Origin of the sequence: Paralcaligenes sp. KSB-10, from assembly GCF_021266465.1 — a bacterium.
Classification (GTDB): Bacteria; Pseudomonadota; Gammaproteobacteria; order Burkholderiales; family Burkholderiaceae_B.
In genome coordinates this window covers 4,174,553-4,232,223 of the sequence record NZ_CP089848.1, presented here as the reverse complement: position 1 = coordinate 4,232,223, position 57,671 = coordinate 4,174,553, and the positions used below count along the sequence as shown (strand labels likewise).

Genomic DNA, 57,671 nt, shown 5'->3' with positions numbered 1-57,671 from the left:
CCGATTGACGGCGTACGGGCTGAATACGCCGACGGTTTTGGCCTGGCCCGCGCTTCAAACACCACGCCCGTGGTCGTATTGCGTTTCGAAGGCGATACACGCGAAGCGTTGCTGCGAATTCAGGCTGAATTTCGCAGCGCTTTGCTGGCGCTGGCGCCGCAGGTAATACTTCCGTTTTGAGTCGCTTTTGGGCTTGATCTGTGGCTTTGGGCTGTGTTGCCTGTGTTGGTTGTCTTGGCGGCGGTTAATTCTATTAAGGCGCCGCAGGGTGGGCGGTGCTGTGTAGTCCGGCACGTCCAGCGGTCGGCTAGCTGCGCTAGCCGACTACCCGGGTCTGCCTCGTCCAGGCGGGCGTCGGGCGAACTCGCCCGGCCTCGCGAGGCCGGGCTCAGACAGCGCCCGCCGACACCCCCCGCCTTCCCTTCGTCAGCACCCGGCGCTGGACTACCGCCGGACTACACAGCACCACCCACCCTGCGGCTTGCGTTGAGGCAATGCATAGAGAGAGGCATTGGAGTCGTGCACCGAGAGAAACGTTAAGGTCATGCATCGAAGTATACCTTGGGCCGGCAAGTTCATTCCAGGCATGCCATTACGTGAGCCGTCTATCGGGGCTTGGGGTCAGGACCGGCGTAAGGCGTGCGCCGGATTTAGCTCGTCAAGGCGGGGGTAGTCGGCGGGCGCTGTCTGAGTGGCGCCCCGCATCGCGGGGCGACGCGAGTTCGCCCGACGCCCGCCTTGCCGAGCTAAATCCGGATGAAGCACGCCGTGCCGGCCCTGACCCCAAGCCCCGATAGACGGCGCCTTTAAATACCAAAGCGACCAAAGCATCGAGTGCTGTAAACACACTCGAACCGAAAATACCCTAGCGGCACAAGGAGGTATAGATATCCAAATGGATCCGCACGATTTTGTGGATATCGAATTCCCGCTCGGCCAACTGCCGCCCGGCCGCGCCAAAGCGCTGACGCAAAACAGGATCGCCGGCCAGGCGCTGCACCGCCGCCGCCAAACCGGCCATATCGCGTGTGGCCACCAACAAACCGGTGACGCCGACTTCGATCGCATCGCGGCACCCCGGCACATCGGTGGTTACCACCGCGCGGCCGCAGGCCGCCGCCTCGACCAGCGACTTGGGCAAGCCCTCCCGGTAGGAGGGTAAGACGACAATATGCGATGCGTTGTAAAGCTCGGCGATATCCGAACGTTCCCCCAGACACTCAACAACCCCTTCCCGCTGCCACCGGACAAACTCGTCCTGACTGACGCTGGCGGGATTGCCCGGGTCGGGGCTGCCGGCCAGGACCCAACGCAGGCCCGTCGGATGCCCCGCCGAGGCCTTGGCCGCGGCCACGAACTCCCGCACACCTTTGTCGTGCAACAGGCGGGCCGCCATGATCGCGACCGGCGCCCCCTCGGGCTCGGGCGTGACCTGGAACCGATCGAGATCGACTCCCGAGCCACGCACCAATACCACTTGCTCCGGCCTGACAACGCCGGCATCGCTCAGCAAATCACGATCGTCCGTGTTCTGAAAAATGACGCGACTGTTCGGGTGCCCCAGGGCCAGGCGATACAAGGCAATGGCCGCCGCCCGCACAAAATTGAAGCCCTGGCCGGATCGTGTAAAAACAAAACCCAGGCCGGATACCGCTGCCACAAAAGCCGGCACACCTGCCAGCCTTGCGGCAATACCGCCATACAGCACCGGCTTGATCGTGACCGCATGAACAACACTGGGACGCAAGCGGCGATACAAGCGCCACAAGGCGTAGATAGTATGTATTTCCTGAACCGGATTCTTACCGCTGCGGCTCATGGGAATCACATGATGCCGCAGGCCGCAAGCCGTGATTTGCGCCACCGATGCCCCATCCATGGTCGCCACATGAACATCGAAGCCGGCATCCCGGGCACCCAGCGCCAAAGGCAGGCGGTGAGACAGGAAGAAGGCGGGGTTGTTCACCACGAACAGCAGGCGTGGCGCAGACCGCGTATCTGCGGCCCGGACAAGTCGCGACGGAAAATCAGCCGCCAGACGCTGCCACACAAGCTGGTACGCCTCCACCATGGTAGCCAGGCTGTATTCCTGCCGTACGCGTTCCCGCCCGCGCCGCGACCGGTTTGCCATGTCGGCCGTACCCAGCGCCGCCACGGCCTGGTTCACCGCTTCGGACAAGGCAGCCGGATTGCGGGGCGGCGCCACCCAGCCTTCACCGGCAACAATCTTCGCCGCATCGCCTACATCGGTCACGACGCATAGGGTCCCGACCGCCATGGCCTCGGCCACCACATTCGGAAAGCCTTCGGCGCAGCTCGACAAAACATGCACATCGATCGCGCTCATGATATCGGGGATATCATCGCGCTGCCCCAGCAGGATGACCTTGTCCCGCAGGTTCAGCCGCGCGAGCAGCGCCATGAGTTCGGCATTGCCTTCATCCATGCCGCGTCCCGCCAGCACACAGCGCAAGGCCGGATGCGCCGACAGGCTTTGCGCAAAAGCCTGCAGCAGGTTGGCATGGTCTTTAAGGGGATTCCAGCGCGCCACGCTGCCGATCAGGGGTGTGTCGGCATCCACCCTCCACGCGGCCCGCAAATCGATCCGGGCTTGCGGCCTGGCTTGCCAGCGCGTCAAATCGTAGCCATTGGGGATGACAAGCATGCGATCGGCACGATAGCCCCATTCCTGGTGACGCGCCGATGCATTCTCGGCGCATGCCACGATGACGGCAGGCACCAGGCAGGAAAGCCGCGCGCACAACCAGGCCAGGGCTCGGGCGGACCGGCTGCCCTCTTGTAAATTGGCGCCGGAATTGCGTATGCCCCAGGACACGGCCTTGATGCCGGCCAGACGCGCCGCCACGCCGCCTATCAGATCGGCGTGATACATCCAGGTTTGCACCACATCTGGCGCACTGGCGCGCAGCAGACGATACAAGCGCCACACGCCGCCCGGCGACAGGCGCCCGGCACGCATGTTCAAGGCATGAACCGTAATGCCCGCTTCACGCAGGCGCGCACCGAACACGCCTTCGTCGGTCATGGAAATGACCGTGTGCCGGTTGGGCTGCCCGGGAGCGGTGACAAGTCGGTGCAAAACCGTTTCGGCGCCGCCCTGGCCCAGGCCGGAAATGACGTGCACGATTCTCAATGCGGGATGCAATTCCGATACAGCCTGAGTCATGCATTGTTCCCTTTCATGTGTGAAGTTTCGGCTTGCGCCATCAAATCATCCCAGGCCATCAGCACAGACGATAGCGAGTAGCGCTTGCGCACCGAGACAGCGGCGCGATCGGCCAGCGAGCGGCGCAGCACGGAATCGCCCAGCAAACGATCCAGGCCGCGCGTCAGAGCGGCCTGATCGCCTAAAGGAACAAGCATTCCGTCTTCTCCGTTGCGCGTCATTTCGCGCGGCCCGCTTGGGCAATCCACGGCAAGGCACGGCAAGCCGAGCGCCATGGCTTCGAGCAGCACATTGGGAAACCCTTCGACCCTGGAGGTCAGCGCAAAGGCGTGGGCCTGCGCAAGCTCTTGCCACGGGGTCTCCGTGCGGCCCGGCAAGGCAATGCGCGACGACATGCCGGCGGCCTCGATCTGCTGGGTCAGCGCGCCGCGCAATGGCCCATCGCCCCAGATGGACAAGTCCCAGTTGGCATGACGCGCCGCCAAGGTGGAAAATGCCTGGATCAAAGCGCCGAACTGCTTGGCGGGCACCAGGCGCCCCATGGCCATCAAGCGATAGCGGCCGCGCGCATCGGGCACACAGGCGGCCAGACGCGTGTCGAACAACTCGGGAGGCAGGGGGTTGGGTATGACAGCCAGGCGGCGAATGCCCGGCACCATGTGTTTGAACGGCTCCGCGCTGGCCTCGGCCTGCACAGTCACAAGACTCGCCCAAGGGTACGTCCACTTGCGCAGAAGGCGCAGCACCGCGCCCACATTGCTGCTGAACGCGGGGTTGGTGCGCTCGCAGACGATCACGGGAACCCCCAGGCCGCGAGTCGCCAGCAGGGCCATGACATTCACATTGGTCAGAAACGATACGATCAGGTCGGGTTTTTTTTCCCGGACCAGGCGCCGCAAGGCGCGCAACTTTTTCAGCCCCGCCAGCGCCGGGTTGGCGGCCGCGCCGATGCGGTCGGCCAGCCACAGCAACTCGACCTCCGGCGAAATTGGGTAAAAACAGGAGCCTTTTCCGGTATAGGTTGGCACCAGGACCACGGACTCGCCGCGCGCCGACCAGGCGTTGGCCAGAGTAGCCGCCACCCGCTCAGCACCGCCGGCATGCATGGAGCTGACCAGAAAGACGATTCTCATTACAGCCTCGACCCCGAATTGCGCGTGGTTTCATCGAGCCAGGCCTGGGTCATCAATATGCTCCACAAGTGTGTGCTCCAGTCGCGCCTGCCGGATTGATGCTCCTGCCATTTTCGCGAGACAGGGCGCTCATCGAACAAGCCTTCCCGGCGCAATCTGGCCGGGTCCAGCAAAGCCGCCGCCCAATCCTTCAAAGGCCCACGCAGCCAGGCGGCCAGAGGAATCGAAAACCCTTTTTTGGGCCGATCGACCAGCGCCTTGGGTACATGTTTGTACAGCAGCTGGCGCAATAGCCATTTGCCGCGCCCATCGCGGATTTTGTAATCCAGCGGCAAGCGCTGGGCAAACTCGAACACGCGGTGATCGATCATCGGCACGCGGGTTTCGAGACTCACGGCCATGGCGGCCCGATCGACCTTGACCAGAATGTCGTCGGGTAGATAGGTGATGGCGTCAAGCAGCATCATGTGTTCGAAAAAACTGTTGTCCGACTCTTCATCAAACGCCGTAAGCGGTATTTCGGCATTCAGCACTACTTTGGCCGGATCTTTCCAGTATGCGACAAACTGCCGATAGAACTGCCCGGAATGCGAGGCGCAAGCCAGTTCGGCCAGCTTGTCGAGCTGATCCCTGGCGTGCCCCGCAGGCACCAAACCCGCACCGACCCGGCTCAGGAAAGACACCGGCTTGCGCAATGCGCCCGGCACGGACCGCCGCTTGTCCCACCACCGCCGGGCGCGGAAATAGCGTGAATAGCCGCCAAACAGTTCGTCGCCGCCATCGCCCGACAGCGCCACCGTGACATGCTGCCTGGCCATGCGAGCCACCAGGGACGTCGGTATCTGCGAGGAATCGGCAAACGGCTCGTCGTACATGGACGCCAGGGTCGGAACAACCGCCAGGGCGTCCTCGGGCGTGACATACAGCTCGGTGTGAGACGTACCCAAGTGCCGGGCGACTGCTTTCGCGTGCTCGGCCTCGTTATACTCAGGCTCGTTAAAGCCTATGGAAAAAGTATTGACGGCCCGCGCATTATGCGCCTGCATCATAGCCACGACTATCGAGGAATCGACACCTCCCGAAAGAAAGGCGCCAAGCCCCACGTCGGCCAGCATCTGCCCTTTCACCGCGTCTTCCAGCACTTCTTCAAGGGCATCGACGGCCATGTCGTCCGAGTCGAAACTCAATAGCTGCTCGCTGGCCTGTCCCGCCACCGTCAGCGCCGACCAATAGACCTGGGCGGGCGGTATTTCACGGCGCCGGCATTGATCTTCCGTCATGCAGATCCAGGTGCCGGGCAGCAATTTCTGCATGGAGCGATAAATGCTCCAGGGCGCGGGAATATAGTTGTGGCGAACCAGCAGCGACAACGCGCGCCGATCGATTTCCCGGGAGAACCCCGGGATATTCACCAAAGCGCTGAGCTGCGACCCGAACACGAAATTGCCGCCCGCGAAACCCATGTACAGCGGCTTTTCCCCCATGCGATCGCGCATCAGCGCAAGCGTGCGCTCCTGCCTGTCCCACAATCCCATGGCAAACATGCCGCGGGCCTTGTACAGGGTTTGTTCCACCCCCCAGGCCGCAAAACCGGCCAGAATGGTTTCCGTATCGGAATGACCACGCCACGCCGGTGCCTTGCCTTCGCCCTCGAGCACGGCACGCAATTCCAGATGGTTGTAGATTTCACCATTGAGCACCAGCGCAAAGCGTTCGCATGCCGACAGCATCGGCTGATGCCCCGCCTGCGACAAGTCGAGAATGGCCAGACGCACATGGCCAAGGGCCAGGCGCGCCTGCGCATCCTCCCAGTAGCCTTGGCTATCGGGCCCTCGCTGCCGCATATTATGGCAACTGCGCTCGATGACCGCCCGCTTATTGGGCAAAACTCCCCAAGCCCCAACGATTCCGCACATAATCTACTCGCTATACGCTAATGCCCCTGGGGGCTATGTCAGTCGCCTTCAAACACATGCCGCCACAATGCCATGACACGAGCGGTAGAAAAGCGGTCCCGCACATCCACCGCCCTCTTCGCATAAGCCTCGCGCTGCTCGCGGCGTGTCATCAAGTTGCACAAATGGGCGGCAAGCGCCTCGACATCTTCGGCGGGCTGCACCAATACACCGTCTATGCCATTGCGCACGATCTCCCGCGGCCCGGTCTCGCAATCGAACGCCACCGGCGCCAGGCCGCTGGCCATGGATTCGATCAGCGTATTGGACAGGCCTTCGACCCTGGAGCTCAGCACATACAAATCAGACTGCTCGTACCATTGTCCGACATTACCCACCCGGCCGGGCATGCTGATGCGCCCGCCGAGTTCGGCCGCGTCTATCTGCCGTTGCAAATCCTCGCGGCTGCCGCCTTCGCCCAGTATCACCAGATCCCAGTCGGGGACATGGCTGGCGAGCATCTGAAAGGCCTGTATCAACAGATCGAACCCTTTATGAGGATGCAGCCGGCCAACGCCCAACAACCTGTAGCGGCCGTTCTTTTCCGGAGGTGGCAGTATCGGCTCGGCAATTTCCAGGGGCCAGCGCACCGCATTGGGAATGACGGCAAGCTTCGATCCGGGGACATGCTCTTCCAGCCAGTGCGCCGTGCCCGAAGTCAAGGCCACCACCTTGGCCGCCTGCGGATACGCCCAGCGCCTCAGGCGCAACCACATCTCGCTCAGTTCCTGCGATGGCGGATGGGTATGCTCGGTCGCGATCACACGGCATTTCGATCCGCGCGCGGCAATGATCGCCAGGATCGATGCGGTAGTCATCATGCCCAGCACAAGAGTCGGCCGCAGGCGCCTGATCAGGCGCCGCAATGCCCATACCCGGCGCAGATTGGCCAGCATCCCGCCGAACCGGCCCGCGCTGGACGCCGCCGTGCCCAGCGCGATACGCCGAACCGATGGATGCAGCGCATATGCATCGCTGGCGGCGTCGGCCTGCGTAACCATGGTGACGCTGTAGCCGCGCTCGGCCCAGTAAGCGCCCAGATCGACAGCAACCCGCTCGGCGCCTCCCCCATTCAGGGAGTGGATCACAATCATCAAGTGGGGAGGACGGGGTGAAAAACTCAAGACAATACCTTCGTGTTCAGGACTTGGGGCGGCCGATGGCCGGCACTGCACGCAGCGCAACCACGACATAGCATGTATAGGACAAGGCGTACATCACGCTGGTGGCCAGCATGATGCCCGCCACCCCCATGGTTGGCGCCAGCACATAATTCATGACGGCCTTCAGGGCGAAATTGGCAATGGCGATGGCGGCCATGATCCGGTAGCGGTTCTGGCTGGCCAATAACTGCACAAGTATCAGCACCCCGAAATAAAACGGAAGCTGCAACAGACCCCAGCGCAGCACATGCGCGACCGTCTGCGTATTCTCGGCCGTGAAGGCGCCGCGCTGAAACAACAGGCTTACACCCCATGGAGCCAGGAACCAGCCCGCCAGCGTCACCATGGCACCGGCCAGCAACATCAGCCCCGACCATTTCAGCGCGGTGCTGCGCGCATGCGCCACATCGCCACGCCCCTGGATGTCGGCCAGCACCGGCAAGGCGGCCCGGCCGACCGACGCGGCGCCTATGCCCAGCACCAGCGACAGCAAACGGCTTGCGTAACCCAGCGTGGCATTGGCATTGGCCCCCAGATTGGCCGCCGTGTATTGATCGATAGGGCCGACAAAGCTCATGGCGACCTGCCCCAGCAACATTACTCCGGCGGCCTTGACCAGATCGGGCCAGTGCGGCGAACTCAGCCCCGGCGTGGGACGTCCCCACGTGCCATCGGCCCTTGACGCCAACCACAGCAGCCATACCGACTGGATCGCATACCCCACCAGGGTCCCCCACAACAGCGGGCCTACATCGTGCGCGGTGGCGGCCAGCATGACCCAGACCAGGATCGCGACAGCCGGCACACTGTCGAGCAGTGTGTTGATATGCCGCTCATGAGCCCTCAAGCGCGCCGCGCTGACGCCGGTCACCAGCGTCAGCAAGGCCGCCGGGGCAAAAGCCAGGGTAAGCTGCGAGCTCATCAATTGCACATCGGGGGGCAAGCCTTTGCCGGCCAATTGCAGTACATAGGGCCACGCCGTATAAGTCAGCACAGCCAGAACGACCCCAAGCCCGATCACCCAGGCTTGCAGCTCGCCCAGAAACCGGACACGGATACGGGCATCTTCATAGCGCGTGCGAACCAGCACCGGGATCAGCACCACCGACAACACACCCACAATGGTGACCGGCAGCCAGTTGGCCATGGTCATGGTGAATTGATAGGCGTCCACCACACTGCTCACGCCGTAGCGATACGCAACAGCCATTTCCTTGAGCGCGCCCGCCGCCTTGCCCAGAAGCAGGAAAAAAGCGACCCGGGCCGCACCTTGCGCGATACGCCGGTGATCGGAGTGCAGGCTCGAAAGTCGCTGGGTGAATGTTTTCAAGTCAACGCAAGAATTGCGTGTACCAGGGCATCGCTACCTCGAGCCCCTGCACGATGTTGTGCATGGGCTCGTACCCCAGCAGGCTTCTGGCCTTGCTGATATCGGCCTGCGAATGGCGCACGTCGCCGGCGCGAAAATCGGAATAGACCGGCTGCTTGTCGTACACGACACCATTATTGCCCAGGGCCTTGGCCAGATATTCGAACAATTCGTTCAGGCTGGTGCGGGCGTTGTAGGCCACGTTGTAAACCTGATTGACGCCGTCGGGCTGCGCCAGGGCGGCCAGTATATTGGCTTGCACCGCGTTGTCGACAAAGCAGAAATCACGGCTTGTCTCGCCATCGCCGTTCACAACCACCGGCTCGCCGCGTATCATCGCGGACACCCACTTGGGAATCACGGCGGCGTACGCGCCATTGGGGTCCTGACGCTTGCCAAATACATTGAAGTAGCGCAGCCCTATGCTGCCGAAACCGTAAGAGCGGGCAAAGACATCGGCATAGAGCTCGTTCACATACTTGGTGATCGCGTACGGCGACAATGGCTTGCCAATGCGGTCTTCAACCTTCGGCAGCGCTTCGTGGTCGCCATACGTGGAGCTTGATGCGGCATAAACAAAAGACAATACCTTGGCATCGCGCGCCGCCACCAGCATGTTCAAAAAGCCGGCCACATTGACTTCGTTGGTAGTGATCGGGTCGGCCAGCGAACGGGGCACAGACCCCAGCGCAGCCTGGTGCAAAACGTAATCGACACCGGCAACAGCCTTCTGGCAAGCCGCCAGATCGCGTATGTCGCCTTGCTGGAAGGTGAACCGCGCCCACTGTTCGGGAGTGACGGTATCGCGGACTTCGTCAAGATTGTATTGATGGCCCGTTGCGAAATTATCCAGGCCCACCACTTTCTGGCCCAGCACCAGCAGAGTCTCCAGAATGTTGGAGCCGATGAATCCGGCGCAGCCTGTCACCAGCCACGTCTTGGGTTCGCTGCGCAAGCCGGCCAGTACTTCTTGATAACGGGTAGTCATATAAGCCTTCAATACAAATTACAAACGCAAATCGGAATCATCGACAGACAGCACATACTTGAGATCGTATAAAACATGCTCGGCCTTGCCCAAGGCCCGGATCGCCTGCGCGCCCATTTCGACAAACTGATGATGCGACACGGCCAGGATGATACCGTCGTAGGAGCCTGCCTGCGGCTTGGCCACAGGGGTAAAGCCATATTCATGCTGGGCTTCCGCCGGATCGACCCAGGGATCGTAGACGTCGACATCAATGTTGTATTCGCCAAGTTCGCGCACAATATCGACAATTCGGGTATTGCGCAGATCTGGGCAGTTTTCCTTGAAGGTCAGGCCCATGACCAGGACTTTCGAGCCTTGCACCTGGATGCGGCGCTTGGTCATGGTCTTGACCAGTTGCGACACCACATAGCCGCCCATGGAATCGTTCAGCCGCCGGCCCGCCAGGATGATTTCCGGGTGATAGCCTATGGCTTGGGCCTTGTGCGTCAGATAGTAGGGATCGACGCCTATGCAATGGCCGCCGACCAGGCCCGGGCGAAAAGGCAGGAAATTCCATTTGGTACCGGCCGCCTCGAGGACCGCCTGGGTATCGATGCCCATCTTGTTGAAAATCAGGGCCAACTCGTTGATGAGCGCGATATTGACATCGCGTTGTGTGTTTTCAATGACCTTGGCCGCTTCAGCCACGCGAATGGACGAAGCCTTGTGAGTGCCCGCGACAATAATTTGACGATACAAAGCATCTACCAGCTCGGCAACTTCAGGCGTGGATCCCGACGTGACCTTTTTAATCGTCGAAACACGATGCGACTTGTCGCCCGGATTGATGCGCTCGGGGCTGTAGCCCGCGAAGAAATCCTCGTTGAAGCGCAAGCCCGAAACCCGTTCCAGCACCGGTACGCACTCTTCTTCCGTAGCGCCCGGGTATACCGTGGACTCGTAGATGACCACGTCGCCGCGCTTGAGCACTTTGCCTATGGTTTCACTGGCGCGAACCAATGGCGTGAGGTCGGGCTGCTTGTATTCGTCGATAGGCGTCGGAACCGTCACGATGAACACATTGGCTTCGGCCAATTGCGCCGCTTCGCTGCTGAAGCTCAGATGGCTGGCCTGCGCCAGTTCAGGCCCATCGACCTCCAGAGTGTGATCCCGGCCCTCTTTCAGTTCGGCTATCCGGCGGGCATTGATATCGAAGCCCAGCACCGAGCGCTTTTTACCGAACTCGACCGCCAAAGGCAGGCCCACATAGCCCAGGCCCACTACCGCAAGTTTCACATCTTGAATTTGCAACTTGAATCTCCCACGTTACACGCTGAAAATTAGAACATTAAAACTGTAGGGGCGCCCCTGATGGGCGCCCGTTTGTAGCTACTTGTGCCGGTTGTGGTCGCGGCCCAGCGAGGGCAGCAGCAGCCACATGGGACGGCGCCACGATACCAGCCTGGAATACAACCAGATATACACCGCTGCGAACACCACCAGGCTGGCGCACAAGGCCCACGCGTTATCCCACCAGATTGTGGCGGGGACCAGGCCGATCAGGGTCAGCACCCACAAATACGGCGAGGCCATGGCATTGCACAGCGCCGGGACCGAATGGCGGCTATCGCGGCTGAATGTCACCCGCACCAGGCGCCGGAATACCAGTTGATGCAAATGCAAGGCATCGGGCTGATCGACCGGCGTACCGCGCTTGAACCGCCGCCGCCAAATGGAAAACAAGGTTTCGAACACGGGATAAAACAGCACGGCCAACGCATAGAACGGCGATACGCTTGGATTGCGCACCACCAGTTGCACGGCCAGTTCGGCCAGCATGAACCCCAGGAAATAGGCTCCGCCATCGCCCAGGAACACGCGCCCAAAAGGAAAGTTCCAGACCAGGAAGCCCAGCGTTGCGGACGCCAGCGCCGCGGCAATCAAAAATATGGGGATATCCTGCACTTGCAAGGCAACCAGGCCAATGGACAAAGCCATCAGGGTCGCAACCATTCCCGCCAGGCCATTCATGCCATCGACAATATTCAGCGCATGCGTACAGCCCCCCACGGCCACCATGGTGAACACCAGTGAAACCGGCCAGAAACCGAGAATCCAGTCGACGCCCGACAGGCCCACCCGCGAGACTCCGCCCAGCAGCCACCATGCAATCGCCGCCGAAATGAACGCCGCCAGCAAACGCTTGCCCGAGCCGATATCTTTGGTGATGTCTTCGAGCAGGCCGGCGACAAACACAGGCAAGGCGGCCACAAACAAAACCGGCCATAGCCAGGTCAGTGTCATATTGCGCGGGCCCAGCACCAACAGGCCGGCCAGACTGCCGGCCAGCACTGCCAGGCCGCCTACGCGCGGCGTCGCGCGCGAGTGGGAAGCCTGTGGTTTATGCAGGTCGGAATCGCCGGTGTAGGCTCCATGCCAGCGTTCGGAAGCGACAATCAGGCCGCCTATGGTAAACGCCACAATACAAATATAAAGCCAGGTCACCGAGTCCCAAGTTTGATGCGAGGGCACAAAACCTCCATACGCAATTGAATAGCTGAAGCTGACATTATCGGTTGTATTGGTGGCGAATCACGGGGAAACCCCGGAAGAAGTGCAACAAAAAGATCATACTGCGGATTGCCCTCCTCAACGGAGACAGGCACCCTGCAGCCATCAAAAATAGGCTTGAACCGCCATATCCGATCCGGCAAAGCCTGGAGCACGATAATTTGCCGCTTTACGACCCGGGTATTTTTCATCCCGGAAAAACTCGCCACACCGGAAAAAAATAAAAAAAAGCCCGAGATCGTAAGATCTCGGGCTAAATCCACCAAAGGAGGAGGGTGGAGGAGACAACCGTGGCATGTCGGGCTGCTAAAGCATCAAGCTTGAGACCGTGTGATCCGGGTTTTCCCTCTGCAATCACGTTTCGACATCCGATAACCAAAGTGTATAACCATTTTTTGTGCATTGCAAGATGACCAAGGAAAAATATCGCAAATTCCCCTATATGTTGCTTTTTTACAGCTCGCTCCCCCGTAGCGTACACGCGATCACACACAAAAAATTATTTTGTTACAAATAAGCGTATACCCTTAAACCCAATATGCCGTGCCGGTCATGACCTTGGCCATTCCGCGCATAAGCCACCTTGCGGGTCTGGGCAGCGGCAAACCGCCATGATGTTCCGCCGTGGCACGGTGATTCACCTCGTCGTTGCGCATTTGTTCGACGATCTGTCGTGAACGCACGTCGTCGGCCGGCAGCTTGTTCAAGTGCGTATTCAAATGCTGTTCAACCTGGGATTCGGTCTCGGCCATGAAACCCAGGTTCCTGGAAACTCCGGCATAACCCGCCACCAAACCCAGCGAGAACGAGCCCGCATACCAAAGAGGATTGAGATAACTGGGGCGGCTTTGCAGTTCGTGCAGGCGATCCTGGCACCAGACCAGGTGATCCACCTCTTCCGAGGCGGCATGCCGGAACAGTTCCTTTATTTTCTCATCGCGGCAAAAAACCGCCTGCCCCCGGTACAGGGCCTGGGCGCAGACTTCGCCTACATGATTGACCCGCATCAGGGCCGCCGCATGTTTTTGCTCGCGAACCGACAAATCGGGGGCCGCCGGCCCGGGCTTGCCGGCGGGATTGGGCCGGCCGGCATGAACGGCGCCATCCAGCACTTGCAAGGCGCGCCCTATCTCGGCAAAAACGCCGTCCGCGCGATTGAGCCGCCGAGGCAGCGTCACGGCGCCCGGTACCACATCCTGTTTGAACATGCCTAAAACCTTTACTGAAAACACACACAAGCGGCGCCATGCCGTCTATGCACGCAAAAACCGCCGAACGGCTGCCCAATTGCTCAACAGCCACAACACGGGCAACGCAATGGAAAGCACTAGCAGGCCCCGTCCGGCAAGGACCTGATCATCCACCAGATAAAAATTGCATAGCCGGACGGAGCCGTCTTGATACAGGATTCCGACAATCGCCGCCATCCAGCAGAAATTCCCCAGAAAAAATAACTTGACGACCCTGTTTGCCCGCGCCAGGGAGTCAAGCAGTATCATCCCTAATATAAATAACACAAAAAACTTCAGCACTTCTGCCCAGGGCAAAGCCTGCACTTGGTCCAGGGCCTTGGGAAGCATCCAGTACGCACCGGCAAAACTCGCCAGCAGCAGGCCGGGAATGCCGAATTCATCATATTCGCGATAGCGGCGCAAGACATTGGCCAGGAACCTGTTCCTGGCCCCGCCACTTGCCGCCGCCGCACGCCAGGCAAACATGCCGGCGATCAGCAACGCCGGGATATGAACCAGCATATGCAGCGCCATCGAGGCCGTCAACGGCCTGACAAAAACAATCGCAAGCAACAGCAAGGCCGCGCTGACCAGGGCATGGCGCATGGCAAGAGATGGGCGAGGCAAGCCGCGCAGATTCATGAATGCCCCGCGCCGGGAATGAAAGCACTCTTGCGCCGCGCCTGGTCGGCCGCAAAGTCCAGCACCGAATGCGGCTCGCTATAGTCGATGACACGCGCCAGGCGTCCGTCGGCCGTCACGATGTGATAGGCGGCATTGTGCACGAACTGCCCCAGCGGCGCCGGAACCACGACAATACCAAAGGCATCGAGCAATGCGCGCCGCTGCGCGGCCTGCGGTACCGCCGCAAATTGCCATATGCCGGGATCGGCGTGCATGCCTTGCGCGTAGCGCTCAAGCTGCCCGGGCGTATCGGCGGGATCGAAGCTGATGCTCAACAGGCGGATCCGGCCCGCCAAGCCCTTGGCCCGAAGCGCCGCCTGCATTTGCTGGTACTCCGAACCCATGGCCAGGCAAATCGACAGGCAGCGGGTATAAATGAAGTTGACGACGGTAATGCGTCCGTCGGACCGCAAGGCATGCAGCAAGGTGTCCTGGCCACCCGAAGCCATCTGCAGCAGCGCATCGGGCAACTGGCGTGGATGACTTGCCACCGACAGCCTGCGAGCCGACTCCGTCGTGACCACGGAGAAGCCGTCGGTCTGCGCGTAGATGGCTCCCAGGCCCAGCACGCAAACCAGGACTATGGATACAAGCGACTTCATCCGATTCCCGCAAAGCGGGCATCACCGCATACTGTCCAGCTCCGCATCGCCGTTCCAGGGTTTGTCATGGGATTGAGTCGCGGCGCGTTCCTTCTTGACCAGGGCCTCATCGACCTTGTCGGCCTTATTGCCAAAGCTGGATCGCACGTGGGTCAGCACCGCGGCAATTTCCTTGTCGCTGAGCTTGTCTTTGAAAGTGGGCATCTGTCCATTGTACGTAGCCCCCTTGACCTTGAGAGGCCCGGTAACGCCATGCAGCACGATGCGGGCGGCGACCTCGGGCTTGCCCAGCACCCATTCCGACTCGGCCAGGGGCGGAAATACGCCGGGCAGGCCGGCCCCGTTGGCCTGGTGGCAGGCCACGCACTGGGCCGCGTAGATTTGCGCGCCATCGACGGCGCCGGTGGAGCTGGACTTGGCCACGGCGAAGTCCGCCGCGATGCGATGGTCTCCCAGGCTGGGATCATTGCTTTGAGGAGTCATCCAAAGATACGCCACCGCCGACAGGAATGCCGCCGCCACAATAACGATGACGGCCCACGGTATGGGCCGGCTGCCCTCGGAAGGCTCCGGCATTTCACGCTTCTGGGCTTCCGATATTTTGTCTTGCGCCACTATGATTCCCCTTCGATCCGGCGGATCGCCGCGCCTGGCAGGCGCAGGCGATTACTTGCCGGGATTCAGATCGTTCTTGACTGGATAAGTGTGGTCGAGCCCAAGCAGATACTCGACCAGATCCACCGCCTCGGGCCTGGCCACGACGACCTCTCCTGGCGGGGCGAAGCCTGGAGGCAGGTTCACCACCTTATCGCCCGGGCCAGCCTTGTCTTTGACCTCGAATAAAAACGGATAGGAAGGCATGATGCTGCCCGGCGTATAGGCGCGCGGCTGGTAGAGATGCCCCAGGTTCCAGTCGGCGCTGGGCTGGCGCGCGCCGATATTGAACAGATCGGGCCCGGTGCGCATGGTGCCCAGCAAATGAGGCGAATCGTAATAGTAGTCGCCGGCAACCGGAGCCCTGCCCCAGCCGCGTTTGAAGTCGGCAGGAGTCTGCGCCTGGCTGCGCGGCTGCTGCGAATGACAGTACACACAGCCATTTTGTATATAGACTTCACGCCCGCGCAGCTGCTGCGAGGTGTAGGGCTTCAGGCCTGGAGAAGGCTCGACATGAGACAACTGCATATAAGGCACCACCACCAGGGTGGCCGTGGCCAGAGCCAGGGTCACCATGGCGCCGCTGAGCAGCTTGATTTCGCTTTCCATGATCAGGCTCCTTTCAGCGCAACGGTCGGCGCAGTGCGCCTGTGGAACAAGGCGGGCCCGATACGGGCAGGCCCATTGCGGAACGCCATGGACACGAAGTGAAAGGCGAAAACCAGATGCCCCAGAGTCATGATGCTGCCGCCGACACTGCGGGCCTCGAGATACGGGATGGTCACGCGCACCGAATCCATGAATGGCTTGGCCGGATCGAGCATATCGAGCCCTTGCAGCCAGCCGCCTATGGACAGGCCGACGAAATAAATGGCAAAGCCCGTCACGATCAACCAGAAATGCAGAGCGATCAGCCTGGGATACGGCCATTCCCACGACATCACGCGCGGCATCACGAAGTAGATGGCCCCGAACATGACCAGCGAGAAAAACCCGTACAGCCCAAGATGGGCGTGCGCCACGGTGAAATGAGTGAAATGGGTGATGGTGTTGACGCTGCGCAAGGCCTCGACGGAGCCCTGCAGGGAACTGAGCGTGTACATCATGCCGCCCAGGACGATGAAGCGCAGCGTGGGCGAGTAAACCAGGGTCTTGAAATGACCCCGCATGGTCAGATGCTGGTTCACCGAGAAGGCAATCACGGGCACGACCATCATGATGCTTTGCACGATAGACAGCGTGACCAGCCAGCCGGGCACCGGCCCGCCGATCAGATGGTGGCCGCCAACCTGCCCATAAAAGAAAGCCAGCGCCCAGAAACCGAGCAGCGACAGGTTATACGACTGGATCGGACGGCCGATGATCTTGGGCAGGAAATAATAGATGGTCCCCAAGGCTATGGGCGTGTAGTACAGGCCCAGCACATTGTGGCCGTACCACCAGTTCATGGTGGCCTGTTCGACCCCGAAATGCAGGCCGGGAATCTTGGCAACCAGATACAGGACCGGAAACCAGAACAGCGCGGCCCCCATGTACCAGACCGAAACGTAAAGATGGTCGACGCGCCGGTTCTGCAAGGTGTAGACCAGCGGCAGGCCGATCAGGGCGCCCCCTATGACCAGCAATATGCTGATCTGCCACGGTATTTCCAGCCACTCGAGGCCGGAGTTGAAACCCGCGGCGATGCTTCCCAGTCCGGCTATCAACCCGGCATTCCAGAGCATGCAGCCCAACAGAGCAAAACGCCCGCCGACCAGTTCGGTCTTCAGCAGGCGGGGTATGGTCCAGATGGCGATGCCAAACGCCGCCATGGGACACCAGCCATAGGCCACCGCATTCAAATGCAAGGTACGCATGCGGCCGAACGTCATCCATGCCTGGCTGGTCAGGAAGTCGGGCTGGTGCAGCTTGATGGAACTGATCAGCCCCGCTGTCGAGGCGAAAACAAGCCAGACAATGGCGCAAGACAGGAATACAAAGGTAATCAGGGATGTGGAACGATCGGCCTGTATGCGGCTGGCCAATTCCGCCTGCATGCGGGCAACCTTGGCGGGATCGTCGGGCATCTTGTGAGCCCCTACGGTATCCTGCAGACTCTGGAGCTGGCCTGGGGTCAGCGCCGGCTCTTCGACACGGCCGATTTCCCCTTCGGAAAAAATAACTCTGGCGGCCGCGGGGTTATCGTCGAACAGGTTCTTGCGCAACGACCAGATGAAAATGAACAGGCCGGTAACCGACAGGATAAAGGTAAGCAGCAATATTGTGACAGTATCCATCACGATCCAATAAAAGTAAGAACATCAGCTCACTTCCAAAACCCATGTCGCGAACCCGGGCCGTTGCACGCGGCGTGAAATACGGCACCAATACCGAGACCGAAATGGGCCCGCCCATATGTTTTAAAATGACAGTGCAATTTTAAAACAGGTATGGGCTCCGAAGCCGTGAAATCCCTTCGCGCAATCCGGCTATTCACGCCGCGTTGCGCTTTGCGGCGGGATAGGCAATGATTAGCATCTGACACAAGGCAACGAGGTTGAAATGGAATGTACGATTGATTGGGGCGGCCCCGAAGGCATGCTGTTCGTGGCCAAGACAGGCAGCGGCCATATTGCCGCCATGGATGGCGCGCCCGAAGGCGGCGGCCACAATCTGGCGCCGCGCCCCATGGAAATGCTGTTGGCGGCAACCGGGGGATGCACGGCCTACGACGTCGTCCTCATACTGAAGCGCGGCCGGCACGCTGTAAGCGGCTGCCAGGTTAAACTGAGCGGCGAGCGTGCCGAAACCGACCCAAAGGTGTTCACCAAGATCCATTTCGCCTTTACGGTTACCGGCTCGAACCTGCCGCAGGCGGCCGTCGAACGGGCCGTGCAGCTGTCACACGAAAAATATTGCTCGGCCTCGGCCATGCTGGCCAAGACGGCCGAAATCACCTGCTCAACCACCGTCGTCAACGCCTGAACACGCGTTGCGGCCAGAATAGCGCTGCCCCACCATGCACCAGTACGAAGACTTCATGCGCCATGTCTACGAACATGGCCAAACCAAGACGGACCGCACCGGTACCGGCACGCGCTCGGTGTTCGGGCACCAAATGCGCTTCGACCTGGCTCAGGGCTTTCCGCTCATCACCACCAAGAAGCTGCATACCAAAAGCATTTTCATCGAGCTGCTGTGGTTCTTGCGCGGCGATTCCAATGTGCGCTGGCTGCAAGAGCGCGGCGTCAGCATCTGGAACGAATGGGCCGATCAAAACGGCGATCTCGGCCCCGTGTACGGCGTGCAATGGCGCTCCTGGCCGGCGCCCGACGGCCGGCACATCGATCAGATTACGCAGGTCCTCGAACAGATACGCAGCAACCCCGACTCGCGGCGGCTGATCGTGTCGGCCTGGAATGTGGGCGAAATTGCCAATATGGCCCTGCCGCCCTGCCATGCCTTCTTCCAGTTCTACGTGGCCAACGGCAAGCTGTCGTGCCAGCTGTATCAGCGCAGCGCCGATATATTCCTGGGTGTGCCCTTCAATATTGCCAGCTATGCCCTGCTGACCCACATGGTGGCCCAGCAATGCGGGCTCGACGTGGGCGACTTCGTCTGGACCGGCGGCGATTGCCATCTGTACAGCAATCACTTCGAGCAGGTCGAGCAGCAGCTTGCCCGCGCGCCCTACCCCTACCCGCGGCTCAATATCAAGCGCAAGCCCGCCTCCATTTTCGAATACGAGTACGACGATTTCGAAATCGTCGGCTACGAATCGCACCCCCACATCAAGGCGCCCGTAGCGGTTTAAGTGCACAGCCCATGCCCTCTCCCATCGTAAGAATCGTCGTCGCCTATTCGGAAAACCGGGCCATAGGCCGCAACAACACACTGCCCTGGCGTCTGCCGGGCGATCTGGCCCATTTCAAGCGCACCACGCTCGGCCAGCCCATCATCATGGGACGCAATACCTGGGACTCGCTGGGCCGGCCCCTGCCTGGCCGCCTGAATGTGGTCGTCAGCCGCAACCCCGGATTCACGGCCAGCGGAGCCTCTGTCCATGGTTCTCTCACCGAAGCGCTGGCCGCCTGCCGCGCCGAACCCGGCGTCTGCATTATCGGCGGCGCCCAGATCTACGCCCAGGCCCTGGAATATGCCCACGAAATCATTGCCACCGAGGTTCATGCACAGGTCGATGGCGATGCATTCTTTCCGTCTTTGAACAAGGCCGAATGGCAGGAAACGGAACGTCTGCCGCAGGCCGAAGAAAACGGCTACCGCTACGACTTCGTCACGTACCGGCGCAAACCCGCCTGATACGCCAGGCCCCTTGGTTGGGTGCGCTTCAGCTTGCCGCCCCGACGCGCCGCATGAACTGCCACAGCAGGGGGCTCAGGGAATACGCCACATTGAAGCGTATCCATCCCGAGTCGATCTGGTCCGGGTCGAAATAAGACCCCGGAGCCAGCCAGATTCCATCTTTCAGGGCCAGTTCGGCCAATTTTGCGGCGCCCTGTTCGCGCCACTTGCCCGCTGCCGGCCGCGCCCATAAAAACAAGCCCGCCCGAGGCTGGGTGAAGACTTCAAAGCCATGCCGTTCCATCAGGCCGCACAGCTCATCGTGCGCCTGCCGCAAGCGATCCTGCACCTTGCTCAAATGAGCTTGATGCCGCCCCAGGCGCAGCACCTGGTACACAGTGCGCTCCATCATTTCGGTGGAGGTCAGGCCAATCGCCATCTTGGTTTTGGCAAACTCGCCCAACAGCTCGATGCTGGATACGATATAGCCCACGCGCACCGAGGGCGTAATGCTCTTGGAAAAACCTGAAACATGCACCACTCGCTGCGTTCCCGCCAAGGCCAGCAGCATCGGCCCCACGCCGGGCAGGAGATCGCGCGACACATCGTCTTCGATCACCCAGAAATCGTGCTGTTCGGCGACCTGCAGCACCCGGAATGCATTGGCCATGGTGAGGCTCGCGCCGGTCGGGTTGTGCAGCACGGTGTTGATGAAAATTCCTTTCAAATCATGGTTGCGCGCCAATTCCTCAAGGGATTGAATGCAGATACCTTCCTGCGTTCGCGGCACGCCCAGCACCTTGAGCCCGGCCAGGCGCAAGGCGGGCAGAAGATTGGCATAGCAGGGAACCTCGACCGCGACCGCATCGCCCGCGCGGAACAAGGTTCTGGTCACGATATCCAGGCCCTGCGAAGCGCCCTGCGTAAGCAGGACCTGGCCAAGCTCCAGATTGATGCCGCGCTCGCCCAGCACATGGACCATGTGCTCGCGCAGAGGGGCGTAACCGTAGGGATGCCCATAGCCGGCGATCTGCACGGCGGGCACCCGCGCCAGTTGCCGCAAGGACTGTTGCAGGCCCGCCTCATTGAGCCATTCGGACGGCAGCCATCCGCATCCCGATTTGATTGGAATCGAGTGATCGGCGAACACATCGGCCAGCAGCCACGACGCGCCTATCTTGGGAGGGTGCCAATCCGATGAGGTCGATGCGATCCGCGCGACGCGCCGGCCGGGCATTACCCGATACGCCGAGCCCGGGCGCGCGCCAAGCCAGCCCTGCGCCACCAGGCGGTTGTACGCGGCCGCCACGGTAAATGTGCTCAGGCCATGATCGTGCGCAAACTGCCGCACCGAGGGAACGGCCATGCCCGGCCGCAATAGCTGCGTCTGAATGGCCGTTTGCAAGGCGGCCACCACCTGATCCACCAGGCTCGGTCCATGGCTGCGGTCCCGCACAGGTTCGAAAAAGTTCATGGCCACTCATTAAAGTACAATTTTTTTTATTTTACCAGTACAGTTATTGATTTATTAAATATCTGTATATTTCAATCCTCTTTGAGCCAGACGAAAATAGGCATCTGTGCAGTCTTGTCCAATTCGCCTTCGGGGATAATCATGAGTACCCAAACCGCTGTTCCAAACATGTCGCACCTCTGGATGCCATTTACGGCAAACCGGCAATTCAAGGAGCACCCGCTGCTGCTGGCCAAGGCCAAGGGCATGTATTACACCTCGGCCGACGGCCGCCAGATTCTGGACGGCACATCAGGGCTCTGGTGCGTCAATGCCGGACATGGGCGCGAAGAGATCATCGAAGCCATCGCGCATCAAACAGCGGAACTCGACTACGCCCCAAGCTTCCAGATCGGGCACCCCAATTCATTCCGGGCCGCCACCGCTGTTGCCAAGATCATGCCGGCCGGGCTTGATCGAATTTTCTTTACGAACTCGGGTTCGGAGTCCGTCGACACGGCGCTGAAAATCGCCCTGGCCTACCATCGCGCACGCGGCGAAGGCCAGCGCACGCGCCTGATAGGCCGCGAACGCGGCTACCACGGCGTAGGTTTCGGGGGAATTTCAGTGGGCGGCATCGCGCCCAACCGCAAGGCATTTTCGGGCGCCCTGCTGCCTGGCGTCGATCACTTGCCGCACACCCACGATCTGTCCAAAAACGCCAACACGCGCGGGCAACCGGAATGGGGCGCGCATCTGGCCGACGACCTCGAACGCCTGGTTGCCTTGCATGACGCTTCCACGATAGCGGCTGTCATCGTCGAACCCATGGCCGGATCCACCGGCGTGCTGATCCCACCCAAAGGCTACCTCGAACGCCTGCGCGCCATTACCGAAAAATACGGCATCCTGCTGATTTTCGATGAAGTCATCAGCGCCTTCGGCCGCCTGGGCGCGGCCACTGCCAGCGAACGTTTCGGCGTTACGCCCGACCTGATCACCCTGGCCAAGGGGATTAGCAACGCCAGTGTTCCGGCCGGCGCCGTGGCCGTCAAACGCGAGGTCCACGACACCATTGTGGGCGCCGCCGCCAACGGCATTGAGTTTTTCCACGGATACACCTATTCAGGCCACCCGCTGGCCACAGCCGCCATACTGGCCACGCTGGGCATCTATGAACGGGACCAGCTCTTTCAACGCGCCAACACCATGGCCCCCGTTTTTGAAAAAGCGGCCCATGGCCTCGAAAACGCGCGGCACGTGGTCGATGTGCGCAACCTGGGCCTGGTTGCCGGCATTGAACTCGAATCGCGCAGCGGCGCGCCCGGAGCACGCGCCGCCGAAGCCTTCAAGAAATGTTTCGACCAGGGCCTGATGGTTCGGTATACCGGGGACATCCTGGCTGTCTCGCCGCCGCTCATCATCGACGAGGCGCAGATCGCCCAGCTATTCGAAACCATAGCGGCGGTTCTCAAAACCATCGACTGAGACCTGTAGCGGGACACCCACAAGGCGTGCCCCTACAGTCAGGCTCGGCGCGGAACTCCTGGCAGTACGCACAACATTTCATAAGCCAGGTTGGCTCCCAGCAGCGCCGTCGTGCCATGGGGATCGTACGGGGGCGCGATCTCGACGAGATCCGCGCCCACTATATCGAGCCCCCAGGCGCCACGAATGATTTCAAGCGCCTGGGGCACCGTCAGGCCAGGGATTTCTCTCCGGCGTCGGTATAAGCCTCGAGCGGCGGGCAGGCGCAAACCAGATTGCGGTCGCCATAGGCATTATCGACGCGCGCCACCGGCGGCCAGTACTTGTTGTCGCGCAAGCTCTGTACCGGATACGACGCCTCTTCGCGCGTGTAATCGTGATGCCACTCCGTCACCAGAAGCATCTGCGCCGTATGCGGAGCATTTTTCAGGACATTGTCTTCGGCATCTTTCGCACCGCTTTCAATCTGTGCGATTTCGGCACGGATGGCAATCATGGCATCGATAAAACGATCCAGCTCGGCCAGGCCTTCAGACTCGGTCGGCTCGACCATCAGCGTTCCGGCCACCGGGAAACTCATGGTCGGGGCATGGAACCCATAATCGATCAAGCGCTTGGCAATGTCTTCCGCCGAGATTCCGCTGCTTTCCTTGATGGGGCGTATGTCGAGTATGCATTCGTGCGCCACGCGGCCATTATGCCCCGCATACAAGACCGGATAATACCCACGCAAGCGCTCGGCGATGTAGTTCGCATTGAGTATGGCGACTTCGGTCGCCTGCAGCAGGCCCTCGGCCCCCATCAGGGTTATGTACAGATAGGGAATGGGCAGGATGCTGGCCGACCCATAAGGCGCCGCCGAAACCGGCCCCACCACGGCCTCTTTCGACAGTTCTCCCTGCTCGTTCAGGATACCCGGCAAGTACGGCGCCAGATGGGCCCGCACCGCCACCGGCCCGACGCCCGGTCCGCCGCCGCCGTGCGGAATGCAAAATGTCTTGTGCAGGTTAAGGTGCGACACATCCGAGCCGAATTTGCCGGGTTGGGCCAGGCCCACCATGGCGTTCATATTGGCGCCGTCAAGATACACCTGGCCGCCGGCCTCGTGCACCAGATCGCAAATCTGCGTCACCGCTACTTCAAACACGCCGTGCGTGGAGGGGTAGGTAATCATGAGTGCCGCCAGGCGATCGCCCACCTGCGCAATCTTCGCTTGCAGATCGGCCACATCGACATTGCCCTGATCGTCGGACGCCACGACCACCACTTCCATGCCGGCCAATTGCGCAGATGCGGGATTGGTGCCGTGGGCCGAAGACGGGATCAGGCAGACATTGCGCTGATGGTGCCCATTGGCCCGATGATAGGCGCGTATGGCCAACAAGCCGGCATACTCGCCCTGCGCGCCCGAATTGGGTTGCAGGCTGACCGAGTCGTAGCCGGTAATCTCGCACAGTGCCGCCGACAGGCGACGAATAAGTTCCTGGTAGCCCCTGGTTTGCGCCACCGGCGCATAGGGATGCATATCGCCGAACTCGGGCCAGGTGACGGGAATCATCTCGGCCGTGGCATTGAGCTTCATGGTGCACGAGCCCAGGGGAATCATGGTCCGGTCCAGGGCCAGGTCTTTATCGGCCAGGCTGCGCAGGTAGCGCAGCATATCGGTCTCGGACTGGACTCTGGAGAATACCGGGTGAGACAAGATCGCCGAAGAGCGTTGCGAGGCGGCGGGAATGCCATGGCTGGCCGGCAGGGCCTGGCTGGCCCAGTCGGGCTCGTTCCAGGTCTTGCCCAGGGCCTGCGCAAACACCCGCAGCAAATCGGCGATATCCGATACGGTCACGGTCTCGTCCAGCGACACGGCCAACTGAGCCGCGCCGACCTGGCGCAAATTGATGGAGGCCGCTTCCGCGGCGCGCACGATCGCCTGAGTGTGCTCGCCGCTGTCGAGCAGCAAGGTATCGAAGAAACTGTCGTTGCGGCTGGCCAGCCCCAGCGCCTGCAGCGATTGCCTTAAATAGGCGGTCAGGCAGGCCACCCGTTCGGCAATGCGCCTGATGCCGCGCGGGCCATGCCATACGGCATACATGCCGGCCATGACGGCCAGCAGCACCTGCGCCGTGCAGATGTTCGAAGTGGCTTTTTCGCGGCGTATATGCTGTTCGCGCGTTTGCAGCGCCAGGCGCAAAGCCGCTGCGCCCTGGCTATCTTTGGAAACCCCGACCAGGCGGCCGGGCATATTGCGCTTGAACGCATCCTTGCAGGCCATGAAGCCCGCATGCGGGCCGCCAAAACCCAATGGCACGCCAAACCTCTGGGCCGAGCCTATGGCAATATCGGCGCCCCACTCACCCGGCGGCGCAAGCAAGGCCAGCGCCAGCAAGTCGGTGGCGACCGCAACCACGCCGCCCTTGGCATGCACGGCTTCGGTCAGGCCGCGGTAGTCTGCGACTGCGCCCAGGCTGTGCGGGTACTGCAGCAGTACACCGAAGCACTCGGGCACGCCTTGCGACTCGTCGCCCACGACGACTTCGATGCCCAGGCCGCTGGCCCGCGTGCGCAGAATTTCCAGCGTTTGCGGGTGGCAATGCCGCGAGGCAAAGAACACATTGCTTTTGGCGCGTGAACCGCGGCGCGCCAGAGTCATGGCCTCGGCTGCCGCCGTGCCTTCGTCGAGCAGGGAGGCATTGGCAATGCCCAGGCCGGTGAGGTCGGCCACCATGGTCTGGTAATTCAGCAATGCTTCGAGGCGCCCCTGGGAAATCTCGGGCTGATAAGGCGTGTAGGCGGTATACCAGGCGGGATTTTCAAGAATATTGCGCAGGATGACATTGGGCACCTGCGTGCCGTAGTAGCCCTGCCCGATGTAGTTGCGAAACACCTGGTTTTGCCCGGCGATCGCTTTCAATTCGGCCAAGGCATCGGCCTCGCTGCGCGACGCCGGCAAATCCAGTGCCCCGCGCCTCAGGATACTGGCGGGCACGACTTCCTGAATCAGGCTTTCCAGGCTTGCAACCCCGATCGCCGACAGCATTTTTGCCTGATCGGCTTGGGCGGGCCCGATATGGCGAGGCACAAAATCGGTATGGGGGTCTAATTCACGCAGCATATGCACAACCTAAACAGAACGAATGGCTAATAAAAAAATGAAAGCTCAACCCGCGTTGACCACGGCTTCATAACCGGCCGCATCGAGCAGGCCGTCGATGTCGGACGCATTTTTCGGCTTGATCTTGAAAATCCAGGTATCGAAAGCCGCATCGTTGATCAGATTGGGTTCGGAATCGAGGGCCTCGTTGAATGCCACGATCTCGCCATCGACCGGCGCATAGATATCGGACGCCGCCTTGACGGATTCCACCACACCCGCGGTTTCGCCGGCGGCCAGCACTGCGCCGGGATTGACATCGCCCACGAAAACCAGGTCGCCGAGTTGATCCTGGGCGGCATCGGTAATGCCCACAAGGAACACATCGCCCTCGGCTTTAACCCATTCGTGCGACGACGTGTACTTGCGATCGGAAGGAAGACTCATGATAGACCTCGTTAAAAGTAATGAAGTTTTCGAAAAAACAGTTCAGGCCGCAAGGACTTTGCCGTTGCGGACAAAAGGCATGGGCGTGACCTGGGCCGGAACCCATTTGCCACGTATTTCAATTTCGACTTTATCGCCGGCTTGCGCACCGGCTGGAACACGGGCCATGCCCACCGACACGCCCATGGTGGGCGACATGGTGCCGCTGGTGATTTCGCCTTCGCCCTGCGCGGTGCGAACCTTCATGTGAGCGCGCATCACGCCGCGTTCCAGCAGCTTGAGCCCGACCAGAGACCGTGCGGCCGGCACGGCTTCGATGGCGGCCCGGCCAACGAACTGGCGCTGCGGATCCTTGAGCGACACCGTCCAGGACAGCGCGGCTTCCTGGGGATGCACAAAGTCGTCCATATCCTGGCCATACAAGTTCATGCCCGCCTCGAGACGCAAGGTGTCCCGCGCGCCCAGCCCGCATGGCCTGACGCCCTGCCGGGCAAGGTCGCGCCACAGGGCCTCGGCCTGGGTTGCGGGCAAAACAATTTCGAAGCCGTCTTCGCCCGTATAGCCGGTGCGCGCCACTAGGGTAAGTTCATCGATAAAAGTGCCCACGAAAGGGGTCAGCGCTTCAGTGGGAGTCTGCCAGGCAGGCCGTGCCGCCCAGACCTTTTGGCGCGCATTCGGGCCTTGCACCGCAATCATGGCAAGATCGCGTCGCGGATTAAGCGCCACATTGAAATGCCCGGCATGCGCAACGCGTTGCATCCAGGCAACATCCTTGTCGGCCGTGGCGGCATTGACCACAATGCGCCAATTGTCGGCGGCAAAAAAATAGACAATCAGGTCGTCGATAACGCCGCCCTCGAAATTCAGCATGCACGAATACAGGGCTTTGCCGGGCACGCTCAGCTTGGCCACATCGTTGGCCAGCAGGCGCTGCAAAAAGGCTTTGGAATCGGGCCCCTTGACCTCGACATTGAGCATGTGCGACACATCGAACATGCCGGCGTCCTGGCGCACGGCGTGGTGCTCCTCGAGCTGCGACCCGTAGGCCAACGGCATTTCCCAGCCGCCAAAATCGACCATTTTGGCGCCCGACTCGATGTGAACGCTGAATAAAGGGGTACGCTTGAGCGCAGAAGACATGGAGACTCCGAGAAACAGGGAACGACGGATGCCAACAAGCTGATTGGCGAGTGCCGCCCTTCTGTCCTTTTGCCTGAGAGTTGACCCGCACGCAGCGAGTGTTCACCTTCGGCGCCTGCCGCGTCACCCACGAGTGCCGCGCAAGTCTCTCCAGATTGCTGCCCTGCCTGCCTCGGATAGCGACACAGACAATACATGGACGGTACCGGGTACCTGAGCGATTCTGGGCGAATTGCGCCTTCGGCGGCCGAAAAATCGGCTCTCTCCCGCCACATGTAATGACAGCAGCGCAAAGCATAACTCGAAAGGGGATCGAACACCAAGCGAATTCGGCGGACCTGACAGGGGTTTATTTCGCCTGCAGGGCGCGCCCGCAAGCCATGCCGGAAGCCCAGGCCCATTGAAAATTGTAACCACCCAGCCAGCCCGTGACATCGAGCGCTTCGCCGACAATATACAGGCCAGGCACAGCCTTGGCCTGCATGGTTTTTTGATCGAGGCCCCGGGTATCCACGCCTCCACGCATGACCTCGGCCTTTTTATAGCCGGCGGTTCCGGTGGGCGTCAGCGACCAGCGATGAATCTGCCCGGCCAACCGGCGCAGCAGCCGGTCGGGCGCATCGGCCATGCGCAGGCTCGTTACTCCGTGTTCGACCCCGTCGACGTTGGAGAGCCATTGCTCGGCCAGGCGCCTGGGCCACAGGTCCGACAGGACCGAATTGAGCTGCTGCCGGTTGCCCGGCTTGGCCACCAGCAGTTCCCGCTCCAGGTCGCGCCCCGGAGCCAGGTCCAGCGTGATCGGCTCGCCCGGATTCCAGAAGCTCGAAATCTGCAAAATGGCGGGCCCCGACAAACCTCGGTGCGTAAACAGCAGGTCTTCCAGAAATTCAGCACGGCCCTTGCCCTGGCCGCCCGTGACGCCCACTTCAAGCGCGACGCCGCTAAGGGCCCCGAACGCCTTCCAGTGTTCCGGATCGAAGGTCAGCGGAACGAGGGCAGGACGGGGTTCCACCACTTTCAGGCCGAACTGGCGCGCTACCTTCAAGGCGAAATCGGTGGCCCCCAATTGAGGGATCGCCATGCCGCCGCAGGCCAGCACCAGTTGGGCCGCCCGTATTTCACCCAACGAAGTCCGCAAGACAAAATCGGTCTTGTCGTGCTCAAGCTCCGCCACGGAACACGGCATGCGCCAGGCCACGCGGCCCATATCGCATTCGCGTTTGAGCAGCTCGATGATCGACTCGCTGGAATCGTCGCAAAAAAGCTGGCCGCGATGTTTTTCGTGCCAGCGTATGCCGTGCTTCTCGACCAGATCGATGAAATCGCGCGGCGTGTAGGCCGCCAGCGCCGACCGGCAAAAATTGGGATTTTGCGACAGAAAATTGGCGGGCGTCGTGCCGATATTCGTGAAATTGCAGCGGCCGCCGCCTGAAATGCGGATTTTCTCGGCCAGCTTGGCGGCGTGCTCGACCAGCACCACCCGCAAGCCGCGCTGGCCGGCCACGGCCGCCGCCATCATGCCGGCGGCCCCGGCCCCGATAACCGCTACATCAAAGCGCCCCGCCGACACGCCTTAGTCTTCTCTGAGACAGTCGACGTAGAAACGCGATTCGCCATCGGGCATTTTTTCTTCAGCCAGGCCGTGTATATCGGTTTCAAAGCTCGGAAACCTGGCATTGAATTCGCGCGCAAACTGCAAGTACTGAACAATGCGACGATTGAATCGTTCGCCGGGAATCAGCAGGGGAATGCCGGGCGGGTAGGGAGTCAGCAGCACGCCGGTTACCCGCCCTTCCAGATCGTCGATGGATACCCGCTCGACCTCGCGGTGCGCCATCTTGGCATAGGCGTCGGAAGGCTTCATGGCGGGCACCATATCGCTCAGGTACATCTCGGTCGTCAGGCGCGCCACATCGTGCTCGCGATAAGCGATATGGATCATCTGGCATAAATCGCGCAAGCCCATTTTTTCGTAATGCCGATGGCCGCGACAGAAATCCGGCAGAATGCGCCAGAGCGGCTGGTTGCGGTCGTAATCGTCCTTGAATTGCTGCAAGGCGGTCAACAGCGTATTCCAGCGGCCCTTGGTGATGCCTATGGTGAAAAGAATAAAGAACGAATACAGGCCGGTTTTTTCCACCACCACGCCGTGTTCGGTCAGGTATTTGGACACCAGGGCGGCAGGGATGCCGGTTTCGGCAAACGTACCCGACATGTCCAGCCCCGGATTGACGATCGTGGCCTTGATGGGATCGAGCATATTGAAGCCTTCGGCCAGATCGCCGAAGCCATGCCATTCTTCGCCCGACTCGAGCATCCACTCGTCGCGATTGCCGATACCGTCGCCCACGAGCCGGTTGGGGCCCCACACCTTGAACCACCAGTCGTTCTTGCCGAACTCCGATTCGACCTTGCGCATGGCGCGGCGAAAGTCCAGGGCTTCGCGTATGCTTTCCTCGACCAGCGCCGTGCCCCCGGGCGGCTCCATCATGGCCGCGGCCACATCGCACGAGGCAATGATCGCGTACTGCGGCGAGGTGGAGGTATGCATCAGGTACGCTTCATTGAAAATGTTGCGGTCGAGCTTGCGCGTTTCGGATTCCTGCACAATGATTTGCGAGGCCTGGGAAATACCCGCCAGCAGCTTGTGCGTGGAATGCGTGGCATACACCATGGCATCTTTGCTGCGCGGGCGATTCAAGCCGATGGCGTGCATGTCCTGGTAAAACTCGTGGAATGCCGCATGCGGCAGCCATGCTTCGTCGAAGTGCAGCGTATCGATTTCGGAGCCGAGCTTTTCCTTGATCATTTCGACGTTGTAGATTACCCCGTCGTAGGTACTTTGAGTCAGTGTCAGGATGCGCGGCCGCTTGTCCTTGGCTTCGCGGGCAAACGGGTTGGCCTCGATTTTCTTGCGGATGTTTTCGGGCTCGAACTCATCGAGCGGTATGGGCCCGATAATTCCCAGGTGATTGCGGGTGGGGCGCAGAAATACCGGAATGGCCCCCGTCATGGTAATGGCGTGCAGGATGGACTTGTGGCAATTGCGATCGACCACCACCACGTCGCCCGAGGCCACATTGGCGTGCCACACCACCTTGTTCGAGGTCGACGTGCCATTGGTCACGAAAAAACAATGGTCGGCATGGAATATGCGTGCCGCGTTGAGCTCGGACTCGGCAATCGGGCCGGTGTGGTCCAGCAGCTGCCCCAATTCATCGACGGCATTGCAGACGTCGGCCCGCAACATGTTCTCGCCGAAGAATTGGTGGAACATCTGCCCCACCGGGCTTTTCAGGAAGGCAACGCCGCCCGAATGCCCTGGACAATGCCAGGAATAGGAGCCGTCGGACGCATACTTGACCAGCTCGCGGAAAAACGGCGGGGCCAGGCCATCGAGGTAGGAACGCGCCTCGCGAATAATGTGCCGCGCCACGAACTCGGGCGTATCCTCGAACATATGAATGAAACCATGCAGCTCGCGCAGGATATCGTTCGGGATATGCTGCGAGGTGCGCGTCTCGCCATACAGGTAAATGGGGATATCTTCGTTGCGGAATCGCAGCTCGCCTATGAATAGGCGCAGATTCTTGATCGCGTTGGCCACGTCTTCGGGCGAATCGACGTCGAACTCCTCATCGTCTATCGACAAGATAAAGGCGCTGGCGCGGCTTTGCTGCTGGGCGAACGAGCTCAGGTCGCCGTAGCTCGTGACCCCCAGCACTTCCACGCCCTCGGCTTCGATGGCGGAGGCCAAGGCGCGGATGCCGAAACCCGAGGCATTCTCGGAGCGATAGTCTTCATCGATGATGACGATGGGAAAACGAAATTTCATGGGGAACTCCTAGGTGCGAGGCAAGGTGACGCCTTGCTGCCCCTGATATTTGCCACCGCGATCGCGATACGAGGTTTCGCAGACTTCGTCGCTTTCGAAAAACAGCATTTGCGCGCAGCCTTCGCCGGCATAGATCTTGGCGGGCAGCGGCGTAGTGTTGGAGAACTCGAGCGTGACATGGCCCTCCCACTCGGGTTCGAGCGGGGTGACGTTGACGATGATGCCGCAGCGCGCATAGGTGCTCTTGCCCAGGCAGATGGTCAGGATGCTGCGCGGAATGCGGAAGTATTCGACCGTGCGCGCCAGGGCGAACGAGTTCGGAGGAATGATGCAGACATCGCCTTCGAAATCGACGAACGACTTTTCATCGAAGGCCTTGGGGTCGACGATAGTCGAATTGATGTTCGTGAAAATCTTGAACTCACGGGCGCAGCGCACGTCGTAGCCATAGCTGCTGGTCCCGTAGCTGACTATCTTGCCGCCATTGGCCGTGCGCACCTGGCCCGGCTCGAACGGCTCTATCATGCCGCCCCCGGCAACGCGCTTGATCCAGCGATCACTTTTAATGCTCATATCCATCACCTAGTTGCGTGGGCGCCTATTTTATCCCTTAGCCAGGGAAGATGTACGGCGGCGGCAAGAAACCGCTAATCTTTGAAGAAAGTACGGTAAACCAAGGCTATTCCGCTTACCGTACCGACGCTCAGTTCGGCGGTCAAGCCCTTGGCCAGCAAGTAGCTGAGCCGCCCCACCGTACCCGTCTTGGACAGGGCCTGCTCGACGCTCACGGTAATGCCCTTGGAAAGAATCTTGCTGGCGCGCACGAATTGCTGCTCGAGCGTGCTGTTGTTGCTGCTGTTGCTGATGTCATTGACCACCGTCTGGACCGGCAACAGGCTGCCCGTGCTGGCCAGCTCGCCCGACTGTATGCTGACTTCGTCGAGGCCCAGCTTGCGATAGAAAGGCGCGCCGCCGCCGATCAGCGATGTGCCCACCGAAAGCAGCAGCGCGGCGTCGCCTCCGCCTTCATCCGGCGCGCGGCCCAGCAACAGCCACGAAAGCTTTTCCACATCGCTGACATTCGGATAGGACACCAGGTCGATGCGCGGGCGCTTGCCCGTGCCCGCCACACGCACGCCGGCTTCAACGGCCACGCCGGTGCGCAAGGCTTCGATGTTCAGAACCGGGTTGGCGATATCGCCCTGGAACGTGATCGTCCCGCGCCTGAGCTGCAAATGCTGGCCATAGGCCGAAATGGCGCCGCCGCGCGTTCTCAGGGCACCCTCGCCCGTCAGCTTGCCGTCGGCCATGATGATCCGCATGCTGCCGATCAGGCCCGAGTCCAGGCCGAAACCGGTGATGTAAAACCGCGGCCCCAGGTCCACTTTCAGGTCCATGGAAATAGCCATGGGCGTGCTGGGGGCCACCTCGACGCCGGGGCGCAGGACCACGACATCGCTATCGAGCGTCGGCACGCTGCTGAGCATGTCCAGGTCGAACCAACCCGCGTCCGCCTTGATATCGCCCACGATGGAAATCTTCGGAATCTGCGCATCGATCTTCAGCTTGCCGCTGATCATGGCGTAACGATCAGAACGCTGCAGGATCGGGTAGCGATACAGATCGATGTTGACCACCCCCGCCGAATGCAGAAGGTCCCAGTCGCCGCTCAGGGTCAGGTGGCCGTTCTTGGCATCCGGGCTGGTGTGCACCCACTCATTGGTGCGCCATTCCTTGGGATCGACCCTCAGGCGGGCTGGAAAGCTCAGCTTGTCGAGTATCAGGCGTTCGTTGGCCAAATGCGCCTCGAGCGTACCCTCAAAAAGGCGAACCCCATCGTCGAGGCGCACGAACTTGATGTTTTTCCCGTTGATGACGCCTGTCGTTGCCCATGACCCATTGGCCGCGCGCTTGGCCTGCACGTCGGCATGCAGCGAACCGCCCAGGTCGGTGTTGTCGCCGATAAACCTGCTGAGCCAGGCAATATCGGCAATATCCGCACGCACAGCCAGGTTCAGGGGTTCTTTGGAATCATAATTCAACTGCCCCTGCGGCGTGGTTCTTAGAAGCGTGCTGCCGCTCGCGGTAATCTGGCCCCGCCTGGCCGTATTCATTTTCAAATCGACATTCAGGCGGCTGGCGGCGGCGCCCGCCTTGCCGGCCTTCAAGTCCAGGATCAGGTCCTGGAGCCCGAGCGCGTATGGCGGATCGCCCGGAACCACCAGATCTCCGGAAATGCGCTTGATCGTGGCCTGCCCCCCCAGCGTCCCCGCAAACTTGAAATGCCAGTCGGCGGCCAGCACCAGGTCCTTGATCTGGCCGGCACGCTTTGACTTGACATTGACGCCGCCTCGATCGGCCTTCGCCTTGTCTGTCACGTTGAAGGTCTGGCGCAATTCCCGGATCAACTGGGGAGAAAGGGTCAACTGGCCGATACCCCCCTGAGTTTCCCAGATTCCAGCGCGGCCGCGCGACCCTTTGTGCTGCATCACAAAACCCGCTTTGGACGGCAGGCGAAAATCCAGCGACGCGGCCCCGACCTGCCATTCCCAGTCAGGCGCCACCGCCCCGGGGCTCATGGAAACGGCAATAGGCCCCTGGATACCTACGCTGGCCCCCGACTGGGCGAGCTGGAACTGGGTAATCTTGCCCTGCCAGCTGTCAAGGCCAGTCTTGGAAGGCCCCCACGCGCCTGTCGTGGCCATATGGAGCTGCACCTGCCTGCCCGCCGCCCCACCCCCGCGCTTGGCAGGCTGACCAGCCGGTTTCCCCTGACCTGGAGGAGAATACACAATCTTCAGATCGGTGGAGTGCTTGGCCCACCAGCCGTTTATCTCGCCCTGGAGGGCGAGCCCGCCAACCGCATCCGGCCAGAAGGCAGCCAGCTCGGGGGCCTGTACGTCCAGCTTCATATGGCCATCGACACGCCCAAGCGAACCGTCCGCCCGCATGCGATTCTTGCCCAAGCGTACATCCATGGCCAGTTCCTGGACCTGCAGGAACTTCCATGCCTCCGCGTTCACGGCCGAGGTGGCTGACGCATCGGGTGGCAGCGCCGTGTTGACGATTTTGGTCTTGATGGTCCCCGACAAGGGCTGCTTATTCCAGCGCGATCCCGGACCAAATGCCACGTCCAGGCTGGCGGCCAGCAAATCGCTGCGGTTGCGCAGTTGCGCATCGAACTTGATGGTCGAAGTCAGCAGCGAGGAGGGAATCGTCGGGCCGGCAAGCAGCCCCACATTCAGTTTCTGGGTGCTGACCGTGCCTTGCACATGGTCCTGAACGGCGTTGCCCACGGTTTCCTGCTGCCAGCCAAGCTTGGCATGCAAAGAGGATCCATCCATCAGGCCCAGATCCACGACCGCATCGCGCAGGGGAAATGCGGCACGCGGCGCAAGATTCACATCGCCATCGAGCTGCAGGCCCTGGCCATTGGCCGCCAGCACGACTTTCAAGGCATCGAGCGAGCCTTCCGCCTTGGCCGTCAAATCGACCACGCAGGCCTCGATCGACGCATTCTCCTTGTCGCCTTCGGGCAAGGTAGGCACGAAATGGCGCGCGCATAAAAGCGAATCGGGCGGCAGGTCGCGCGCATGTATGACCAGGTTCGCCTGAACCGGCCAGGGATCCTTCAGCTTCAGCAGCTTCACCTCGCCGTCCGCGTCCACTTTCATGGAATCGCGACCCAGCCCGATATGATGCAGGGACAATTGCGCCCCAAGCTCCGACAGCGACAGGGACGCCACCACGTCCCTTACAGTAAGGGGCAGCGCCTTGCCGTCCTGGCGGATGGCCAATTCGCCCAGCGCGAATCGGTCCAGCTCCACCCCCACGGGCAGGCCGGGCATCTTGAATGGCCCGTTCGGGGACTTCGGAGGCGAGCGGATCAAATCCAGATCCAGCTTGTCGGCCGACAGCATGCGTATGTGCAAGCTGTGATCCAGAAAGTCCCCCCAGTTGACCTGGACTTGCAGGTTTTCCGCCGCCATGTTCACGCCGGGCACCTTGACCTGCAAGGTTCTTATCTGCACACCGTTCCAGATGGAGCCCTGGATGCCTTCCGCCTTGCCGTCCAGTTGTTCGGCCGCGGTCAGGAACACCCAGCGCGTGCCGGCCTGCGTGCCCACGCACCAGTACACAAAGCCGCAGGCCACGGCCAGCAACAGAACGGCCGTCGGACCCAGCCCGACGAAAATACGCCGCATCCATCGCGCCAGACTGTTCAAAACGCAATACCCAGGGAAAAGTGCAAACGCAATTTATGATCGCGCTGGCCATAAGCCACATCTATATTGAAAGGGCCCGCCGGCGTACGCACCAGCGCCCCCACCCCATAGCCGACCGCCCATTTCATGGCGCTGAACGACTCGGCGGCATCGCCGGCATCGACGAACACGCCCATACCGAAACGCTCGTTGAAATAATGCATGTACTCGATGCTGGCCACCGCCAAGGCCGGCGCTCCAACTATCGCGGCGCCCTGCTGCAAGCCTATGCTCTGATAGCGATAGCCGCGTATGCTGCGCGCACCGCCCGTGCGGTATCCAAAATCTTCAGGCAGCCGCGAGGTCTTGGACCACACCTTGCCTACCTCGCCGCGCAGGGTCAGGACGTCGCGCCGGCCTACCGGCCACCACTTCTGGGCTCGCAGGCCGGCACGATAAAAGGGTTCACCCTTATCCAGAGTGACTCCCGAACCCAAACCCACATCGATCAGGTTGCCCTCGCGCGGATCGTACTTGTCGTCGACATCGCGGCGCAGCCAATCCCAGGTGCCCACCAGGGTGGGGACTTCGTACCCGGTGGCCCCGGCAATCTTGACTTTGTCGTAGGCGGCGGCCAGATACCACTGCGTTTCGAACTGCACCCGGCTGTTGCCGGCGGCATTGCGCGTCTGCGTGCGCTTCCATCCCAGGCCGGTGCGCGTCGTATCCAGCCCCTCGATGTCGGAGTGGCTAAAAAGCGCGCCCACGCTGTCGTTGTAGCCACTGGCAGTCGGCGCGAAATGCACGTCGTAGAACGCCCGCTGGCGATTCTTGTCGACCCCCGCGCCGGTTTCTATCCAGATCGGCTCGCCGAACACCACATTCTGGCGATACAAGACCTCCGCGCGAACGCCATTGTCGCTATCCACGCCCAGCGACGTGGAAAAACGCCGCGCCGGCGCTTCGGTCAACTTGACCTGCACCGGCAACTCGACATCGCCATTGGGCAAGACGGTGCGATGCTGGGGATCGTTGTCCAGCGTTACGAATGCCCCGCGGAAAAACGTGGTCGACTGCAAAGCCTGCTGCCATTCATCGAGCTGCGTCTGGTCGTAGGGCTCGCCGGGCTGGTAATCCACATAACGGTCCACGAGCTTCTGGGGGACTCTCTTGAGCCCGGTGACCGTCATTTTCCCCAACCTCACCCGCGGGCCGCTGTCCACGGCCATGCGCAAATCGGCCTTCGCGGCATCGGCATCGATAGCGGCCCGCGAGCTGACCAGACGGGCCAGGTAGAAATCCTTGGTGCTGACGTTGTCGATCAGGTCGGCCTTGGCCTTGCCCCAGCGCTCGTTGACAAAAGGCATGCCTTCCTTGAGCAGCCATTGATCCCGAATGGACTTGAGGCGGCCGGCAAATTCCGGTGCCGCGATGCCACCGGTAAAAGACAGTTCGACTGTCTTGACCGTCGTGCGCTCGTTAGGCTCTATGGTGATGTTCCAGGTCTGGCCGCCCACGTCTTCGCCGACATCGAGCGTGACCTTGGACGAAAAATACCCCTGGGTTTCCAGGGCCGAAATCGTGGCCTGACGGGCGCGGCGCTGCAGGCGCGACATTTCGCTGGCGTCCTGGTCTTCGGCAAGGCGGGTAATGACGCCCACGGCGCTGGTGATCGACTGCAGGGCCGCAGGCCCGACGCCGCCGGGATCGATCACGACTTCGGGCTGGGCGGCGTACGCGCAATCGCCCAAACCTACAATGATCAGAAAACCAGCAACCGTCGCACGCATCAAGACAATTAATGCTGGACTACGACGGGCGGCATCTTGCCCGCCATATCGCGCGGCAATTCGGCCACGACCGTCGTGATTTCGTGCGCAATGGCATGGTACAGGGCCGCGACTTCGCCGTCGGGGTCGGCAATGACCGTAGGGCGCCCCGAATCGGTTTGCACGCGGATATCCATGACCAGGGGCAAGGCGCCCAACCACGGCAGATTGAATTCCGCCGCCATGTTCCTGCCGCCGTTTTCACCAAAAATGGCTTCGGCGTGACCGCAATTGGAGCAGATATGCATGGACATGTTCTCCACCACCCCCAGCACGGGCACATCGACTTTCTGGAACATGCGCAGCGCCTTGCGGGCGTCGGCCAAGGCCAGATCCTGCGGCGTCGTCACGATAATCGCTCCGGTCAGCGGCACTTTCTGCGCCATCGTCAGGGCGATGTCGCCCGTTCCCGGCGGCATGTCGACGATCAGATAATCCAGATTGTCCCAGTTTGTCTGGCGCAGCAACTGCTCCAGCGCCTGGGTGACCATGGGGCCGCGCCATATGGCGGGGGCATCGGCGTCGATCAGGAAACCTATGGAATTGGCCTGCAGGCCATGCCCCACCAGGGGCTCCATCGTTTTGCCATCCAGGCTTTTGGGGCGCCCCGACAGGCCCAGCATCATGGGTACGCTGGGGCCGTAGATGTCGGCATCCAGCAAGCCGACACGCGCGCCCTGGCGCAAAAGCGCCAGCGCCAGATTGACGGCCGTGGTGCTCTTGCCGACACCGCCCTTGCCCGAAGCCACCGCAATGATATTGCGCACATTGGGCAAGGGCTTGAGGCCGCGCTGCACGGCGTGCGTTGCCACCATCGCCGTGGTGACCCGCAGATCGCTCAAATTCAGCCCGTGCGGCTGCAAAGCCGTTTCAATTCGTTTCCTAAGCTCGGTTTGCCGATTGTGCAAAGGCTGGCCTAGGGCTAAAGTAAGGTGTAATTCAGTTCCGTTTAACTGTATGTCGCTGTTCTTGGTCGTAATACTCAATTTGTTCCCGGTATTAGGGTCAATCACCTCTGCCAGTACAGTACGTATTTGTTCAGAGTTCAAATTCATATCAATCGAAGCCTTGTCTAGGGGATTACACTTGCTGCATCAGCCTAAAGAATAGCGGATTGGCGGAATTATTTTCTGCACGAATGGTCTACACATATACGATGAATACATTTAATCAAATACTTCGCATGGCGTTTTTTCTGGTGCTGGCTATTTTCGGCACGGTGATGGCGTTTATTTTCATGGTTTCCACGGCAATTGCAATTGCCGTTCTATACGTCGTGGCCCGTATAAAGGGTCGCCCGTTCGGCGTGCGAGCCTACTGGGATCAGCGCCATAAAACCGAGCCCAGGAAAAACACCTTTAAAAACAAAGACGTGGTCGACGTCGAAATGCGCGAAATTCCCTAAGGCGCACAGACGCAGCACGCGTTTGCGCCCGACTGCAACCAGTCGTGACCATTCGTGAGCGCACCAAACTTGGCGAACCCCGACGATTCGCGCGCATCGCCAACAGGCAGACTCGAAGAAGCACCCCACGGCGGATTGCCATAAGCCGGACTGTATATCACCATAACTGCGCCCCCCCTTCACGCTACCCAGCCCGGCTCGTACCATCTGTGCTGGTTATGACATCAAGCCACAAGGGGCGCAAGCATGTATCGAATAGGTATCGACGTCGGCGGTACGTTCACGGATTTCACATTGGTGAACGAGAACGAGGGCGGCGTCGCATTTTTCAAAGAACCGTCCACGCCGCACGATCCGTCCGAGGCCATCGACAACGGCATCCGCGGGTTGATGAACGAACACGGCATCGCACCGGACCAGATCAGCCATATCGGCCATGGCACCACGGTTGCCACCAACCTGATCATCGAACGCAAAGGCGCCTTGTGCGGGCTGATCACCACCAAGGGGTTCCGCGACGTCCTGGAAATCGGGCGCCAGGTTCGCCCGCACCTGTATGACTATAGCGTCGTCAAACCGCCGCCGCTGGTGCCGCGGGCGCTGCGCTGCGAAGCCGCCGAGCGCATTTCGGCCAAAGGCGCCATCCAGCTTGGCCTGAACGAGGACGAAGTGCGCGCCGCCGCGAGATATCTGCGCGACGCGGGCGTGGAAGCCATCGCCATCTGCTTCCTGCATTCGTACCGCAATCCGCTGCACGAACAGCGCGCCCGCGATATCGTCAAGGAAGCAGCGCCTGATGTGTATATCAGCATATCCAGCGACGTCCTGCCGGAGTTCCGCGAATATGAACGGCTCTCGACCACCGCGCTCAATGCCACGGTCGGGCCGCGCATGGAGCGCTACCTGCAGCGTTTCCTGGATCGGGTATCCGCGGCGGGAGTTCCGGCGGAACCGCTCACCATCCACTCCAACGGCGGCCTGATGTCGGTGGAAACAGTGCGTCACTACCCGGTGCGTACCTGCCTGTCCGGCCCAGCGGCCGGTGTGGTGGGAGCGGCCGTAGTGGGCCGCGTCGCCGGATTTCCCCAATTGGTGACCTTCGACGTCGGCGGCACCAGCACCGATGTGTCGCTCATACACGAAAGCAAGCCGATCTTCACCTCGAACCGCCAGGTCGCGGGGTATCCGGTGAAGACTCCCATGGTTGACATCCATGTGATCGGAGCAGGCGGAGGCAGTATCGCGTGGCTCGACGATTCGGGCTCCCTGAAAGTCGGCCCTCACAGCGCGGGCGCCGTGCCCGGGCCGGTCGGCTATGGCCGCGGCGGCACGCTGCCCACCATCACGGACGCCATGTTTGCGCTGCGGCGCCTCAATCCCCATAGCCTGCTCAAGGGCAAGATGGCCGTTCAGGCGGCCGCGGCGCGCGCAGTCATCATGGAAAAAGTCGCCGAACCGCTGGGCTTGACGCTGGAGGCGGCCGCCGAAGGCATCATCCGCATCGCCAACGCCAACATGAGCCGGGCGATCCGCTCGGTTTCCACCGAACGCGGCTACGAATTGTCGAAATTCGCCCTGTTTGCCTTTGGCGGCGCCGGTCCGCTGCACGCCATGGACGTGGCCCACGAATGCGGTATTCCCGTCGTCGTGGTGCCGCAGGAACCCGGCACCATGTGCGCGCGCGGCATGCTGCTGACCGATATTTCGTTTGACTTCGTCGAGAGCGATATCGCACTGGTCGACGCGTCGAGCTGGGCGCGCATCACCGAAAAGATCGAGCGATTGACGCACGACGCGGAACAATGGCTGGCCAGCGAAGGCGTGGATACCACCGACCGCGCCTATGACACGGTAATCGATGCGCGCTATGTCGGACAGAACTTCGAAGTGCAAGTGGCCATGGCGCGCGGCACCGCCCTGGATTATGCGAGTTTCGAATCGAATTTTCACGCTGCGCATCTCCGCGAGTACGGATACAACGTGCCGGAACGCGCCATCGAGGTCATCAACTGCCGCGTCAAGGCGGTAGGCGCCGTCGTCAAGGCACCCTTGGCCAGGCTGGCCATCAAACCGGTGCCGGCCCCTGTGTCGCGTCGCGAGGTTTATTTCGGCGCCAGCCACGGCTGGCTACCCACGGACGTATACGATCGGGACCAGTTGGGCGCAAACGCCGAATTCACAGGCCCGGTGGTGATCGAGGAAATGAGCTCGACCACTGTGATTGCACCGGGGCAGCACGCGCGCATCGACGACTACGGCAACCTCATCGTACGTATCGCCTGAACAGGAAACAGCCATGAACGACATAGATATCATCAGCGACCCGATCGAAATGGAAGTCTTCACCAATCGGCTGCTGTCGATTACGGAAGACATGAACAACACTTTGGTTCGATCGTCTTTTTCCACGAACATAAAAGAACGCAAAGACTGCTCGGTCGCCCTGTTCGATGCACGCGGACGCCTGGTTGCCCAGGGCACGCAAATTCCCCTGCACCTGGGGTCCCTGAACGGCGCCATGGCGGCGGTGCTGGCACAGTTCGGAGCGGCGGCGATCAAGGACGGCGATGCCTTTATCAGCAACGACCCCTATATGGCGGGCGGCAGCCATTTACCCGATATAAATATAGTGACACCGGTATTTCACCAAGGCAAGCTGGTATTTTTCGCAGCCAATGTCGGCCATCATTCGGACGTAGGCGGCTCGGTGCCAGGCTCGATAGCCGGCGGCTCGCGCACGATTTTCGAAGAAGGGATACGTATTCCGGTGGTGCGCATCGCGCGCGAGGGCAAGATCGATGACGGCATGCTGCGCCTGATTTGCGGCAATACACGCGACCCTGAAGAGCGCATGCTCGACCTGAAGGTACAGGTCGCCACCAACAGCCGCGGATCAGAGGCAGTCAAGGGCCTGTTGAGCCAGATGGGTGTGGAGCGCGCGTTGACAGCCGTCGAAGATGTCATACGCTACACCCGGGCCCGGCTGGTGCGGCGCATTTCCGAACTCAAGACCGGTTCTTATTCATTTGTGAACGTAATGGACGACGACGGCCTGGGCGGCGGCGAACCGGTAGAGATCCACGTCAAAGTAACCGTGGGCGATGGACGTCTGGCGTTCGATTTCACCGGTTCGGGAAGACAGGCGCGCGGCGCGATGAACCTGCCGGTCAGCGCTTTGAACGCCTGCGTATATTATTCAGTCAAGGCCTTGCTCGATCCTGAACTGGCCGCCAACGCCGGCCTTTTCGACCCCCTGGATATCACGGCGCCGGCGGGTACTATCGTCAATCCGCTGGCACCGGCCGCGGTCGGTGCCCGGTCGCTGACCGCCCAAAAGGTGGCGGGCGCCATTTTCGGCGCTTTTCGCGGCGTGCTTCCGGAATCGCGCATCATGGCTTCCGGAAACGACGTCTGCCCCGCCATTGTGTTCTCGGGCAGGCTTGAACGCCGCACGGGCGATTTCGTCTATTTGGAGACCGTGGCCGGCGGTGCCGGCGCACGGGCCGACCTGGACGGCATGGACGGCGTGCATGTGCATATGACGAACTCGTCGAACCTGCCCATCGAAGCGCTGGAAAACGAATATCCGCTGCAGGTCGACGAATACTCCTTCGTGCCGGAATCGGGCGGCATCGGCCGTACGCGCGGCGGCATGGCCATTGCGCGCCAGATATCTTCCCTGGCTGATGGAATCGTGTTTTCCGCCAGGTCGGATAACCACACCGCCGGCCGCTCCATCGGCGTTCTGGGCGGCGGCGACGGGCGGCAATCCCGGCTGCAGCGCTTCGCGGCCGACGGAACAGCCGAAACCCTGTCGTCAAAGACGGCCAATATTGCGCTCAGGCGAGGTGAAAGCGTACGCCTGGAAACCTCCGGCGCGGGCGGCTTCGGCATACCCGCCGAGCGCTCGGCCAAGGCCCTGGCTCGCGACCTGGCCGACGGACTCATGGGTGAGGGCGCGGCGCGGATGGCCTACGGTCCACTGGTGGACCTGGCGCTTGCCCAACTGAAGTCTCCCGCCAAGTAGGCGCAAGGGTCCAACGGCCGCGCCGCCGGCGCTATGACGGAGCAAGCTTTGGGCCGGCGCCGCCGAATGCCGCCCCTATGCACTGGCGCAGCCAGGCATGCGCCTGGTCGTTCTGGTAACGCTCGTGCCAATACAGCGAAATGCTCAACGGCGGCAAAGGCAGCGGCGCGGGCAGCACGACCGTTCCGGAGGCCGCCGCCAGGCTTTGCGCAATGCTTGATGGCAAGGTAGCCACCATATCGGTGGTCGCCAGCACGAACGGCGTGGCCACATAGCTGCTAAGCACAATCCCCACCGTGCGGCGCTGCCCCTGCGCGAGCAGGGCGGCGTCGACCTGTGTATTGAAGTAGCCGGCATAGCCTGAAGCATCCATGTGCTGGTATTGCAGATAGGCCGCCATGTTCCATTCGCGGCCCAGCGCCGGATGCCCCTTGCGAACCAGGCAGGCGCTGGCCTCTTCAAACAAAAATCGCGCCCGCAAGCTGTCGGGCGGCTGCGGGTAGTGCCCTATGTACAACTCGATATAGTTGCCCGACAGCATATCGAGCGCGCCGGAAACTTTGGGAGGAAGGCATTGAATCTGAATATTCGGCGCCTCGGCCTTCAAGCGAGGCAGCACGCGCGGCAACACCACATACTGCAGGTAGTCGCTGGCGTAGATGGTGTAGCCATGGGCGCTGGTGGCGGGATTGAAGGAAGTTTCCGGCGACGTCGAACGCTGCCAGGCATGCAGCAAAGGCTGGAATGTGCGATGTAATTCCTGTGCGCGCAGCGTCGGCGTCCACTTATTGCCGTCGCGCTCCAAAAGAGGATCGCCAAACAAATAGCGCAAACGGCTCAAGGCCGAGCTCATCGCCGGCTGGCTGATTCCCAGGGCCTCCCCCGCCTGGGACACACTCTTGCATGTGATCAATGCATCGAAGTGAACAAGCAAGTTCAGATCAGTTGATTTCATAAGGTAAAAGTTATGCGCTTATAAGTCTGGCATTGTCGACGCCCCAGAGAGCCCCGCGTACTATTTCAACACGGTAGCATTTTATCCAACAAGCGACCGCCAAAGCTAAAAATCCAAGGAGAAATGCAGTGCTGAATATGCGGAAAACGCTGGTGCAACTGGCATTGGCAGCCATGGCCCTCCCTCTCGCCGGAACAGCATCTGCGAGTGATGCCTGGCCTGGCAGCAAACCTATACATCTTATCGTGCCCTATGCCAATGGCGGGTCCACCGATCTGGTCGCGCGGCAAATCGGCAATGCGCTGGGCAAACGGCTGAACCAGACCGTCGTGGTCGAGAACAAGGCCGGTGCCAGCGGCGTGATCGGCACCTCTTATGTCGCACGCCAGCCGCCGGACGGTTACACCTTGATGATAGGCACGGTGTCCAGCCACGCGATCGCACCCAGCGTCACCACCAATTTGCCCTACGACGTGAGCAAGGACTTCACGCCCATCACCACGATAGGCACGATACCCGACCTGATTGTCGTCAATCCCACGGTTCCGGCCAACACCTTGAGCGATTTCATCAAGCTTGCCAAATCCCGTCCCGGTAAAATCAGCTACGCTTCGGCCGGGCCTGGCACCTCCAGCAATCTGGGCGCCGCTTACTTCGCCGCCGAAGCCGGCATCAGCCTCAATGGCATTCCCTATCGCGGATCGGGGCCGGCCCTGATCGACGTCCTGGGCGGTCATGTAGACATGATGCTCGATGTGATCATGACTTCGCTCGAACCTCTCAAGGCAGGCAAGCTCAAGGCTCTTGCCGTTACATCCAAGACCCGTTCGCCGCTGCTGCCCAATGTGCCCACGGTAGCCGAAAGCGGTCTGCCAGGCTTCGAGGCCATTATCTGGTTCGCCATCCTGGCCCCCGCCCATATGCCCCCGGCCCTGCAAACCAAGATCGCCGACAACCTGGACGCTGTGTTGGCCGCGCCGGACATGAAAAAATTCCTCTTGAGCCAAGGCATAGAAGCCGTCGGCACCGGGCCGGTCCCTTTGGCGCAAACCATCAAGGCCGACACCGAAAAATGGCGTCGGATCGCGCAGATCGCCCACATCAAACCCCAGTAGATGCGACGGCCGGCCATCGGCCTGAAAACGATCTTTATGGCCAAGCGGCGTCAATGACACACGCGTACAGGCGGCCGTGCCCGGCGAAATTCCCACCATCGGCGCCGGCACTGGCCTGTATGCCATACTGCATGCTCCGCCCAAAAGCCCTAAAATCGCCTTTTCACAATCCCATACGCATCACTCATGTCGCGCACGCTATTTGTCACCACCGCCCTCCCGTATGCCAACGGCTCCTTCCACATCGGCCACATCATGGAATATATCCAGGCCGATATCTGGGTCCGCACCATGCGCATGGCGGGCCATACCGTGCATTTCGTCGGAGCGGACGACGCGCATGGAGCGCCCATCATGCTCAAGGCCGAAAGCGAAGGCATCACCCCGCAGGCCCTGGTGGCGCGCTACGCCAGCGAACGCCCGCAATACCTGAACGGCTTCCATATTGAGTTCGACCACTGGCACTCTACCGATTCGGCCGAAAACGTGGCGCTGTCGCAGGATATCTACCGGCACCTGAAAGCGGCCGGCTTCATCGCCACACGCACCATCGAGCAGTTCTACGATCCCGTCAAGGGCATGTTCCTGCCCGATCGCTACATCAAGGGCGAATGCCCGAACTGCCACACCAAGGATCAATACGGCGATTCCTGCGAGTCCTGCGGTGCCGTCTACGCGCCCACCGATCTTATCGAACCCTACTCCACCCTGACCAAGGCCAGGCCGGTGCTCAAGTCATCGGAGCATTTTTTCTTCAAATTGTCCGACCCGCGCTGCGTCGAGTTCCTGCAGGAATGGACCACCGGTAGCACGCCGGGCGGCAACAAGCGCCTGCAGGCCGAAGTACTGGCCAAGACCCGCGAATGGCTGGGCAGCGGCGGCGCCGATAGCGAAGCCAATCTGGCCGACTGGGATATTTCCCGCGACGAGCCCTACTTCGGCATCCCCATTCCCGACGCGCCGGGCAAGTTCTTTTATGTCTGGCTTGATGCGCCCGTGGGCTACCTGGCCTCTCTCAAAGCCTATTGCGCCAAGCAAGGCCTGGACTTCGACGCTTTGCTCGACCCGCAAGGCACCACAGAACAAGTGCATTTCATCGGCAAGGACATTGTGTATTTCCACGCCCTGTTCTGGCCCGCCACGCTGAAATTCGCCGGGCGAAAAACACCGGATGCCTTGCATGTGCACGGCTTCATTACCGTCAGCGGCGAAAAAATGTCGAAAAGCCGCGGTACTGGAATCTCGCCGCTGCGCTATCTGGAAATCGGCATGAACGCGGAGTGGCTGCGCTATTACATTGCCGCCAAGCTGAACTCGCACGTCGAAGACCTGGACTTCAACCCCGAGGACTTCATCGCCCGCGTCAACAGCGACCTGATTGGCAAATATGTGAACATTGCCAGTCGCGCCGCCAATTTCATCAGCAAGCACTTCGACGGCCAACTGGCGTATCGGGGTGACACGCAGGCGCTGCAAACCGAGCTGCAAACCGTTACCGAAAGCGTGCGCGCCGATTTCGAGGCGCGCGAATACGGCCGGGCCATACGCCAGATCATGGCGCACGCCGACCGCATCAACCAGGCCTTCGATACCGCCCAGCCCTGGGTCATGGCCAAGGGCCTGGCCAACGCCGATGCCGAGCAGAAAGCCGCCTTGCAAGACATATGTTCGCGTGCCCTGGCAGGGTTCAAGGCCTTGTCGGTCATGCTGGCCCCGGTTCTGCCGCAGCTCGTTAAAACCGTAGCGCTGGAGCTCTTCGGCGCGGCCAAACCCTACCAGTGGTCCGACGCGGGGCAACTGCCCGGCCACATTGCCGCGTTCAAGCACCTGATGCAGCGCGTCGATCCAAAAATGCTGGACGATCTGTTCGAGCCTCCGGTCGCCGCGGCCCCGATGCCGGGAGGCGAAGCCATTGCCGAACCCATCGACATCAAGGATTTCGCCAAGGTCGATCTGCGCATTGCCAAAATCATTGAATGCCAGGCGGTGGACGGCTCCGACAAGCTGTTGCGCCTGACCCTGGACGCCGGCGAAGGCCGCCATCGCCAGGTATTCTCGGGCATCAAGTCGGCCTACAAGCCCCAGGACCTGGTCGGAAAGCTGACCGTGCTGGTGGCCAACCTGGCGCCGCGCAAGATGCGCTTCGGCATCTCCGAGGGCATGGTGCTGGCCGCCAGCCATAACGACGAAGCCGTCGATGCCGGCATTTACATTCTGGAGCCCTGGGCAGGTGCCCAGCCTGGCATGCGCATCAACTAGCCGCGGCGTCGGTCCGGGCGAAAAACAGCTGGGTGATCAGTTCGCTGTCGAACGGCTCGCCGCTCAGGGTGCGGGACAAAATCTCGCCCCCCAGCAGTTGCAGCGAGAAAACCATATCGGGCTTCACGCTCTTGATTTTTTGCAGATGCGTGCTGGTGTTGGCCAGGGCCACCGTCTTGGTGGCGGGCCCGCCCACTTCCTTGGCCGCCAGCACGATAAACGCGTTTTCGGCGTCATCGTCGCGCAGGGCCAATACGTACTGGGCCTTGGCGGCGCCCGCCTCGCCCAGGGTATCCGAGTTGGACGGGTCGCCGACAATCAAGTCGGTTTCGGCGGGATAATCGTGCGGCACGCCCGCGGGCACAATGACCGTCACGTCATTCCCTCTTTTACGAAGCCCCTTGTACACGCTTTGCGCCAGCGGGGTCGCCCCGGCGATGATAATGTGATTTTTTCTCATGACATTGGATAAGCGCCCTTTGACCAAGCGTTTAAGATTACCTCCGATAAGCGGGCCTACAATCGCGCTGATCGACGTCGCAAACACCGTAATGCCCAAAATAATGATAGAAGCGGAAAACAGCCGCGCGCTGACCGTTTGCGGAGTAATGTCGCCGTAGCCGACCGTCGACATCGACACGATCGAAAAATAAAAAGCGGTCGCCATGTCGCGCACCTGGGGCTGAAACTCCTCGCCCAGATACAAGGTCCCGAAAACCGCGTATATCAGCAAGGACAAGATGCTCAGTATGGCAAACAGGCTGCCCGCCGCCAGGCTGGACCGATCGAAACGGCGCCAATAGCCGACCAATACCAGCACCAGCACCAGCGTGTAGATCGCCATGCCGAAATGGCCATGGGCCTGCCACAGCGCAAACGTGCCCGTCAACACCAGTAGAAGCAGGGAAAATGCCCAGGCTATGCGCGCCCGAAGTATCAAGCCTATGGCCATGACCTGCAGGCCCACCCCCAGCATCAGGCGCGGGATTTCCACCAAGCCTATCGACTGCAGGAAAAGATTCAGGTTGTCGACCGTGAACCAGTCCAGCCAGCTTTGCGGCTGCGCCTGGCGCACCGCCAGAAGCCCGGGCTGCAGGAACAGGTAGCCATCCAGCGCGACGAGCAGCGCAAGAAACCAGTTCAGCGGCAAGACGGCGTAAAACCGCTTCAGTCGATTGCGAAATCGTAAATGCATCGGATCCTTCGAACAATATCCGGCCTGGAACCGGCCAAGTTTAGCGTATGCGAACCAGATCCGGCAGCCCGGCGTTCGTATTTGCGGCTTCCCGATCAGTAACATCCGGCCCGCCTATCGTTGCCTGTTAATATGAGCCGAGTCTTGATATCGCCCCCGCCATAAGAATTTCCCATGGACGCACGTTTCGAAACAAAACGCCAGACCGCAGGACATCGCAGCACGCTGGTAAGCGTAGCGGTCAATATCATATTGACCCTGCTCCAGATCATTGTCGGCGTCCTGGCCCACTCGCAGGCCTTGATCGCCGACGCAATCCATTCGCTGTCGGACCTGATATCGGACGCCGTCGTCCTGGTGGCCAACAAGCACAGCCAGAAAGCGCCCGACGCCGATCACCCCTACGGGCACCTGCGTTTCGAAACGGCTGCCTCGCTGATCCTGGGCGCATTGCTGCTGGCGGTCGGCCTGGGCATGCTGTGGGCGGCCTTCGTCAAGCTGCAAAATCCCGCCGCCATCCCCAAAGTGCATGCCATTGCCCTGATCGTGGCGATCGTGGCGCTGCTGTCCAAGGAAACGCTGTTCCGCTACATGCTGCGGGTCGCCCAGAGCGTGCGCTCATCCATGCTGATCGCCAATGCCTGGCATGCCCGTTCCGACGCCGCGTCGTCGCTGGTGGTGGCAATAGGCATTATTGCCAATCTGGTCGGCTTCCCGATGGCAGATCCCCTGGCGGCGCTTATCGTCGGCATCATGGTGGCCCGCATGGGCTGGAAATTTTTCTTCAGCGCCTTCAACGACCTGATGGACCGCGCGGTCGACGTGGAAACCGAGAGCCGGATTCGCGGCCATCTTCTCTCCACGCCCGGCGTCCAGGGCATACACGGGCTTAAAACCCGCAAGATGGGAGACATGATCTGGGTCGAGGTCGATCTTGAAATGGATGCCACCTTGACCATTGCCCAGGGCCATGCCATCGCCGAAGACGCGCGCAAGCGCGTCATGCAGCACGAAGCCGTGCTCGATGTGACAACCCATTTTGATCCGGTGCAAGTCAATCGCGGCGGCGCCCTGCCGTAACACGGAATCAGCGGGCCAGAGGTGTGGCAGCTCAGTGAGTGTCCAATTCGTCGAGCGCAACAGTTTGAACCCCGTACCGTTGCTTTTCCTTTCGATCGATTGCCGCCGCTATTTGCGATAGAACGATGTTTATCAGCATAAACGCGATCGCGGCGACGCCTTGAGCTTGCAGCAATGAACGGCTGAAGTACGCACCGAGTACCGTTGCCGAGCGGAGCAGATCGAAGTAACCACCCAGCACGAACGCCAATGTGGTGCCTTTGAACACGATCACCATCTGGCTCACCAGCGCGGGGCTCATCAAGCGCAGCGCCTGCGGCAGAAGAATCAGCCACATACTTTGGATCTCGGAAAATCCGAGCGCGGTGGCGGCCTCCGACTCGCCGCGCGGCAAAGCCAGGACCCCCGCTCGAACCAGATCTCCGACTACAGCGGTGCTATAGAGCGATAACGCGATGACCAAAAACCAGAAATCGGAAAGAGGCAATCCCCACGACGGAAGTACCAGCGAGGTGAAGAACAGCAACAGCAGTATCGGAATACCGTTGAAGACATCGGTGAACACACGGCAAGGACGTCGGACTATTTTTCGCTTCGATAGAAGCCCCCAGCCCAGGAAGCAACCAAAGAGCATGGACAACAACATGCCAACGACAGCCGCCCTCAGGTTATTGAACAAGCCAAGCCCGAGCTGCCGCCAAACGCCCCATTGAGCAAACGGTTGCCATGCAGCCGCGTCGAATGCGCCGCTCTTGTTCAATGTCCGGATGACAACGTACGCCAGGCCGGCCACGATTACCCACGAAACGATCTCGAGCGCACGGTTGCGGCGCCGGGCACGAGGCCCGGGCTCTTCGAATAATGTCGTCGTGCTCATTTGCTGAAGGCGACCCTGCGTTCAAGCAAGGACACGAGCCGTTTGAGTACGATGCAAATGAGGACATAAGCGAGCGCGGCCCCACCGAGCACAATAAATGCCTGCACTTCCTCGATCGCAACTTTGTCCGCGGTGAAAGTCAACTCGGCGACTCCAACTATTGCGGCCACCGAGGTGTTCTTCACCAGCAGGATCAACACATTGCCCATTGGTTGGACTACGGCCGCAAAAGCCTGCGGAAGAACTAGATAACGCATCGTACCGAATGGAGCAAACCCCAATGACCGGCTCGCCTCCAGTTCGCCTACCGCCACCGTATTCAGGCCGGATCTGAGCGTCTCGCAAACGAACGCCGCGTGATACGCGATAAGGACGATTACGGCCGAAGAGAATAATGAAAACACAATGCCGAGCAGCGGGAACCCGAACACGAACAACACCATTTGAACCGGGATCGGAATATTGCGAAAAACCAGAATATAGGCGGTGGCCGCTATCCGTGCCGCGCGAATGGGGCTTACGCGCATTATCGCGAGCACCGTGCCTAGAATCATGGCGCCGATCCAGCCCAGCACCACAAGCCCTACTGTAAACGCGATACCCCATGCGAACTCGCCAAGGTGGGGGAGCAAAAACGACATAGGTACCCCTAAAGTGTCCCGCTGACCACGTTTTCCTCTAATACAAAATGGGCGGCGGCGTTGCGTCGCCCGGCATCACCGAGCCGAGTGTGCTGTCGTACATCTTCTTCCACTCGCCGTTGGCAAAGATTTTCTTCAAGTACGAATCGAGATAGTCGTGAAGCGCCTTATCGCCCTTCGGCAAGCCGATGGAGTCGTTATCCGAGGCTTTTTTCCCAGCCGTGTTCAGCAGCTCTGTCGGTACGAGCTTGAACTTGCCGGGATTCTGGCTCATCTGCCCCAATAAAATACTCTGGGTCGTTGTAACACCGTCGACCCGCCTCTGCTGAAGCGCCTCCATGCATTGCGTCATCGAGCTGAATACCGTCAACTTCGCTTTGGGCGCATTCAAAGGAACATAGGTTTCCGACCCCGAGCCCTTGGTCACGCAGATATTCTTGCCGTTGAGGTCCGACACCTTCTTTATGGAATCGTCGCCTTTGTTCACCATGGTGCCGATCGGACTCATGAGGTAAGGCCCGGCAAAATCGACGGCTTTCTCGCGTTTCGGATTTGGCGGGTACGTCGCAATCACGATATCCACCTTGTTTTGCTGCAGAAATACTTCGCGGTTGCCGCTATTGACTTCAACGAATTGGATATTGCTGGCGCTGCCGGTCAAATCCTTGGCAATTCCCTGAGCGAGCTGAATGTCCATTCCTTCCAGTTTGCCGGTAACCGGGTTTTTCAATCCAAACAGCGGAAAATCGACTTTGACTCCCACAATTATCTTGCCGCGTTGCTGTATTTTGGCCATCGTCGTACCCGCCGGGTAGGCTTTGACGGCCGATGAAGCGCCCTCGTTGGTATGCTCCGCGCCGATGGCGCACTCGCTGGCGCCCAGAGCAAACGCGGCGGCAACAGCCACCGAGGCGAAGATTTTCGACCGTTTCATAAACTTCATATTCGACACTCCTTTTACCTGTCTTGTGATCAAACAGCCCGGGCACCTGCGCCCCGACCAACGAAGAAACCAAGCCCGTCAACGCACGGAGGCAAGAAAGCTGCGGGCGCGCTCGCTCTCTGGCGCACTGAAGAAAGCTTCCGGGCTTGCAATCTCGACGATCGCTCCATCCGCCATGAAGACCACCCGATCGGCGCACGACCTGGCGAATGACATTTCGTGTGTGACAACAATCATGGTGGTTCCTTGCCCGGCCAACTGCTGCATGGTTGCCAGAACCTCCTGGGTTGACTCCGGGTCTAGCGCAGAAGTGGGTTCATCGAAGAGAATGACCTTGGGATCCATCGCGAGGGCGCGAGCGATTGCCGCGCGCTGGCGCTGGCCCCCCGAAAGTTGCGCCGGCATCGAATTCGCCTTCGAGCGGATTCCGACCATGTCGAGTAGACGGTAAGCATTGGCCTGCGCCGAGGCTCTGTCTTGCCCGAGAATTTTACGCGGCGCCAGCGTCACGTTTTCCAGAATCGACTTATGTGAAAACAAATTAAAGGATTGAAAGACCATTCCAATCCCGGCGCGGAATTCGTATAGCTCTGTTCCCTCGACCGGCTGAGGCTTGCCGTCGACGAATATCGATCCTTTGTCGATGATTTCCAGCCTGTTGATTGTTCGGCACAGGGTGGACTTGCCTGCCCCGGAGGGGCCAATGACCACCACCACCTCGCCTCGCCCGACGGCCAGATTGATATCTTTCAGAACTTCCAGATCGCCAAAGCGTTTCCATACCCCCCGGAATTCGACAATGGCTTCCTTGCCGGACGTGTCCCTGGCGTCTTTCGTAAGACCTGTGTTTTCTGCCCTCGACCATGCGCTACGGCGTAACATGCGGCTTAGGCAATAAACTGATAGTTGTTCGGAGCCCTTGTGCGTCCCGCATGCTGGTCGAGTGCCTGTTTGTTGGTCTTGCGCACAGTGAGACCTCCTTGATTGATCAGATACGCCACGGGTCAACCATGGCGTAGAAAATGTACTACAGTCTACTACCGTCGGTAAGCAGGCGCAATAAAGTGGGTCATCGAGGCTTGCCTTCACAACGCTATGATCGACATGATGGCCGAGAGCTCTTTGTTTTTTCTGGAGATGAAATATGACGGATACCCCTGAGTACACCCCCCCGAAGGTCTGGACCTGGAACAAGCCCAATGGCGGCAACTTCGCGAGCATCAACCGGCCGATCGCCGGCCCGACCCACGACGAGGCCTTGCCGGTGGGGCGCCACCCGCTGCAGCTCTATTCGCTCGCCACGCCCAACGGCCAGAAAGTCACCATCATGCTGGAAGAGCTGCTGGCTCTGGGCCACTCCGGCGCCGAGTACGACGCGTGGCTGATCAAGATCCGCGAGGGCAAGCAGTTCGGCAGCGGTTTCGTCGCAGTGAACCCCAACTCCAAGATCCCGGCGCTGATGGACCGTTCAGGCCCGGAACCGGTGCGCGTGTTCGAGTCCGGCGCGATCCTGGTCTACCTCGCCGAAAAGTTCGGCGCCTTGCTGCCCACCACACAACCGGCCCGTGCCGAATGCCTGTCCTGGCTGTTCTGGCAGATGGGCAGCGCACCTTATCTGGGCGGAGGCTTCGGTCACTTTTACGCCTATGCGCCGACCAAGATCGAATACGCCATCGATCGCTATGCCATGGAGGTCAAGCGTCAGCTGGACGTGCTGGACCGCCGCCTGGCCGAAAGCGAGTTCCTGAGCGGGGCCGACTACACCATCGCCGACATCGCGGTGTTTCCCTGGTACGGCGGCCTGGTCAAGGGCTGGCAGTACGGCGCGGCTGAATTCCTGTCGGTGCAGGACTACAAGCACATACAGCGCTGGGCCGACACAATCCTGGAGCGACCCGCGGTAATTCGCGGACGCATGGTCAATCGCGTATCGGGCGATCTTTCCTCGCAACTGCACGAACGCCACGACGCCGACGACTTCAATACGAAAACACAAGACAAGCTTGTGGAAGAATCATCGTGAGGTGATTTCAGTAGACGGCCACGGAACTCCATGGATCAAGGCGATGGAGCGGGTGAAGGGAATCGAACCCTCGTATGCAGCTTGGGAAGCTGCCGTTCTACCATTGAACTACACCCGCAAAGGCTGGTGAATTGACGCGGAGCCAATCGTACAGCGCAGGCATTATAGCGCCAGCTTCCAACTGTTACGCAAGCTCCGCGCTTTTTCTTCACAGACAAGCGTGAAAGAACGGCCCGCAATCACTACAATTCAGCTTATGAATACGAACAACACGCCTATGAACAACGAGGCCCCCGGCGCGACGGGCGAGCCGCCGGCGGGGCAGCCCGGCCATATCCGCAGCTTTGTGCACCGCCGCAGCCATATCACGCCGGGGCAGAAAGAAGCACTCGACCGCCTGATGCCCTTGTGGGCACTGCCCTATCGAACCTCGACCCTGAGTTTCAACCAGACCTTTGGCCGGATTGCGCCGACAATACTCGAAATCGGTTTTGGCATGGGCGAAACCACCGAGAAAATAGCCACATCGCGCCCAGGCGACAATTTCCTGGGTATCGAGGTTTTCAATTCCGGCGTGGGAGCACTTCTTAAAAGAATTGAAACATCGGGGTTGCAAAACATACGCATCATCCAGCACGATGCCGTGGAAGTCGTGCGCAATATGCTCGAACCGGATTCCCTGGCGGGCATACACATCTACTTTCCCGACCCCTGGCCCAAAACGCGCCACCACAAGCGCCGCCTGATCCAGCCCCCGTTTATCGCGCTGCTGGCCAGCCGCCTGGCACCTGGTGGCTATATCCATTGCGCCACCGACTGGGAAAACTATGCCGAACAAATGCTGGAGGTGCTGGGCGCCGAACCAAGCTTGCGCAACACCTGCGAGGCCTATGCGCCGCGGCCCGACTTTCGCCCCCAGACCAAATTCGAAACACGCGGGTTGCGTCTTGGGCATGGCGTCTGGGACCTGATTTTCACGCGCCAGGCCTAGGGCCTGATAACGCTAAAAGGGAAGCAATGTACCCTGAAATACAGCCCTACCGGCAAGGCTTTCTGGACACGGAAGACGGACACCGCATCTATTGGGAACTATGCGGAAACCCGGCGGGCAAGCCCGCCATTTTTTTGCATGGAGGCCCGGGCAGCGGCTGTTCGGCGGCGCATCGCCGCCTGTTCAATCCCGAGCGCTACAAGGTCCTGCTATTCGATCAACGCGGCTGCGGCCGCTCGACCCCGCATGCCAGCCTTGAAAACAATACGACCTGGCATCTGGTGGCCGATATCGAGCGCTTGCGGATTGAAATCCTGACAGCGGAAAAAAGCCTGGTGTTTGGCGGATCGTGGGGGTCGACCCTGGCGCTCGCCTATGCCCAGACCCACCCGTCGCACGTCAGCGAACTTGTGGTGCGCGGCATTTTCGCCATGCGGCAAACCGAATTACACTGGTTCTACCAGGAAGGCGCATCATGGCTCTTTCCCGACTTGTGGGAACAATACCTTGCGCCGATCCCGCCCAAAGAGCGCGGCGACCTGATCGCGGCGTACCGCAAGCGGCTTACCAGCCCCGATCGCAGCATCCAGCTCGAAGCCGCCCACGCCTGGAGCCAATGGGAAAGCCAGACCATCACCCTGCTGCCCAGCCCGCAACACCAGCAGTCGCATGCGGGCGACGACTCGGCATTGGCCTTTGCACGCATCGAGAATCATTATTTTGTGCACAAAGGCTGGCTGGAAGAGGGGCAGCTCCTGAATAACGCCCATATGCTGCAGCATATACCCGGCATTATTATCCAGGGCCGCTACGATGCCTGCACGCCCGCGAAAACCGCATGGGAGCTCCACAAGGCCTGGCCCCAGGCCGAGTTCCACCTGGTGCCCGATGCCGGACACGCCTTCGACGAACCCGGCATCCTGGCCAAGCTGCTCGCCGCCACCGACCGCTTCAGCCAGTAGGCGTGGGCCCGCGAAACATGAAGGAGTAGCTGAATCGGCAGGGGCGGGCCACAAAACATGGGAGCACCCATCGCCCGTCGCCGAGCAGTGGCTTCGTAGAGGCGGGCCTCGTGCCCGCCTGAACCGGCAAGCTGCCTAGCGCATGCCCCCGAAACCGCCTTTGCCCAGGCCTTTCAGGCCACCCATGGCGCGCATCATTTTGGCCATGCCGCCTTTTTTCATTTGCTTCATCATGCCCTGCATCTGGTCGAACTGCGCCAGCAGGCGATTGACTTCCTGCACGGGCACGCCCGCGCCGGCCGCGATACGGCGCTTGCGCGACGCCTTGAGCAGTTCGGGCTTGACCCGTTCGGCGACCGTCATCGAATTCAGTATGCCTTCCGTGCGCCGCAGCTGCTTCTCGGCCTGGCCGCCTTGCAACTGCCCGGCCGCCTGCGCGAACTGGGCCGGCAGCTTTTCAAGCAGCGAACCCATATCGCCCATTTTCTTGACCTGCTGCAGTTGGTCGCGAAAGTCGTTCAAATCGAAGCGGCTGCCCGACTTGATCTTGGCCGCCAGCTTTTGCGCCTCGGCCATATCGACATTTTTCTGCGCCTGCTCGACCAGGGACACGATGTCGCCCATGCCCAGCACGCGCTGCGCCATGCGTTCCGGATGAAAAGGCTCGAGGCCGTCGAGTTTTTCGGATACCCCGACAAACTTGAGAGGCTTGCCGGTAACATGGCGCACCGACAGGGCCGCGCCGCCGCGCGCATCGCCGTCGAGCTTGGTCAGCACCACACCGGTGAGCGGCAGGGCATCGGCAAAGGCCTTGGCCACATTGACCGCGTCCTGGCCCTGCATGGCATCCACCACAAACAGGGTTTCTATAGGGTTCAAAATATCGTGCAGAGCGCGAATCTCGCGCATCATGACCTCGTCGATGCCCAGGCGTCCGGCCGTATCGACGATCAGTACATCGTAGTGGTAGCGCTTGGCATGATCGAGCGCGGCACGCGCAATGTCTTCGGGCTTTTGCGAGGCATCGGAAGGCAGGAAGTCGACCTTGACCTGCTCGGCCACCATTTTCAACTGCTCGATGGCGGCCGGGCGATACACGTCGGCGCTGACCACCAGCACTTTTTTCTTGCCGGTCTTGCGCCCATTCTGGCTGTGGCCGCCTTCGCTCAGCCATTTGGCGAGCTTGCCGGTTGTGGTGGTCTTGCCCGCGCCCTGCAGGCCGGCCATCAGCACCACCGCGGGCGGCTGGGCCGCCAACGAAAGCTCGCCGGCTTCGGCGCTCTGGTCGCCGCCCATCAGGGACGTCAATTCTTTATGCACCACCCCCACCAGCGCCTGGCCCGGGTTCAGGCTGCCCACGACATCCTGGCCCAGCGCCCGCTCTTTCACGCGGGCGACGAAATCGCGCACCACGGGCAGGGCCACATCGGCCTCGAGCAGCGCCATGCGCACTTCGCGCAGCATCTCTTGAGTATTGGCTTCGGTAAGCCTGGCCTCGCCCCGCATGGTTTTCACCACGCGCGACAGGCGTTGAGTCAGATTGTCGAGCATAACGATCGTTTCGCTTAAACTAGTTGATCTCTGGGGATAAGGTCTAAAATCGCCTTAAGCGGGCATTATGCCCTACCCAGTCAAATCAGAACTTCAGGGAATATGTCTGCAGGCATTGTATTTCACTCGTTAGCCGCGCTGGCTTATGCCATTTTGGCCATTTCGCTCTGGCGCCCCCTCACCCTTGGCGGCGCCCAGGCCCATGCCGGCAAAGTCGGCCGAATATGCCTGCTCAGCGCCATCATCCTGCACGGCATAGCGCTGCATCAGTCCATCCTTCTGGACAACAGTCTGCGCCTGAGCTGGGCACTGGGCATGTCGGCCGCCATATGGGTAGGCATGATCATATTCTGGCTTGAAA

At 60.7% G+C, this 57,671-nt stretch carries 46 protein-coding genes, 1 tRNA gene, 2 pseudogenes and 2 riboswitches (2 of these 51 running past the window's edge); of the genes and pseudogenes, 15 read left to right on the top strand and 34 right to left on the bottom strand.

Features of this window, described 5'->3' with window-relative positions; translation table 11 throughout:
* On the top strand, positions 1–180 hold the final stretch of the coding sequence (locus LSG25_RS19330; RefSeq protein ID WP_232742487.1) for a phosphomannomutase/phosphoglucomutase. Its footprint begins 1,209 nt before the window's first position; only the last 180 of its 1,389 coding nucleotides appear in the window; its start codon lies beyond the left edge, outside the window; it ends in the stop codon at positions 178–180.
* A gap of 685 nt (positions 181–865) precedes the next feature.
* Here the strand turns inward: LSG25_RS19330 and LSG25_RS20545 are convergent.
* The 15 genes and pseudogenes from LSG25_RS20545 to LSG25_RS19260 all read right to left on the bottom strand — a co-directional run bounded on the left by LSG25_RS20545 (position 866) and on the right by LSG25_RS19260 (position 17,796).
* Positions 866–2,038 carry a glycosyltransferase family 4 protein gene (locus LSG25_RS20545; RefSeq protein WP_370636024.1) on the bottom strand — a complete coding sequence of 391 codons (1,173 nt, stop codon included), beginning with the start codon at positions 2,036–2,038 and terminating at the stop codon, positions 866–868.
* A gap of 126 nt (positions 2,039–2,164) precedes the next feature.
* Positions 2,165–3,187, bottom strand: a pseudogene (locus tag LSG25_RS20540) (glycosyltransferase family 4 protein); the annotation flags it as partial.
* Entirely contained in the window at positions 3,184–4,320 is a 1,137-nt protein-coding gene (locus LSG25_RS19320) for a glycosyltransferase family 4 protein (protein WP_232742485.1), read from the bottom strand. The gene LSG25_RS19320 and the pseudogene LSG25_RS20540, both read right to left, overlap by 4 nt.
* The gene (gene asnB / locus LSG25_RS19315; RefSeq protein ID WP_232742484.1) at positions 4,320–6,236 is read right to left on the bottom strand and encodes an asparagine synthase (glutamine-hydrolyzing); all 1,917 of its coding nucleotides are present in this window, start codon (positions 6,234–6,236) and stop codon (positions 4,320–4,322) included. The genes LSG25_RS19320 and asnB overlap by 1 nt, the downstream gene beginning before the upstream one ends.
* A gap of 38 nt (positions 6,237–6,274) precedes the next feature.
* Positions 6,275–7,369 (bottom strand): glycosyltransferase family 4 protein, encoded by a 1,095-nt coding sequence (locus tag LSG25_RS19310; protein WP_232744774.1) that lies wholly within the window; start codon positions 7,367–7,369, stop codon positions 6,275–6,277.
* A gap of 46 nt (positions 7,370–7,415) precedes the next feature.
* Positions 7,416–8,768 carry a murein biosynthesis integral membrane protein MurJ gene (gene murJ / locus LSG25_RS19305; protein ID WP_232742483.1) on the bottom strand — a complete coding sequence of 451 codons (1,353 nt, stop codon included), beginning with the start codon at positions 8,766–8,768 and terminating at the stop codon, positions 7,416–7,418.
* Between the two features lies 1 nt (position 8,769).
* Positions 8,770–9,795 carry an SDR family oxidoreductase gene (locus LSG25_RS19300; protein ID WP_232742482.1) on the bottom strand — a complete coding sequence of 342 codons (1,026 nt, stop codon included), beginning with the start codon at positions 9,793–9,795 and terminating at the stop codon, positions 8,770–8,772.
* Positions 9,796–9,813: 18 nt separating this feature from the next.
* Entirely contained in the window at positions 9,814–11,088 is a 1,275-nt protein-coding gene (tviB, locus tag LSG25_RS19295; protein WP_232742481.1) for a Vi polysaccharide biosynthesis UDP-N-acetylglucosamine C-6 dehydrogenase TviB, read from the bottom strand.
* A 78-nt stretch (positions 11,089–11,166) separates the two neighbouring features.
* The gene (locus tag LSG25_RS19290) at positions 11,167–12,282 is read right to left on the bottom strand and encodes a glycosyltransferase (RefSeq protein WP_232744773.1); all 1,116 of its coding nucleotides are present in this window, start codon (positions 12,280–12,282) and stop codon (positions 11,167–11,169) included.
* A gap of 593 nt (positions 12,283–12,875) precedes the next feature.
* Complete coding sequence (gene coq7, locus LSG25_RS19285; protein WP_232742480.1) at positions 12,876–13,556, bottom strand: 2-polyprenyl-3-methyl-6-methoxy-1,4-benzoquinone monooxygenase; 681 nt, start codon at positions 13,554–13,556, stop codon at positions 12,876–12,878.
* Between the two features lie 45 nt (positions 13,557–13,601).
* Positions 13,602–14,222, bottom strand: coding sequence for a hypothetical protein (locus LSG25_RS19280; protein WP_232742479.1), 621 nt, complete (start codon positions 14,220–14,222; stop codon positions 13,602–13,604).
* Entirely contained in the window at positions 14,219–14,866 is a 648-nt protein-coding gene (locus LSG25_RS19275; RefSeq protein ID WP_232742478.1) for an SCO family protein, read from the bottom strand. Before LSG25_RS19275 ends, LSG25_RS19280 begins: the two co-directional genes overlap by 4 nt.
* 21 nt (positions 14,867–14,887) lie before the next feature.
* Positions 14,888–15,481 (bottom strand): cytochrome c, encoded by a 594-nt coding sequence (locus tag LSG25_RS19270; protein WP_232742477.1) that lies wholly within the window; start codon positions 15,479–15,481, stop codon positions 14,888–14,890.
* A 51-nt stretch (positions 15,482–15,532) separates the two neighbouring features.
* Positions 15,533–16,129: a cbb3-type cytochrome c oxidase subunit II gene (locus LSG25_RS19265; protein ID WP_232742476.1), complete on the bottom strand. Its 597-nt coding sequence runs from the start codon at positions 16,127–16,129 to the stop codon at positions 15,533–15,535.
* A gap of 2 nt (positions 16,130–16,131) precedes the next feature.
* The gene (locus tag LSG25_RS19260) at positions 16,132–17,796 is read right to left on the bottom strand and encodes a cbb3-type cytochrome c oxidase subunit I (protein ID WP_232742475.1); all 1,665 of its coding nucleotides are present in this window, start codon (positions 17,794–17,796) and stop codon (positions 16,132–16,134) included.
* A 265-nt stretch (positions 17,797–18,061) separates the two neighbouring features.
* Here LSG25_RS19260 and LSG25_RS19255 point away from each other — a divergent pair, with 265 nt between their 5' ends.
* From LSG25_RS19255 to LSG25_RS19245, 3 genes are read left to right on the top strand one after another with little or no spacing between them, the layout of a single operon-like run.
* Entirely contained in the window at positions 18,062–18,484 is a 423-nt protein-coding gene (locus LSG25_RS19255) for an OsmC family protein (protein WP_232742474.1), read from the top strand.
* Positions 18,485–18,518: 34 nt separating this feature from the next.
* Positions 18,519–19,313 carry a thymidylate synthase gene (locus tag LSG25_RS19250; RefSeq protein ID WP_232742473.1) on the top strand — a complete coding sequence of 265 codons (795 nt, stop codon included), beginning with the start codon at positions 18,519–18,521 and terminating at the stop codon, positions 19,311–19,313.
* 11 nt (positions 19,314–19,324) lie between these two features.
* Positions 19,325–19,819 (top strand): dihydrofolate reductase, encoded by a 495-nt coding sequence (locus LSG25_RS19245; RefSeq protein ID WP_232742472.1) that lies wholly within the window; start codon positions 19,325–19,327, stop codon positions 19,817–19,819.
* Positions 19,820–19,847: 28 nt separating this feature from the next.
* On the opposite strand, the gene LSG25_RS19240 is transcribed toward LSG25_RS19245, so the two are convergent.
* Positions 19,848–21,275 carry a PLP-dependent aminotransferase family protein gene (locus LSG25_RS19240; RefSeq protein WP_232742471.1) on the bottom strand — a complete coding sequence of 476 codons (1,428 nt, stop codon included), beginning with the start codon at positions 21,273–21,275 and terminating at the stop codon, positions 19,848–19,850.
* 183 nt (positions 21,276–21,458) lie between these two features.
* Between LSG25_RS19240 and LSG25_RS19235 the strand changes: the two genes are divergently transcribed.
* Positions 21,459–22,742 (top strand): aspartate aminotransferase family protein, encoded by a 1,284-nt coding sequence (locus tag LSG25_RS19235; RefSeq protein WP_370636023.1) that lies wholly within the window; start codon positions 21,459–21,461, stop codon positions 22,740–22,742.
* Between the two features lie 38 nt (positions 22,743–22,780).
* On the opposite strand, the pseudogene LSG25_RS19230 reads toward LSG25_RS19235, so the two are convergent.
* The 10 genes and pseudogenes from LSG25_RS19230 to apbC all read right to left on the bottom strand — a co-directional run.
* Positions 22,781–22,969, bottom strand: a pseudogene (locus tag LSG25_RS19230) (arginase family protein); the annotation flags it as partial.
* A complete protein-coding gene (gcvP, locus tag LSG25_RS19225; protein ID WP_232742469.1) occupies positions 22,954–25,851 on the bottom strand; it encodes an aminomethyl-transferring glycine dehydrogenase in 2,898 nt (965 codons plus the stop codon). The pseudogene LSG25_RS19230 and the gene gcvP, both read right to left, overlap by 16 nt.
* A gap of 45 nt (positions 25,852–25,896) precedes the next feature.
* Positions 25,897–26,277, bottom strand: coding sequence for a glycine cleavage system protein GcvH (gene gcvH, locus LSG25_RS19220; protein WP_232742468.1), 381 nt, complete (start codon positions 26,275–26,277; stop codon positions 25,897–25,899).
* A gap of 42 nt (positions 26,278–26,319) precedes the next feature.
* Entirely contained in the window at positions 26,320–27,417 is a 1,098-nt protein-coding gene (gene gcvT, locus LSG25_RS19215; RefSeq protein WP_232742467.1) for a glycine cleavage system aminomethyltransferase GcvT, read from the bottom strand.
* Positions 27,418–27,468: 51 nt separating this feature from the next.
* A riboswitch (glycine riboswitch) is annotated at positions 27,469–27,581 on the bottom strand.
* Positions 27,582–27,607: 26 nt separating this feature from the next.
* Positions 27,608–27,696, bottom strand: a riboswitch (glycine riboswitch).
* Positions 27,697–27,766: 70 nt separating this feature from the next.
* Positions 27,767–28,987, bottom strand: a complete 1,221-nt coding sequence (locus LSG25_RS19210) for an NAD(P)/FAD-dependent oxidoreductase (protein WP_255696609.1) — start codon at positions 28,985–28,987, stop codon at positions 27,767–27,769.
* A gap of 3 nt (positions 28,988–28,990) precedes the next feature.
* Positions 28,991–31,252 carry an arginine/lysine/ornithine decarboxylase gene (locus LSG25_RS19205; protein ID WP_232742466.1) on the bottom strand — a complete coding sequence of 754 codons (2,262 nt, stop codon included), beginning with the start codon at positions 31,250–31,252 and terminating at the stop codon, positions 28,991–28,993.
* A gap of 9 nt (positions 31,253–31,261) precedes the next feature.
* Positions 31,262–31,825 (bottom strand): dCTP deaminase, encoded by a 564-nt coding sequence (gene dcd, locus LSG25_RS19200; RefSeq protein WP_232742465.1) that lies wholly within the window; start codon positions 31,823–31,825, stop codon positions 31,262–31,264.
* A gap of 74 nt (positions 31,826–31,899) precedes the next feature.
* A complete protein-coding gene (locus LSG25_RS19195; RefSeq protein WP_232742464.1) occupies positions 31,900–35,457 on the bottom strand; it encodes a translocation/assembly module TamB domain-containing protein in 3,558 nt (1,185 codons plus the stop codon).
* A 17-nt stretch (positions 35,458–35,474) separates the two neighbouring features.
* Positions 35,475–37,247 carry an autotransporter assembly complex family protein gene (locus LSG25_RS19190; protein WP_232742463.1) on the bottom strand — a complete coding sequence of 591 codons (1,773 nt, stop codon included), beginning with the start codon at positions 37,245–37,247 and terminating at the stop codon, positions 35,475–35,477.
* 8 nt (positions 37,248–37,255) lie between these two features.
* Positions 37,256–38,341, bottom strand: a complete 1,086-nt coding sequence (gene apbC / locus LSG25_RS19185; RefSeq protein WP_232742462.1) for an iron-sulfur cluster carrier protein ApbC — start codon at positions 38,339–38,341, stop codon at positions 37,256–37,258.
* 101 nt (positions 38,342–38,442) lie between these two features.
* Here apbC and LSG25_RS19180 point away from each other — a divergent pair, with 101 nt between their 5' ends.
* The 3 genes from LSG25_RS19180 (at position 38,443) to LSG25_RS19170 (ending at position 42,718) form a co-directional block, all read left to right on the top strand.
* Positions 38,443–38,691: a hypothetical protein gene (locus LSG25_RS19180; RefSeq protein ID WP_232742461.1), complete on the top strand. Its 249-nt coding sequence runs from the start codon at positions 38,443–38,445 to the stop codon at positions 38,689–38,691.
* Between the two features lie 246 nt (positions 38,692–38,937).
* Positions 38,938–40,974 carry a hydantoinase/oxoprolinase family protein gene (locus tag LSG25_RS19175; protein ID WP_232742460.1) on the top strand — a complete coding sequence of 679 codons (2,037 nt, stop codon included), beginning with the start codon at positions 38,938–38,940 and terminating at the stop codon, positions 40,972–40,974.
* 13 nt (positions 40,975–40,987) lie between these two features.
* Positions 40,988–42,718 carry a hydantoinase B/oxoprolinase family protein gene (locus LSG25_RS19170; RefSeq protein WP_232742459.1) on the top strand — a complete coding sequence of 577 codons (1,731 nt, stop codon included), beginning with the start codon at positions 40,988–40,990 and terminating at the stop codon, positions 42,716–42,718.
* 31 nt (positions 42,719–42,749) lie between these two features.
* On the opposite strand, the gene LSG25_RS19165 is transcribed toward LSG25_RS19170, so the two are convergent.
* Positions 42,750–43,673, bottom strand: coding sequence for a LysR family transcriptional regulator (locus tag LSG25_RS19165; RefSeq protein WP_232742458.1), 924 nt, complete (start codon positions 43,671–43,673; stop codon positions 42,750–42,752).
* Between the two features lie 137 nt (positions 43,674–43,810).
* Here LSG25_RS19165 and LSG25_RS19160 point away from each other — a divergent pair, with 137 nt between their 5' ends.
* Positions 43,811–44,788 (top strand): tripartite tricarboxylate transporter substrate binding protein, encoded by a 978-nt coding sequence (locus LSG25_RS19160; RefSeq protein WP_232744771.1) that lies wholly within the window; start codon positions 43,811–43,813, stop codon positions 44,786–44,788.
* 186 nt (positions 44,789–44,974) lie between these two features.
* The gene (metG, locus tag LSG25_RS19155) at positions 44,975–47,047 is read left to right on the top strand and encodes a methionine--tRNA ligase (protein WP_232742457.1); all 2,073 of its coding nucleotides are present in this window, start codon (positions 44,975–44,977) and stop codon (positions 47,045–47,047) included.
* Here metG and kch read toward each other — a convergent pair.
* On the bottom strand, positions 47,040–48,242 hold the full coding sequence (kch, locus tag LSG25_RS19150; protein WP_232742456.1) for a voltage-gated potassium channel protein: 1,203 nt from the start codon (positions 48,240–48,242) through the stop codon (positions 47,040–47,042). The genes metG and kch overlap by 8 nt on opposite strands.
* Before the next feature lie 174 nt (positions 48,243–48,416).
* Between kch and LSG25_RS19145 the strand changes: the two genes are divergently transcribed.
* Positions 48,417–49,322, top strand: a complete 906-nt coding sequence (locus LSG25_RS19145; protein WP_232742455.1) for a cation diffusion facilitator family transporter — start codon at positions 48,417–48,419, stop codon at positions 49,320–49,322.
* 31 nt (positions 49,323–49,353) lie between these two features.
* Here the strand turns inward: LSG25_RS19145 and LSG25_RS19140 are convergent, their stop codons facing one another.
* The 4 genes from LSG25_RS19140 to LSG25_RS19125 all read right to left on the bottom strand — a co-directional run bounded on the left by LSG25_RS19140 (position 49,354) and on the right by LSG25_RS19125 (position 52,584).
* Positions 49,354–50,199 (bottom strand): amino acid ABC transporter permease, encoded by an 846-nt coding sequence (locus tag LSG25_RS19140; RefSeq protein WP_232742454.1) that lies wholly within the window; start codon positions 50,197–50,199, stop codon positions 49,354–49,356.
* Positions 50,196–50,840: an amino acid ABC transporter permease gene (locus LSG25_RS19135; RefSeq protein WP_232742453.1), complete on the bottom strand. Its 645-nt coding sequence runs from the start codon at positions 50,838–50,840 to the stop codon at positions 50,196–50,198. The genes LSG25_RS19140 and LSG25_RS19135 overlap by 4 nt, the downstream gene beginning before the upstream one ends.
* Before the next feature lie 37 nt (positions 50,841–50,877).
* Positions 50,878–51,783 (bottom strand): glutamate ABC transporter substrate-binding protein, encoded by a 906-nt coding sequence (locus tag LSG25_RS19130; RefSeq protein ID WP_232742452.1) that lies wholly within the window; start codon positions 51,781–51,783, stop codon positions 50,878–50,880.
* A 78-nt stretch (positions 51,784–51,861) separates the two neighbouring features.
* Positions 51,862–52,584: an amino acid ABC transporter ATP-binding protein gene (locus tag LSG25_RS19125; RefSeq protein ID WP_232744770.1), complete on the bottom strand. Its 723-nt coding sequence runs from the start codon at positions 52,582–52,584 to the stop codon at positions 51,862–51,864.
* Between the two features lie 343 nt (positions 52,585–52,927).
* On the opposite strand from LSG25_RS19125, the gene yghU reads away from it, so the two are divergent.
* On the top strand, positions 52,928–53,806 hold the full coding sequence (yghU, locus tag LSG25_RS19120; RefSeq protein WP_232742451.1) for a glutathione-dependent disulfide-bond oxidoreductase: 879 nt from the start codon (positions 52,928–52,930) through the stop codon (positions 53,804–53,806).
* Positions 53,807–53,850: 44 nt separating this feature from the next.
* Here yghU and LSG25_RS19115 read toward each other — a convergent pair.
* Positions 53,851–53,924 (bottom strand) — tRNA-Gly (locus LSG25_RS19115).
* Between the two features lie 138 nt (positions 53,925–54,062).
* Here LSG25_RS19115 and trmB point away from each other — a divergent pair.
* Both trmB and pip read left to right on the top strand, forming a co-directional pair.
* The gene (gene trmB, locus LSG25_RS19110) at positions 54,063–54,797 is read left to right on the top strand and encodes a tRNA (guanosine(46)-N7)-methyltransferase TrmB (protein WP_370635920.1); all 735 of its coding nucleotides are present in this window, start codon (positions 54,063–54,065) and stop codon (positions 54,795–54,797) included.
* 26 nt (positions 54,798–54,823) lie between these two features.
* A complete protein-coding gene (gene pip / locus LSG25_RS19105) occupies positions 54,824–55,759 on the top strand; it encodes a prolyl aminopeptidase (RefSeq protein ID WP_232742450.1) in 936 nt (311 codons plus the stop codon).
* Positions 55,760–55,894: 135 nt separating this feature from the next.
* Here the strand turns inward: pip and ffh are convergent, their stop codons facing one another.
* Positions 55,895–57,310, bottom strand: coding sequence for a signal recognition particle protein (ffh, locus tag LSG25_RS19100; protein ID WP_232742449.1), 1,416 nt, complete (start codon positions 57,308–57,310; stop codon positions 55,895–55,897).
* 102 nt (positions 57,311–57,412) lie between these two features.
* Between ffh and LSG25_RS19095 the strand changes: the two genes are divergently transcribed.
* Positions 57,413–57,671, top strand: partial view of an inner membrane protein YpjD gene (locus tag LSG25_RS19095; protein ID WP_232742448.1) — the 5' end (the start) only. It continues 584 nt past the right edge of the window; the window shows 259 of its 843 coding nt (coding positions 1–259); its start codon is at positions 57,413–57,415; its stop codon lies beyond the right edge, outside the window.

Excerpts from the sequence above, each read along its gene's own strand:
- LSG25_RS19320 (WP_232742485.1), bottom strand. The coding sequence starts at position 4,320 with ATGAGAATCGTCTTTCTGGTCAGCTCCATGCATGCCGGCGGTGCTGAG.
- asnB (WP_232742484.1), bottom strand. The coding sequence starts at position 6,236 with ATGTGCGGAATCGTTGGGGCTTGGGGAGTTTTGCCCAATAAGCGGGCG.
- LSG25_RS19310 (WP_232744774.1), bottom strand. The coding sequence starts at position 7,369 with ATGATTGTGATCCACTCCCTGAATGGGGGAGGCGCCGAGCGGGTTGCT.
- LSG25_RS19300 (WP_232742482.1), bottom strand. The coding sequence starts at position 9,795 with ATGACTACCCGTTATCAAGAAGTACTGGCCGGCTTGCGCAGCGAACCC.
- coq7 (WP_232742480.1), bottom strand. The coding sequence starts at position 13,556 with ATGTTCAAACAGGATGTGGTACCGGGCGCCGTGACGCTGCCTCGGCGG.
- LSG25_RS19280 (WP_232742479.1), bottom strand. The coding sequence starts at position 14,222 with ATGAATCTGCGCGGCTTGCCTCGCCCATCTCTTGCCATGCGCCATGCC.
- LSG25_RS19275 (WP_232742478.1), bottom strand. The coding sequence starts at position 14,866 with ATGAAGTCGCTTGTATCCATAGTCCTGGTTTGCGTGCTGGGCCTGGGA.
- LSG25_RS19265 (WP_232742476.1), bottom strand. The coding sequence starts at position 16,129 with ATGGAAAGCGAAATCAAGCTGCTCAGCGGCGCCATGGTGACCCTGGCT.
- LSG25_RS19260 (WP_232742475.1), bottom strand. The coding sequence starts at position 17,796 with ATGGATACTGTCACAATATTGCTGCTTACCTTTATCCTGTCGGTTACC.
- LSG25_RS19255 (WP_232742474.1), top strand. The coding sequence starts at position 18,062 with ATGGAATGTACGATTGATTGGGGCGGCCCCGAAGGCATGCTGTTCGTG.
- LSG25_RS19250 (WP_232742473.1), top strand. The coding sequence starts at position 18,519 with ATGCACCAGTACGAAGACTTCATGCGCCATGTCTACGAACATGGCCAA.
- LSG25_RS19245 (WP_232742472.1), top strand. The coding sequence starts at position 19,325 with ATGCCCTCTCCCATCGTAAGAATCGTCGTCGCCTATTCGGAAAACCGG.
- LSG25_RS19240 (WP_232742471.1), bottom strand. The coding sequence starts at position 21,275 with ATGAACTTTTTCGAACCTGTGCGGGACCGCAGCCATGGACCGAGCCTG.
- LSG25_RS19235 (WP_370636023.1), top strand. The coding sequence starts at position 21,459 with ATGCCATTTACGGCAAACCGGCAATTCAAGGAGCACCCGCTGCTGCTG.
- gcvP (WP_232742469.1), bottom strand. The coding sequence starts at position 25,851 with ATGCTGCGTGAATTAGACCCCCATACCGATTTTGTGCCTCGCCATATC.
- gcvH (WP_232742468.1), bottom strand. The coding sequence starts at position 26,277 with ATGAGTCTTCCTTCCGATCGCAAGTACACGTCGTCGCACGAATGGGTT.
- gcvT (WP_232742467.1), bottom strand. The coding sequence starts at position 27,417 with ATGTCTTCTGCGCTCAAGCGTACCCCTTTATTCAGCGTTCACATCGAG.
- LSG25_RS19205 (WP_232742466.1), bottom strand. The coding sequence starts at position 31,252 with ATGAAATTTCGTTTTCCCATCGTCATCATCGATGAAGACTATCGCTCC.
- dcd (WP_232742465.1), bottom strand. The coding sequence starts at position 31,825 with ATGAGCATTAAAAGTGATCGCTGGATCAAGCGCGTTGCCGGGGGCGGC.
- LSG25_RS19195 (WP_232742464.1), bottom strand. The coding sequence starts at position 35,457 with ATGCGGCGTATTTTCGTCGGGCTGGGTCCGACGGCCGTTCTGTTGCTG.
- LSG25_RS19190 (WP_232742463.1), bottom strand. The coding sequence starts at position 37,247 with ATGCGTGCGACGGTTGCTGGTTTTCTGATCATTGTAGGTTTGGGCGAT.
- apbC (WP_232742462.1), bottom strand. The coding sequence starts at position 38,341 with ATGAATTTGAACTCTGAACAAATACGTACTGTACTGGCAGAGGTGATT.
- LSG25_RS19180 (WP_232742461.1), top strand. The coding sequence starts at position 38,443 with ATGAATACATTTAATCAAATACTTCGCATGGCGTTTTTTCTGGTGCTG.
- LSG25_RS19175 (WP_232742460.1), top strand. The coding sequence starts at position 38,938 with ATGTATCGAATAGGTATCGACGTCGGCGGTACGTTCACGGATTTCACA.
- LSG25_RS19170 (WP_232742459.1), top strand. The coding sequence starts at position 40,988 with ATGAACGACATAGATATCATCAGCGACCCGATCGAAATGGAAGTCTTC.
- LSG25_RS19165 (WP_232742458.1), bottom strand. The coding sequence starts at position 43,673 with ATGAAATCAACTGATCTGAACTTGCTTGTTCACTTCGATGCATTGATC.
- LSG25_RS19160 (WP_232744771.1), top strand. The coding sequence starts at position 43,811 with ATGCGGAAAACGCTGGTGCAACTGGCATTGGCAGCCATGGCCCTCCCT.
- metG (WP_232742457.1), top strand. The coding sequence starts at position 44,975 with ATGTCGCGCACGCTATTTGTCACCACCGCCCTCCCGTATGCCAACGGC.
- kch (WP_232742456.1), bottom strand. The coding sequence starts at position 48,242 with ATGCATTTACGATTTCGCAATCGACTGAAGCGGTTTTACGCCGTCTTG.
- LSG25_RS19145 (WP_232742455.1), top strand. The coding sequence starts at position 48,417 with ATGGACGCACGTTTCGAAACAAAACGCCAGACCGCAGGACATCGCAGC.
- LSG25_RS19140 (WP_232742454.1), bottom strand. The coding sequence starts at position 50,199 with ATGAGCACGACGACATTATTCGAAGAGCCCGGGCCTCGTGCCCGGCGC.
- LSG25_RS19135 (WP_232742453.1), bottom strand. The coding sequence starts at position 50,840 with ATGTCGTTTTTGCTCCCCCACCTTGGCGAGTTCGCATGGGGTATCGCG.
- LSG25_RS19130 (WP_232742452.1), bottom strand. The coding sequence starts at position 51,783 with ATGAAGTTTATGAAACGGTCGAAAATCTTCGCCTCGGTGGCTGTTGCC.
- yghU (WP_232742451.1), top strand. The coding sequence starts at position 52,928 with ATGACGGATACCCCTGAGTACACCCCCCCGAAGGTCTGGACCTGGAAC.
- trmB (WP_370635920.1), top strand. The coding sequence starts at position 54,063 with ATGAATACGAACAACACGCCTATGAACAACGAGGCCCCCGGCGCGACG.
- pip (WP_232742450.1), top strand. The coding sequence starts at position 54,824 with ATGTACCCTGAAATACAGCCCTACCGGCAAGGCTTTCTGGACACGGAA.
- ffh (WP_232742449.1), bottom strand. The coding sequence starts at position 57,310 with ATGCTCGACAATCTGACTCAACGCCTGTCGCGCGTGGTGAAAACCATG.